The organism is Bacillus sp. AFS037270, assembly GCF_002585305.1.
Genome location: NZ_NUNF01000011.1, coordinates 1 through 57,671, shown reverse-complemented (window position 1 = coordinate 57,671; position 57,671 = coordinate 1). Strand labels below are relative to the sequence as shown.

At 40.1% G+C, this 57,671-nt stretch carries 54 protein-coding genes (1 of these 54 running past the window's edge); 1 reads left to right on the top strand and 53 read right to left on the bottom strand.

The window, feature by feature from the left end:
- The 43 genes from nusA to COD92_RS05290 all read right to left on the bottom strand — a co-directional run.
- Window positions 1-434: the 5' end (the start) of a transcription termination factor NusA gene (gene nusA / locus COD92_RS05500; protein ID WP_098528689.1), read on the bottom strand. 691 nt of this gene lie to the left of the window's left edge; only the first 434 of its 1,125 coding nucleotides appear in the window; its start codon is at window positions 432-434; the stop codon falls past the left edge of the window.
- 38 nt (window positions 435-472) lie between these two features.
- Entirely contained in the window at window positions 473-943 is a 471-nt protein-coding gene (gene rimP, locus COD92_RS05495) for a ribosome maturation factor RimP (protein WP_098528691.1), read from the bottom strand.
- 394 nt (window positions 944-1,337) lie between these two features.
- Window positions 1,338-5,663 (bottom strand): PolC-type DNA polymerase III, encoded by a 4,326-nt coding sequence (locus COD92_RS05490; RefSeq protein WP_098528693.1) that lies wholly within the window; start codon window positions 5,661-5,663, stop codon window positions 1,338-1,340.
- A 236-nt stretch (window positions 5,664-5,899) separates the two neighbouring features.
- On the bottom strand, window positions 5,900-7,159 hold the full coding sequence (gene rseP, locus COD92_RS05485) for an RIP metalloprotease RseP (protein ID WP_098528695.1): 1,260 nt from the start codon (window positions 7,157-7,159) through the stop codon (window positions 5,900-5,902).
- 41 nt (window positions 7,160-7,200) lie between these two features.
- The gene (dxr, locus tag COD92_RS05480; RefSeq protein ID WP_098528697.1) at window positions 7,201-8,343 is read right to left on the bottom strand and encodes a 1-deoxy-D-xylulose-5-phosphate reductoisomerase; all 1,143 of its coding nucleotides are present in this window, start codon (window positions 8,341-8,343) and stop codon (window positions 7,201-7,203) included.
- Between the two features lie 33 nt (window positions 8,344-8,376).
- Window positions 8,377-9,171: a phosphatidate cytidylyltransferase gene (locus COD92_RS05475; protein ID WP_098528699.1), complete on the bottom strand. Its 795-nt coding sequence runs from the start codon at window positions 9,169-9,171 to the stop codon at window positions 8,377-8,379.
- 43 nt (window positions 9,172-9,214) lie between these two features.
- A complete protein-coding gene (locus tag COD92_RS05470) occupies window positions 9,215-9,991 on the bottom strand; it encodes an undecaprenyl pyrophosphate synthase (protein ID WP_098528700.1) in 777 nt (258 codons plus the stop codon).
- 367 nt (window positions 9,992-10,358) lie between these two features.
- Complete coding sequence (gene frr, locus COD92_RS05465; RefSeq protein ID WP_098528704.1) at window positions 10,359-10,916, bottom strand: ribosome recycling factor; 558 nt, start codon at window positions 10,914-10,916, stop codon at window positions 10,359-10,361.
- Window positions 10,916-11,641 carry a UMP kinase gene (pyrH, locus tag COD92_RS05460; RefSeq protein WP_098528706.1) on the bottom strand — a complete coding sequence of 242 codons (726 nt, stop codon included), beginning with the start codon at window positions 11,639-11,641 and terminating at the stop codon, window positions 10,916-10,918. Before pyrH ends, frr begins: the two co-directional genes overlap by 1 nt.
- Before the next feature lie 324 nt (window positions 11,642-11,965).
- Window positions 11,966-12,850 (bottom strand): translation elongation factor Ts, encoded by an 885-nt coding sequence (gene tsf, locus COD92_RS05455; RefSeq protein WP_098528707.1) that lies wholly within the window; start codon window positions 12,848-12,850, stop codon window positions 11,966-11,968.
- Window positions 12,851-12,976: 126 nt separating this feature from the next.
- The gene (rpsB, locus tag COD92_RS05450) at window positions 12,977-13,681 is read right to left on the bottom strand and encodes a 30S ribosomal protein S2 (RefSeq protein ID WP_098528709.1); all 705 of its coding nucleotides are present in this window, start codon (window positions 13,679-13,681) and stop codon (window positions 12,977-12,979) included.
- 201 nt (window positions 13,682-13,882) lie between these two features.
- Window positions 13,883-14,662 (bottom strand): GTP-sensing pleiotropic transcriptional regulator CodY, encoded by a 780-nt coding sequence (gene codY / locus COD92_RS05445; protein WP_098528710.1) that lies wholly within the window; start codon window positions 14,660-14,662, stop codon window positions 13,883-13,885.
- Between the two features lie 108 nt (window positions 14,663-14,770).
- Window positions 14,771-16,174 (bottom strand): ATP-dependent protease ATPase subunit HslU, encoded by a 1,404-nt coding sequence (gene hslU, locus COD92_RS05440; RefSeq protein ID WP_098528712.1) that lies wholly within the window; start codon window positions 16,172-16,174, stop codon window positions 14,771-14,773.
- A 19-nt stretch (window positions 16,175-16,193) separates the two neighbouring features.
- A complete protein-coding gene (hslV, locus tag COD92_RS05435) occupies window positions 16,194-16,736 on the bottom strand; it encodes an ATP-dependent protease subunit HslV (protein ID WP_098528714.1) in 543 nt (180 codons plus the stop codon).
- Between the two features lie 262 nt (window positions 16,737-16,998).
- On the bottom strand, window positions 16,999-18,306 hold the full coding sequence (gene trmFO, locus COD92_RS05430) for an FADH(2)-oxidizing methylenetetrahydrofolate--tRNA-(uracil(54)-C(5))-methyltransferase TrmFO (RefSeq protein ID WP_098995909.1): 1,308 nt from the start codon (window positions 18,304-18,306) through the stop codon (window positions 16,999-17,001).
- A 415-nt stretch (window positions 18,307-18,721) separates the two neighbouring features.
- Window positions 18,722-20,803 carry a type I DNA topoisomerase gene (gene topA, locus COD92_RS05425; RefSeq protein WP_098528718.1) on the bottom strand — a complete coding sequence of 694 codons (2,082 nt, stop codon included), beginning with the start codon at window positions 20,801-20,803 and terminating at the stop codon, window positions 18,722-18,724.
- 341 nt (window positions 20,804-21,144) lie between these two features.
- Window positions 21,145-22,044 carry a DNA-processing protein DprA gene (gene dprA, locus COD92_RS05420; protein ID WP_098528719.1) on the bottom strand — a complete coding sequence of 300 codons (900 nt, stop codon included), beginning with the start codon at window positions 22,042-22,044 and terminating at the stop codon, window positions 21,145-21,147.
- A 97-nt stretch (window positions 22,045-22,141) separates the two neighbouring features.
- Window positions 22,142-23,044 (bottom strand): succinate--CoA ligase subunit alpha, encoded by a 903-nt coding sequence (gene sucD, locus COD92_RS05415; RefSeq protein WP_098528721.1) that lies wholly within the window; start codon window positions 23,042-23,044, stop codon window positions 22,142-22,144.
- A 23-nt stretch (window positions 23,045-23,067) separates the two neighbouring features.
- The gene (sucC, locus tag COD92_RS05410; protein WP_098528722.1) at window positions 23,068-24,228 is read right to left on the bottom strand and encodes an ADP-forming succinate--CoA ligase subunit beta; all 1,161 of its coding nucleotides are present in this window, start codon (window positions 24,226-24,228) and stop codon (window positions 23,068-23,070) included.
- 213 nt (window positions 24,229-24,441) lie between these two features.
- Window positions 24,442-25,221, bottom strand: a complete 780-nt coding sequence (locus COD92_RS05405; protein ID WP_098528724.1) for a ribonuclease HII — start codon at window positions 25,219-25,221, stop codon at window positions 24,442-24,444.
- Between the two features lie 164 nt (window positions 25,222-25,385).
- Window positions 25,386-26,261, bottom strand: coding sequence for a ribosome biogenesis GTPase YlqF (gene ylqF / locus COD92_RS05400; protein ID WP_098528726.1), 876 nt, complete (start codon window positions 26,259-26,261; stop codon window positions 25,386-25,388).
- 27 nt (window positions 26,262-26,288) lie between these two features.
- The gene (gene lepB / locus COD92_RS05395) at window positions 26,289-26,852 is read right to left on the bottom strand and encodes a signal peptidase I (RefSeq protein WP_098528728.1); all 564 of its coding nucleotides are present in this window, start codon (window positions 26,850-26,852) and stop codon (window positions 26,289-26,291) included.
- 213 nt (window positions 26,853-27,065) lie between these two features.
- Window positions 27,066-27,410, bottom strand: coding sequence for a 50S ribosomal protein L19 (rplS, locus tag COD92_RS05390; RefSeq protein ID WP_098528730.1), 345 nt, complete (start codon window positions 27,408-27,410; stop codon window positions 27,066-27,068).
- A gap of 145 nt (window positions 27,411-27,555) precedes the next feature.
- The gene (gene trmD / locus COD92_RS05385) at window positions 27,556-28,296 is read right to left on the bottom strand and encodes a tRNA (guanosine(37)-N1)-methyltransferase TrmD (RefSeq protein WP_176541120.1); all 741 of its coding nucleotides are present in this window, start codon (window positions 28,294-28,296) and stop codon (window positions 27,556-27,558) included.
- Window positions 28,296-28,814 (bottom strand): ribosome maturation factor RimM, encoded by a 519-nt coding sequence (rimM, locus tag COD92_RS05380; protein WP_098528732.1) that lies wholly within the window; start codon window positions 28,812-28,814, stop codon window positions 28,296-28,298. Before rimM ends, trmD begins: the two co-directional genes overlap by 1 nt.
- Before the next feature lie 13 nt (window positions 28,815-28,827).
- A complete protein-coding gene (locus COD92_RS05375; RefSeq protein WP_098528733.1) occupies window positions 28,828-29,214 on the bottom strand; it encodes a YlqD family protein in 387 nt (128 codons plus the stop codon).
- Window positions 29,215-29,466: 252 nt separating this feature from the next.
- Entirely contained in the window at window positions 29,467-29,697 is a 231-nt protein-coding gene (locus tag COD92_RS05370; RefSeq protein ID WP_098528735.1) for a KH domain-containing protein, read from the bottom strand.
- A gap of 14 nt (window positions 29,698-29,711) precedes the next feature.
- Window positions 29,712-29,984 (bottom strand): 30S ribosomal protein S16, encoded by a 273-nt coding sequence (gene rpsP / locus COD92_RS05365; protein WP_098528737.1) that lies wholly within the window; start codon window positions 29,982-29,984, stop codon window positions 29,712-29,714.
- Between the two features lie 109 nt (window positions 29,985-30,093).
- Window positions 30,094-31,443, bottom strand: coding sequence for a signal recognition particle protein (ffh, locus tag COD92_RS05360; RefSeq protein ID WP_098528739.1), 1,350 nt, complete (start codon window positions 31,441-31,443; stop codon window positions 30,094-30,096).
- A gap of 12 nt (window positions 31,444-31,455) precedes the next feature.
- Entirely contained in the window at window positions 31,456-31,788 is a 333-nt protein-coding gene (locus tag COD92_RS05355) for a putative DNA-binding protein (protein WP_098528860.1), read from the bottom strand.
- Window positions 31,789-31,887: 99 nt separating this feature from the next.
- Entirely contained in the window at window positions 31,888-32,874 is a 987-nt protein-coding gene (gene ftsY / locus COD92_RS05350) for a signal recognition particle-docking protein FtsY (RefSeq protein WP_098528740.1), read from the bottom strand.
- Window positions 32,875-32,891: 17 nt separating this feature from the next.
- Entirely contained in the window at window positions 32,892-36,458 is a 3,567-nt protein-coding gene (gene smc, locus COD92_RS05345) for a chromosome segregation protein SMC (protein ID WP_098528746.1), read from the bottom strand.
- Window positions 36,459-36,511: 53 nt separating this feature from the next.
- The gene (gene rnc, locus COD92_RS05340; protein ID WP_098528748.1) at window positions 36,512-37,249 is read right to left on the bottom strand and encodes a ribonuclease III; all 738 of its coding nucleotides are present in this window, start codon (window positions 37,247-37,249) and stop codon (window positions 36,512-36,514) included.
- Window positions 37,250-37,533: 284 nt separating this feature from the next.
- Complete coding sequence (gene acpP, locus COD92_RS05335) at window positions 37,534-37,767, bottom strand: acyl carrier protein (protein WP_098528750.1); 234 nt, start codon at window positions 37,765-37,767, stop codon at window positions 37,534-37,536.
- A gap of 244 nt (window positions 37,768-38,011) precedes the next feature.
- Complete coding sequence (fabG, locus tag COD92_RS05330) at window positions 38,012-38,755, bottom strand: 3-oxoacyl-[acyl-carrier-protein] reductase (RefSeq protein WP_098528752.1); 744 nt, start codon at window positions 38,753-38,755, stop codon at window positions 38,012-38,014.
- A complete protein-coding gene (gene fabD / locus COD92_RS05325) occupies window positions 38,752-39,699 on the bottom strand; it encodes an ACP S-malonyltransferase (protein WP_098528754.1) in 948 nt (315 codons plus the stop codon). The genes fabG and fabD overlap by 4 nt, the downstream gene beginning before the upstream one ends.
- A gap of 10 nt (window positions 39,700-39,709) precedes the next feature.
- Window positions 39,710-40,714, bottom strand: a complete 1,005-nt coding sequence (gene plsX, locus COD92_RS05320) for a phosphate acyltransferase PlsX (RefSeq protein WP_098528756.1) — start codon at window positions 40,712-40,714, stop codon at window positions 39,710-39,712.
- Window positions 40,715-40,727: 13 nt separating this feature from the next.
- Window positions 40,728-41,291 (bottom strand): transcription factor FapR, encoded by a 564-nt coding sequence (fapR, locus tag COD92_RS05315; protein WP_098528758.1) that lies wholly within the window; start codon window positions 41,289-41,291, stop codon window positions 40,728-40,730.
- 176 nt (window positions 41,292-41,467) lie between these two features.
- Window positions 41,468-43,516: an ATP-dependent DNA helicase RecG gene (gene recG / locus COD92_RS05310; RefSeq protein WP_098528759.1), complete on the bottom strand. Its 2,049-nt coding sequence runs from the start codon at window positions 43,514-43,516 to the stop codon at window positions 41,468-41,470.
- Window positions 43,513-44,397, bottom strand: coding sequence for an L-serine ammonia-lyase, iron-sulfur-dependent, subunit alpha (gene sdaAA, locus COD92_RS05305; RefSeq protein ID WP_098528761.1), 885 nt, complete (start codon window positions 44,395-44,397; stop codon window positions 43,513-43,515). Before sdaAA ends, recG begins: the two co-directional genes overlap by 4 nt.
- A gap of 85 nt (window positions 44,398-44,482) precedes the next feature.
- Window positions 44,483-45,145, bottom strand: a complete 663-nt coding sequence (sdaAB, locus tag COD92_RS05300; protein ID WP_098528763.1) for an L-serine ammonia-lyase, iron-sulfur-dependent subunit beta — start codon at window positions 45,143-45,145, stop codon at window positions 44,483-44,485.
- Between the two features lie 124 nt (window positions 45,146-45,269).
- On the bottom strand, window positions 45,270-46,952 hold the full coding sequence (locus COD92_RS05295; RefSeq protein ID WP_098528765.1) for a DAK2 domain-containing protein: 1,683 nt from the start codon (window positions 46,950-46,952) through the stop codon (window positions 45,270-45,272).
- 15 nt (window positions 46,953-46,967) lie between these two features.
- Window positions 46,968-47,330, bottom strand: coding sequence for an Asp23/Gls24 family envelope stress response protein (locus tag COD92_RS05290; RefSeq protein WP_098528767.1), 363 nt, complete (start codon window positions 47,328-47,330; stop codon window positions 46,968-46,970).
- Window positions 47,331-47,616: 286 nt separating this feature from the next.
- Here COD92_RS05290 and rpmB point away from each other — a divergent pair, with 286 nt between their 5' ends.
- Window positions 47,617-47,805 carry a 50S ribosomal protein L28 gene (gene rpmB / locus COD92_RS05285; RefSeq protein WP_007087786.1) on the top strand — a complete coding sequence of 63 codons (189 nt, stop codon included), beginning with the start codon at window positions 47,617-47,619 and terminating at the stop codon, window positions 47,803-47,805.
- 166 nt (window positions 47,806-47,971) lie between these two features.
- Here the strand turns inward: rpmB and spoVM are convergent, their stop codons facing one another.
- The 10 genes from spoVM to def form a co-directional block, all read right to left on the bottom strand.
- Window positions 47,972-48,055, bottom strand: coding sequence for a stage V sporulation protein SpoVM (gene spoVM, locus COD92_RS05280; RefSeq protein WP_098528769.1), 84 nt, complete (start codon window positions 48,053-48,055; stop codon window positions 47,972-47,974).
- 263 nt (window positions 48,056-48,318) lie between these two features.
- Complete coding sequence (locus tag COD92_RS05275; RefSeq protein WP_098528771.1) at window positions 48,319-48,966, bottom strand: thiamine diphosphokinase; 648 nt, start codon at window positions 48,964-48,966, stop codon at window positions 48,319-48,321.
- Between the two features lie 195 nt (window positions 48,967-49,161).
- Window positions 49,162-49,806 carry a ribulose-phosphate 3-epimerase gene (gene rpe / locus COD92_RS05270; RefSeq protein WP_098528773.1) on the bottom strand — a complete coding sequence of 215 codons (645 nt, stop codon included), beginning with the start codon at window positions 49,804-49,806 and terminating at the stop codon, window positions 49,162-49,164.
- Window position 49,807: 1 nt separating this feature from the next.
- Window positions 49,808-50,689 carry a ribosome small subunit-dependent GTPase A gene (gene rsgA, locus COD92_RS05265; protein ID WP_098528775.1) on the bottom strand — a complete coding sequence of 294 codons (882 nt, stop codon included), beginning with the start codon at window positions 50,687-50,689 and terminating at the stop codon, window positions 49,808-49,810.
- Between the two features lie 99 nt (window positions 50,690-50,788).
- Complete coding sequence (gene pknB, locus COD92_RS05260; RefSeq protein ID WP_098528777.1) at window positions 50,789-52,858, bottom strand: Stk1 family PASTA domain-containing Ser/Thr kinase; 2,070 nt, start codon at window positions 52,856-52,858, stop codon at window positions 50,789-50,791.
- Window positions 52,859-53,611: a Stp1/IreP family PP2C-type Ser/Thr phosphatase gene (locus COD92_RS05255; protein WP_098528779.1), complete on the bottom strand. Its 753-nt coding sequence runs from the start codon at window positions 53,609-53,611 to the stop codon at window positions 52,859-52,861.
- A 4-nt stretch (window positions 53,612-53,615) separates the two neighbouring features.
- Window positions 53,616-54,707: a dual-specificity RNA methyltransferase RlmN gene (gene rlmN, locus COD92_RS05250; protein WP_098528781.1), complete on the bottom strand. Its 1,092-nt coding sequence runs from the start codon at window positions 54,705-54,707 to the stop codon at window positions 53,616-53,618.
- 44 nt (window positions 54,708-54,751) lie between these two features.
- Window positions 54,752-56,098 carry a 16S rRNA (cytosine(967)-C(5))-methyltransferase RsmB gene (gene rsmB, locus COD92_RS05245; RefSeq protein WP_098528783.1) on the bottom strand — a complete coding sequence of 449 codons (1,347 nt, stop codon included), beginning with the start codon at window positions 56,096-56,098 and terminating at the stop codon, window positions 54,752-54,754.
- A gap of 1 nt (window position 56,099) precedes the next feature.
- Entirely contained in the window at window positions 56,100-57,041 is a 942-nt protein-coding gene (fmt, locus tag COD92_RS05240) for a methionyl-tRNA formyltransferase (RefSeq protein ID WP_098528785.1), read from the bottom strand.
- Window positions 57,038-57,523, bottom strand: coding sequence for a peptide deformylase (def, locus tag COD92_RS05235; RefSeq protein WP_098528787.1), 486 nt, complete (start codon window positions 57,521-57,523; stop codon window positions 57,038-57,040). The genes fmt and def overlap by 4 nt, the downstream gene beginning before the upstream one ends.
- Between the last annotated feature and the right edge of the window lie 148 nt (window positions 57,524-57,671).

The following is a 57,671-nucleotide window of genomic DNA, read 5'->3' as shown; positions in this document are numbered from 1 at the left end:
AGTCTTTGGACAATCCCAGTCATGATATCTTCTTCACGGTCGATAAATTCAGAATAAATAATTCCTCGTTCCGCTTCTCTTACACGCTGTGTAACCACTTGTTTTGCGGTTTGGGCCGCAATCCTGCCGAAATCCTTTGGCGTAACTTCCATTTCGACAACATCTTCAACTTGATAATTTGGGTTGATTCGCTGGGCATCTTCTAGCGATATTTCCAGACGTGGATCAAAAACTTGATCAACTACCTCTTTACGTGCAAAAACACGCATAGAACCAGTTCCTAAATTTAAATCGATGCGGACATTTTGAGCCTGATTGAAATTTCGGCGATATGCTGAAATTAGAGCTGCTTCAATGGCGTCAATTAATATATCCCTGGAAATCCCTTTCTCTCTTTCCAGTATTGTAAGAGCATCTAATAATTCGCTGCTCATTTGCTTGTATCCCCCTAATCCTTATTAAATTTTCTATTTTACGAAAAAGTAACTGCGAGTCGTGCACTTGCAACTTTTTCAAATGGAATTTCAATCGATTTTTTACGAGTTTTAATCTTAACCTCAACGGTAACCTGATCTCCATCAAAGCCAACTAATTTACCCTCGAACTTATTTTCCCCATCGATGGGTTCATAGGTCTTGATAAAAACATTTTTACCAATAGCTTTTTCAAAGTCTTTTGCCTTCTTTAATGGCCTCTCTGCACCAGGGGATGATACCTCTAGAAAATAGTTATGTGGAATGGGATCCAATTCATCGAGTTTCTCACTCAGCCGTTCGCTCACCAAGCCACAATCCTCAATATCAACACCGCTGTCTTTATCGATATATACGCGAAGAAACCAGCTTTTCCCTTCTTTCACATACTCAATTTCCACTAATTCTAATCCAAGATCTTGAAAAATTGGTGCAGCCAGCTCTTCAACAACTTCCGTCACTTTGCTCATGCTTTACCTCCTTTTCTTTATTATTTCACCCAAATTCTATGTAGTTCACGGAAAGTTTTATCAAGTAACGCTAAAAAAACAAATAGTAAACAAAACCAAGATGCATTTAAAGCAGCTTGGTTACATAACGAAAGAGTGGGTTTCCCCACTCTTGAACTCGAGAGTATTTCTTAGTATTTCCAATAAAACTATACCATAACCGTAGTTTATATGCAAACCCCAATAGCGGAAGCGCCTTGCTCAGGGGCGACCGGCATAAGACGAGCCGACGGGAAGGTTGCTCTTTGACCTTCTCGGCGGATTGGCTTATGACCCCGAGCCCCTAGGCGCTGCAGCTGGATGCAACCAATAGCGGAAGCGCCTTGCTCAAGGGCTGGATGTAATCTGGACTCTGCTAGAACAACGAAAGCTGGTTTTGTTCAGGAAGTGCCGCAAGACAACCTTGTTTGTCTAAATATTCAAGGATGGTCTTGGATACTTTACCGCGCTGCTGTAAATCTTCTTTTGATAGGAATTCTCCATCTTCCCTCGCCTTAACAATATTATAAGCGGCATTTGTTCCTAATCCAGGTATGGAATTGAATGGAGGAATTAACGTATTTCCTTCAATAATAAATTCTGAAGCATCTGATTTATATAAATCATAGTTTTGGAAGCTGTAACCTCTTTCCGTCATTTCAAGAGCAAGTTCTAGGACGGTTAATAAGTTTTTCTCTTTATTTGATGCCTCAAGTCCTTTGGCATTAATTTCCCCAAGTTTAGCCCGAATCGCTTCAGAACCTCGTGACATTGCTTCAATATCAAAGTCCTCCGCACGGACTGTAAAGTAGGCAGCATAATAAAGAAGTGGGAGATGAACCTTAAAATAAGCAATCCTAACAGCCATTAATACATAGGCGGCGGCGTGAGCTTTAGGAAACATATACTTTATTTTTTTGCAGGAATCAATGTACCATTCCGGTACCTCATTCTTGCGCATCTCTGCTTCCATCTCTTCAGATAACCCTTTACCTTTACGAACAGACTCCATAATCTTAAAGGCAAACGATGGTTCAAGCCCCTGATAAATCAAATACACCATGATATCATCACGACAACCAATTACTTCACTTAAGTTACAAATTTGATTATGAATTAATTCCTGCGCATTTCCGAGCCATACGTCTGTTCCATGCGATAAGCCGGAAATCTGAACGAGTTCCGAAAAGGTCGTCGGCTTCGTATCTTCAAGCATTTGCCGAACAAACCGTGTACCAAATTCTGGAATACCTAATGTACCGGTTTTACACATGATTTGCTGCTCTGTTACGCCTAAAGATTCGGTGCTGCTAAAAATTTTCATGACTTCTGGGTCATCGGTCGGAATCGTCTTCGGATCGATACCGCTCAGATCCTGAAGCATCCGGATAACGGTTGGATCGTCGTGTCCAAGTATATCAAGCTTTAAGACGTTATCATGAATGGAATGGAAATCAAAATGGGTTGTTTTCCACTCAGAATTTCGGTCATCGGCCGGAAATTGAATGGGTGTAAAGTCATAGACATCCATATAGTCTGGAATAACAATAATACCACCTGGATGCTGACCTGTTGTCCTTTTTACACCCGTGCAGCCTGAAGCCAGCCGTTCAATCTCAGCTCCACGGATTTGCATGTTATTATCCTGCTGATAGGCTTTTACATAACCAAATGCCGTTTTATCTGCAACCGTACCAATAGTTCCCGCACGATATACGTACTCTTCACCGAATAGTACCTTTGTATAGTTGTGTGCACGGGGCTGATATTCTCCGGAAAAGTTCAAATCGATATCGGGTACTTTGTCACCTTTAAAACCAAGGAATGTTTCGAAAGGAATATCATGACCGTCTTTGCGGTATTTGCTCCCGCAATTTGGACAGTCTTTATCAGGTAAGTCAAAGCCGGAACCAACCGAGCCGTCATTAAAGAACTCGGAATGTTTACAGCTTGGACATACATAGTGCGGCGGCAGTGGATTTACTTCCGTAATCTCTGTCATGGTAGCAACTAAAGATGAACCGACGGATCCACGCGAACCAACGAGATAACCATCATCAAGTGATTTTTTAACTAGTTTATGTGAAATCAAATAAATAACGGCAAATCCATGTCCGATAATACTTTTTAATTCTTTTTCCAGCCTTGCTTCCACTATTTCTGGAAGCGGATCTCCATAAATACTGCGTGCCATTGAGTAACTCATCTCACGCATTTCTTCATCTGCACCTTCAATACGAGGTGTATACAGATCATCTTTAATCGGCTTAATGACATCAATCATATCTGCAACTTTATTCGTATTGGTGACAACAATTTCTTTAGCTTTTTCTGCCCCTAAAAATGAGAAGGCATCGAGCATTTCGTTTGTCGTTCTAAAGTGAACATCCGGCAGTTCGTGCCTGTTCAATGGGTTTGCCCCGCCTTGAGAGTTAACTAATATTTTTCGATAAATTTTATCATTCTCATTTAGGTAATGGACATTTCCTGTCGCGACGACTGGAATACCCAACTTATCACCAAGGGCCACAATTTTACTAATAATGTCTTCCATTGCTTTCTCATCACGCACCAATTCCATTTCGATCAGCGGTGCATTGACTTCTTTTGGCATTACTTCAAGATAGTCATAAAAGCCGGCATGTGCTTCAACTTCATCAGGAGATTTTTGCATCATCCCTTCAAACACTTCACCTTTATTACAACCAGACCCTACTAAAATTCCCTCACGATATTTTTGCAAAACCGATCTTGGAAGCCTTGGTACTCTATAAAAGTACTCAATATGGGAAATGGAAATTAGTTTGAAGAGGTTTTTTAAGCCTGCTTCTGTCTGAGCTAAAAGGGTGCAGTGATAAGGGCGGGCCCGTTGGTAAGCATTACCTTTCCCCATGTTATCGTTGAACTCATCATGATACTCAATTCCTTTTTCAAGAGCATCCTTTAGCATTTTCAAGAGCAGATAGCCAGTTGCTTCTGCATCATAAATGGCCCGGTGGTGCTGGGTTAATTCAATATCAAACTTTTTGGTCAGTGTATTTAAACGATGATTTTTCATTTCAGGATATAAAAATCGGCCCAATTCTAATGTGTCAATAACAGGATTTTTTGCCTTATCTAAGCCGATATTTTTATAGCCAACATTTAAAAAACCCATATCAAAGGAGGCATTATGGGCAACAAGGACGGCATCTCCGACCCAGTCGTGGAATCTTTGGATTACTTCTCCAACATCTGGGGCGTTTTGAACCATATCATCTGTAATTCCAGTCAGATTAATGGTTGTTGCCGAAAGTCGATGATGCGGGTTTGCAAATGATTCGAACCGGTCGATAATCTCCCCATCCTTAACTTTTACAGCTGCTAGCTCAATGATGGTATCATATACCGCTGAAAGCCCTGTTGTCTCGACGTCAAATACAACAAATGTATCTTCCGAAAGCAGGCGATGGGCATCATTATAGGCAATCGGCACCCCGTCATCAACAAGGTTAACCTCAACACCGTAAAGGATTTTGATATCATTTTTCTTACCTGCGCCATAGGCTTCAGGGAATGACTGGGCAACAGCATGGTCTGTAACAGCAATCGCTTTATGCCCCCACTTTTTTGCTTGTGCAATCAGCGCACTTACTGGAGTAACGGCATCCATTTGACTCATTGGTGTATGAAGATGCAGTTCAACTCGTTTTTCATCCTCAGGTGCAGTATCTTTTCGTCCAGCAGGTTTTATTTCATTGATATCATTACAAATCATCACTAGATCACGGACAAAGGTATCGTTTTGGACGCTTCCCCGAACCTTTACCCATAAACCTTTTTTAACCAGCTGGAATAGGGCAGCATCTTCTTTATCACGAGAAAACATTTTTACTATGATCGAACTTGTATAATCTGTAATTTTAAAAGTTAATAGGGAACGTCCGCTTCGAAGCTCTCTTATTTCAGCATCAAAGATATACCCTTGGACTACAACTCGTCTTTCCTCATCAACGATATCAATCAAGCTGCGAAGCTCGCTATCATCCTTGATGGTTAACCCAATAGAAAGCGGACCTGAAGGGGCCTCTCCTCCAGCTTGACCCTTATCAGCTTCTTTCTTTTGCATCTCTACTACGGCCATATGGGCTCGTTCTTGATCTTCTTTCTGCTTAGCTAGTAAGAATTGCTGATATTCATCATTTTTTTCTTCACTTTTTAATTCGGTATCAATCGCCAACAAAGGAAAGCCAAACCCCTGATAAATATTTCCAATTACAGGACCATATTTCCGCTTTAAGGCGAGTCCTTCTGCTTCATTTCTAACTGCAACAGTTAGCTTATTCCCGCTTACTTCAGGGATTTGTTCATTTAGAAGTTTTACAAGCGGTGGAGCAATACCGTCAATTTGCTGAATACAATAATTCCAGTATTCTAATAATAAATCAGGTGTAACGGTTTGATTAGTTACTTGGATATTATAGGAAATGGCTGCGATGTTGGAAAATGTTCGTTCAAGCTGTGTTGTAAACTTGAGATACACATTAAATGGAAGTATTTTTTCAAATAAAAATTGAAAGTGCCACTTCCTCTCATTCTTTTCAACAAGAAGCCTTTCAATTTGTGCATTTTGGAAATGTACTACTACAGCATCTTCTAGCAATTGCAGCTGCTGGAGCAAGAGTTTGAATCGCTCTTTATTGCCTAAGGCATGTTCGCTCATCGTCTCTCTCCCATCTATAAAAACTATTATTTATCTATATCAAAATTAAATTATACCATATGATAACCTATGATTCGGCTTATTTCGACAGAAAACTTCATCCAAAAAAGGAAAGCTGAAGCGCCTTATCCAGGAGACTCAGCTGGACCATTCTGGAAAGTCCAGTGTTAATACTTATCCCACAAAAAATAAGGACCGCATTAGCGATCCCTATTTAAGTGACACCTTGATAAAATTTAAAGGAAGAATCGTTGGATATCATTCCAGGTAACCACGAGCATGAGCAGCATAAGGAGAGCAAAACCGATAAAATGGACCATCCCTTCCTTTTGTCTGTCAATTGGTTTCCCTCTTACAGCTTCAACTGCAAAGAACATTAATCTTCCACCGTCAAGAGCAGGAATTGGTAATAAGTTCATAATCCCCAAGTTAATGCTTAATATGCCAGCCCACTTCATTAGATAATATATTCCTGATTTTGCGACCTCATCTGTGGATTTATAAATTCCAACAGGACCTGATAGGGCATCAATTGAAAATTGTCCTGTAACCAACTTACCAAGCATCACAAATATTTGCTTGGTCCAGAAATAGGTTTCCGTAAATCCTGATTTCACAGCTTGAACTGGTGATTTTTCGACTGGGCTATAAACACCAATAATTCCCATTTTGTCGCCATCCACGGTCTTTTCGAGTGGGGTTACTTCGATTTCTTTCTCTTTACCATTACGAACGATGGAGAAATCAAGTTTTTGATTCGGATTTTTCCGAATAATTTCGACTACGTCTGTCCAACTTGATATTTCTGAACCATTTATACTTTGTACAATATCCCCTTTTTGGAGACCCGCCGATTTAGCCGCTCCATCGGGAGTAATCACACCCAATTTAGGATCATTTGATGGCACACCTTGTAATAAAGCAATAATAATAAACACTACAAATGCTAAAACAAAGTTCATCATCGGACCTGCGAAGATGGCCATAAATCTTTGTGGTAAAGTTTTGGATCCAAATTGACGGTCGATTGGAGCAATTTGTGATTCAATACCATTTTCAACGATAACTGCTTTTGAATCAATGGAGAATGTCTGTAAGCTTTCGTTTTCGTCTTCAGGGTATCCTTTTATGATTAATTCCTTTTCAATATCAGCAAACTCGACTTCTACAATCCTTGCTTTAGGATATTTCTCTTTATTATTTAAAATAATTTTATTTACCTTTTCTTGCTTATCAAACATAAGACCAATTCGGTAACCAGGCTTAATTTCGACCATTTCTGGATCTTCACCGGCCATTCGGACAAAGCCTCCGATCGGCAAAAGACGAATGGTATAGGTAGTTTCTCCTTTTTTATGAGTAAACACCTTTGGTCCCATCCCAATCGCAAATTCACGGCAGAGAATACCTGCTCTTTTCGCGAAAACAAAATGACCTAATTCATGAAAGAAGACCAGTGCGCCAAAAATTACAATGAAGGCAATAACTGTGCTCAATGCTAAAACCACCTTTTATAGAGGATAGGGAAGTATCTTTCCTATAGTAGTGAGTGTACAAATTGTCGAGCCTCTTTGTCAACTTCTTCTATCATAGCTAGACTTGGATTATCGATGACTCGATGTTTACTTAATGCTTGCTCAATTAATTCCTCTATTTGCAAGAAACGAATTTTGCCTTTTAAAAATGCAGCCACTGCTGCTTCATTGGCAGCATTTAACACTGTTGGCATTGTTCCACCTTTATTCCCCGCATGATAGGCAAAATCTAGGCAGCGGAAACGTTGTAAATCCATTTCCTGAAAATGCAGCTTACCAACGCTCGCTAAATTCAACTTTTTAGCTGAATTAAGAGGAAGCCGGTCTGGATATGTAAGAGCATATTGGATAGGCACCCTCATATCTGGTGTTCCTAATTGGGCAATAATGCTGGAGTCATGAAACTCTACCATGGAATGAATAATACTTTCCTTGTGGAGCAGTACGTCTATTTTTTCAAATGGAACGCCAAACAACCAGTGAGCTTCAATAACCTCTAATCCTTTATTCATCATTGTCGCTGAATCAATCGTAATTTTCGCACCCATAGACCAGTTTGGATGGTGTAAAGCCTGTTCTACGGTGACATCCTTCAGTTCCGCTCGGGTTCGATCACGGAAACTGCCACCAGAAGCCGTTAATATTAATCTTTCAATATTTTTATCCATTTCTCCTTGCAACGCTTGGAAAATGGCCGAATGTTCGCTGTCAACAGGGAGGAGCGGTACATTATTTCTTTTAGCCGCTTCTATTACTAAATGACCTGCAGTCACTAACGTCTCTTTATTCGCTATGGCAATTACCTTCCCGCATTCAATTGCTTGTAAGGTGGGATGCAGCCCTACACTGCCAAGGACAGCATTAACAAGGATATCTGATTTTTCAAAAACAGCAACCTCAATTAATCCTTCATTGCCAAAAGTAAACTTAGTTTTCGGGAACTCTGCTTTTAATAATGTACAATCACTAGATTCCTGTACAGAGACAAGCTGCGGTTTAAATTCAATAATCAATTTACGAGCTAATTCAATATTTTTTCCAACTGAAAATGCAGCAAGTTGAAATTCAGCAGGATGCTCACGGATAATATCAATCGTTTGAATCCCGACTGAACCCGTAGCACCTAATAAACTAATTGTTTTCAAAAGTGTTCAACTCCTAAAAATAGAGCACAGCCATTATGTCCAAAGATGGAAAAGGTTTAATAATGGCAATACAAATAATAAGCTATCAAACCGGTCCAGAATCCCGCCATGTCCTGGCAGAATGTTACCTGAATCCTTTACATTAAAATGGCGTTTAAAAGCTGATTGGACCAGGTCGCCAATTTGTCCAAAAACGGAAAGAACAACGGTTATTCCCATTAACGTGACTAGACTGACTGGGATGGACGGGGAAAATAGGGAAAATAATACTCCCACGATCACAGCACTAACGACACCGCCTAATGAACCTTCTACTGTTTTATTGGGACTAATTTCGGGCCAGAGTTTGTTCTTTCCCATCGCTTTGCCGACAAAATATGCCCCGGAGTCTGTTGCCCAAATAATAAATAGGGAATAGAAAACATAAACAAGTCCTGCCTCACGGGTTTCAATAAAAAAGTAAAATCCAATACCCACATAAATCGCCGAAAGAATTGAAAAAGAGACATCTTCAAAGGTAAAACGATTTTTTGTGACAACCGTATAGGCTAATAACAACAAAATAAAAATAATCGCGATCTCTATTTTCGAATAGTAAAAACTCGAGATAACATGATGATATTGCTTAGGAAAAATAATCACCCAAAGAAATAAAAGCGATATTAGTCCGTGTACAGAAAAGATACTTATGTTTTTCATTTTTAAAAGCTCAAATAACCCTATTGTAGCAAGAATGTACGTTAACAGAACAAAAGGAAGGCCCCCATAAAATACAATTGGTAAAAATAATGCTGCTGCTATGACTGCTGTAATAATTCTTTGCTTCATCTACTAGTTCAACACCTTTTATGTTCTTAAAGAGAGGTATATTTTAGATTCCGCCAAACCTGCGCTGACGTTTTTGATAGGCCTCGATCGCTTCAAGGAAATATTCCTCATTAAAATCAGGCCATAAAACTTCTGTAAACCAGAATTCCGAGTAAGCTAATTGCCAAAGCATAAAGTTACTTAAGCGAATTTCACCACTTGTTCGAATTAGCAGGTCAGGATCTTGAAAATCAGAACTCATTAAATAAGAGGAAAAGACTTTTTCGTTAAGTTCCGTCTCCTTCAGTATTCCATTTTTGCTATCATTTATAATATGTTTTACAGCATCGAGTATTTCCGCCCTGCTTCCATAATTCAAGGCAAAATTCAGAACCAATCCAGTATTAGCTTTTGTTTCTTCGACTGCTCTCTCGATAGCACGGAGTGTATGTAGTGGCAGTTGATGTTTATACCCCATCATTTTTACTTGAACATTATTCTCAATTAGTTCAGGAAGAAAAGTACCTAAAAATTCTTCCGGAAGCTTCATAATATATTCCACTTCATTTTTAGGGCGTTTCCAGTTCTCAGTAGAAAAGGCATATAAGGTTAAGGCCTTGATTCCGAGATTATTAGCCAGCATGGTTGTCTTACGAACGACCTTCATGCCTTCGTGATGTCCTGCAATACGCGGTAAGGCTCTTTTTTTAGCCCAACGCCCATTACCGTCCATTATAATGGCAACATGTTCAGGAACAGGCGATTCTTTTATTTCTTCTATTTTATCTCGGAGTGTGGAAGAGTTAGCTGGCTTCTTCCAAAGCCCAAATTTATTAAACATAACATTGCTCCTCAATTAATTAATCATTTCCTCCGATAATAAATCATGGATTCATATATCCAAATATGTAAAAGGATTTTTCAGTTAGATGATACTATCATACCAAAAAACCTAAAAGATATCTCTAATATTAACCTATGTAAAATAACAGGAATTAAGAATAATGTTCAGAAAATATTAAGGGACAATCAAACCACACCAATAATAGTGAAAAAACCCCCTAATAAAGAGGGTCTTGATAGAAAAGCGGAAGCGCCTTGGTCAGCCCCGACAAGCGCCTCGGTTCTGACGGTGAAGTTGTTCTTTGACTTCATTAGCAGAATCGAAACTAACTTGAGGGGCTAGGCGCCCTGAGCTAGACATCTGGTTACACTTCTAAAATTTCTTTTTCTTTATCTTTTGTGATTTGGTCAATTTTTTGAATAAACTCATCGGTAAGCTTTTGGATATCATCAGAATAGCCGCGTAGTGCATCTTCTGTAATTTCACCATTTTTCTCGAGCTTTTTCAAATCATCGTTTCCATCACGGCGAATGTTACGGATGGCTACTTTTGCTTCTTCTGATTCTTTTTTTACTAACTTAACAAGTTCTTTGCGTCGCTCTTCCGTCAATTGTGGAATCGCTATACGAATTACGGTACCATCATTAGTCGGATTTAAACCTAAATCAGATTTCAAGATTGCTTTTTCAATATCACCAAGAATAGATTTGTCATATGGCTGAATCACTAGTAAACGTGCTTCTGGTGTGGTAATCCCCGCCATTTGATTCACAGGTGTTGGCGCCCCATAATAGTCAATCGTAATACGATCTAACAAGGATGCACTTGCGCGGCCGGCTCGAATGCTCGCAAGCTCACGAGTATAAGATTGAATAGCTTTTGTCATACGATCTTTTGTTGAAGCAATGACTTGTTTAGGCATTAGTTTTTCCCCCTAACGATAGTTCCAATTTTTTCACCCATAACGGCTTTTTTGATATTGCCTTGTTCCATAATCGAGAACACAATCAATGGAATATCATTATCCATACATAATGAAGAAGCAGTTGAATCCATAACTGCTAGGCCTTCCTTAATGACATCCAAGAATGTGAGATCTTCATACTTAGTGGCAGCAGGATCAATTCGTGGGTCTGCAGAATAAACTCCATCAACATTATTTTTAGCCATTAAGATCACTTCCGCATCGATCTCCGCTGCCCTTAATGCTGCTGTTGTATCTGTTGAGAAGTAAGGATTACCTGTACCTGCTGCAAAGATCACAACCCTATTTTTTTCTAGGTGTCTCATTGCCTTGCGTCTGATATATGGTTCAGCAACCTGACGCATTTCAATGGATGTTTGTACACGTGATTGAATTCCTAATTGCTCTAAACTATCCTGAAGCGCCAAAGAATTCATCACGGTTGCAAGCATTCCCATATAATCTGCTGTTGCTCTGTCCATACCCATCTCACTGCCGATCTTACCGCGCCAAATATTACCTCCGCCGACAACAACGGCAACTTCAACGCCTAGTTCTGCTACTTCCTTTACCTGCTCGGCAATAGATTTAATTACAGAAGGTTTAATTCCAAAACTGGACTCACCAGCAAGTGCTTCCCCACTCAATTTTAAAACCACTCGTTTGTATTTAGGACCGCTCATATAAACCTCCGTATGTATTATTTTAAAGCGTAAGCGCCTGAACAGGGGCGATATAGGGCTATTTCGCACTGATAAGTGCTTAGTCGCCCTTAATGCGTACATAAAGCGTTAGCTTTATGTAGCCAAGCACAAGCCGAGCCGGCCGAAAGGTTGTTCTTTACCTTTTGGGCGGATTGGCTTGTGACCTCGAGCCCCTAGGCGCTGGAGCTAGATATTATTATATAATTCCCTTTAAAAATAGGGAACACACCGTGTCCCCTTTTTTAAAACTATAATAGTAACATTCCCTTAAAGCATTTGTTTTTAAGCAAGAGAATATTTGACTTATTTTTTATTTACTTGGTTCATAACTTCTTCAGCGAAGTTGTCTTCTTTCTTTTCAATACCTTCGCCTACTTCGTAACGTACGAATTCACGAACTGTTGCGCCTTTAGACTCAACAAATTGGCGAACCTTTTGATCAGGGTTTTTAACGAAAGTTTGATCAAGAAGACATACATCTTCAAAGTATTTACCAAGACGGCCTTCAACCATTTTTGCTACGATGTTTTCTGGCTTGCCTTCGTTAAGTGCTTGTTGTGTTAAAACTTGACGCTCATGCTCAACTTCTTCTGCAGAAACTTGGTCACGAGATACATATTTTGGTCTTAATGCAGTGATATGCATAGAAACATCTTTTGCTGCACTATCATCAGTAGTGCCTTCAAGCACTGTTAAAACGCTGATACGACCGCCCATGTGGAGATAAGCACCAAAAGCATCATTGTCAGTCTTAGATACGATTGCAAAACGGCGAAGTGAAAGCTTTTCTCCGATTTTTGCGATAGCAGCGTTGATGTGGTCAGCAACAGTTGCTCCATTTTCCATTGTTTGAGCAGATGCTTCTTCAACAGTAGCTGGTTTATTTTTTAGTAAGTGTGCAGCAAGTTCTTGTACTAGAGCTTGGAATGCTTCATTTTTTGCAACGAAATCTGTTTCAGAGTTAACTTCAAGGATAACAGCCTCGTTTCCTTCTGTTACTACTGAAGTTAAACCTTCAGCAGCAATACGGTCTGCTTTATTAGCAGCTTTAGCAATCCCTTTTTCACGCAAGAAATCGATTGCTTTGTCCATATCACCATCTGTTGCTGTAAGTGCTTTTTTACAGTCCATCATGCCTGCGCCTGTTTTTTCACGAAGTTCTTTTACCATTTGTGCAGTAACTGCCATTTTTAATTTCCTCCTTTTAATCTATGTACTATTTCTTATCTTTAGCCATTCAAACTCAAGATAAACATTTCTTAAAAAAAGGTGATAAAGGGTCTCCCTTATCACCTTTTTAATAAAGTCGCTATCTTAAGCTTCTTGTGCTACTTCTTCGCCTTGTTTCGCTTCAAGAATCGCATCCGCCATTTTACCAGTTAATAGTTTAACCGCACGGATTGCATCATCGTTAGCTGGGATGACAACATCGATTTCATCTGGATCACAGTTAGTATCAACAATACCTACGATAGGAATGTTTAACTTTTTAGCTTCTGCAACTGCGATACGCTCTTTACGAGGGTCGATGATGAAAAGTGCATCAGGAAGTTGTTTCATGTCTTTAATTCCGCCTAGGAATTTTTCAAGACGTTCTTGTTCTTTCTTAAGTTGAACAACTTCTTTTTTAGGTAATACTTCAAAAGTACCGTCTTCTGACATTCTTTCAATATCTTTTAAGCGGCCAATACGCTTTTGAATTGTTTCAAAGTTCGTTAATGTACCACCTAACCAACGTTGGTTAACATAGTACATACCAGAACGAGCTGCTTCTTCTTTAACAGAATCTTGAGCTTGTTTCTTTGTACCAACAAAAAGAATAGTTCCGCCGTTACCAGCAAGATCTTTTACCCAGTTATAAGCTTCTTCAACCTTTTTAACTGTTTTTTGAAGGTCGATGATGTAGATACCGTTACGCTCAGTGAAGATATATTTCTTCATCTTAGGGTTCCAACGGCGAGTTTGGTGTCCGAAATGTACACCAGCTTCAAGCAATTGTTTCATTGAAATAACTGACATGTGTTTTTTCCTCCTAGTGGTTTGTTTTCCTCCGCTCGTCTCATTTTTAAATAGAAACTGATATATTCAGCACCATCTATTTAAATCAACTAGCGTGTGTATTAACACCATGAAATAATATAGCATAAGTAAATATAACAATCAAGAACTACTTTTTAAAAATTAAAAATCCCCAATTCTTGCAAACTGGGGATAGATACTTTAGTTTGATCTTAATTTATCAAGTTCCACAAGAAACTTGTCATTTAGGACCTTAATATACGTACCTTTCATACCTAGTGAACGTGACTCAATTACGCCTGCACTTTCAAGCTTTCTTAGTGCATTGACAATTACTGAACGTGTAATTCCAACCCGGTCTGCGATTTTTGAAGCAACCAACAAGCCTTCATGGCCATTTAGCTCTTCAAAAATATGTTCAATCGCTTCTAGTTCACTATAAGACAATGAACTGATAGCCATTTGAACAACAGCTTTGCTTCTTGCTTCTTCTTCAATTTCTTCAGACTTTTCACGTAAAATTTCCATACCTACAACTGTTGCACCATATTCGGCAAGAATTAAGTCATCATCATGGAATTTTTCTTGCAGTCTAGCAAGAATTAATGTACCAAGTCTTTCCCCGCCGCCAATAATCGGAACAATTGTTGTTAAACCTTCTTTAAATAAGTCTCTGTTTTCAACAGGAAAGGCGGTATATTGGCTTTCAATATCAAGGTTTGAAGAAGTTTCTTGGATATTAAACAAGCCTTTTGAGTATTCCTCAGGAAATTGACGATCCTCAAACATTTTCTTAATACGTTCATTTTCGATTTGCTGATAAATCGAAAATCCTAAAAGCTTCCCGCGGCGGCTTACTATATATACATTAGCCTCAATCGTCTCACTTAACGTTTCCGACATTTCTTTGAAATTAACAGGCTTGCCTGCTGCCTTCTGTAGTAAAACATTAATACGTCTAGTTTTTGTAAGTAAATCCATCTGTTTCTTCCTCCTAGTAACTACAACCATTATTAAATTTTGAAAACAATTTCTGTATGAGTATTATTTAAGAATGGTATCTCCTGAAAAATTCAAAAAACTGCATTCCTAAAGAATGAATTGGCTTAGATCTTTATTCTTAGAAATAGCCCCAAGCTTATCATCCACATACTGCGGCGTAATGGTAATTTTCTCCATTGTGATATCAGGTGCTTCAAAGGATAAATCCTCTAACAGCTTTTCAAGTATCGTATGAAGACGTCTAGCCCCAATATTGTCGGTATTTTGATTCACTTCGAATGCTACTTCAGCGATTCTACGAATAGCATCGTCAGAAAATTCAATTTGTATACCTTCTGTTTCCAATAATGCTTGATATTGTTTAATTAAGGCATTATCTGGTTCAATCAAAATCCTAAAGAAGTCTTCCACTGTTAATTTTGTAAGTTCAACACGAATTGGAAAACGTCCTTGAAGCTCCGGAATTAGGTCCGAAGGTTTCGCAATATGGAAAGCTCCAGCGGCAACAAACAATATATGGTCGGTTTTAATTGAGCCGTATTTCGTAACCACTGTAGAACCCTCAACCACTGGCAGGATATCGCGTTGAACCCCTTCCCTAGAGACATCTGCCGATGATCCACCGGAATTTTTGCTGGCAATTTTATCAATTTCATCAATAAAGATAATGCCTGTTTGTTCTGCGCGGTAGATTGCCTCTGATGAGACTTCATCCATATCAATCAGCTTTGCAGCTTCTTCATTTGTTAATACCTTTCTTGCTTCATGAACCGTTAGTTTTCTCTTCTTGCGCTTTTTCGGCATAAAACTGCTAAGGGCATCCTGCATATTCATCCCCATTTGTTCAATCCCTGAACCCTGGAGCATATCGAACATTGAAGGTGCTTGTTCTTCTACTTCTACAGTTACGATTTCATCTTCTAATTGTCCGAGGGCAAGCTTCTCTTTGACAATCTTCCGTTTTTCCTGAGCAGAAAAATCATCCTGCTGTGTGTCCGGTTCAGAAGAAGAATTCCCTCCACCGAATAACATTTCAAGTGGATTTTTATAGTTCGTTGCTTTTTTAGCGGATGGAACAAGCAAATCAACAAGCCTGCTGTTTGCATTTTCTTCAGCTCGTTCCTTCACACTTTGCATTCGCTCCTCTTTCACTAAACGAACAGAGGTTTCTGCAAGGTCGCGAACCATTGATTCTACATCGCGGCCAACATAACCGACTTCTGTAAATTTAGTCGCTTCCACCTTAATAAACGGAGCACCGACAAGCTTTGCCATCCTTCTGGCAATTTCCGTTTTACCTACCCCTGTTGGACCTATCATCAAGATATTTTTTGGAATGATTTCTTCACGAAGCTTATCATTTAAAAGACCTCTTCTATAACGGTTTCTTAATGCCACAGCAACCGCTTTCTTTGCATCCTTTTGTCCAATAATATATTGATCAAGTCTTTCAACTATTTGGCGGGGAGTTAAATCCGTTGTTTTTACCATTTTTTTCGTCTCCTTCCCGTTACAGCTCTTCAACGATAATGTTGTGGTTGGTATATACACATATTTCCGCAGCTATTTCTAAAGAAGCCTTTGCAATTTCTTTTGCAGATAAATTTTCTCCTGCATATTTCTTTAATGAACGGCCGGCGGCCAATGCATAATTCCCTCCTGAGCCAATCGCGAGAATCCCGTCGTCAGGTTCAATCACTTCACCGGTTCCGGAGACTAGTAACAAGCTTTCACGATTCATGACAATTAACATCGCTTCCAACTTGCGGAGCATCTTATCATTTCTCCATTCTTTAGCAAGCTCGACTGCAGCTCTTTGAAGATTTCCGTTATATTCCTCTAACTTTCCTTCAAACAATTCAAAAAGAGTAAACGCATCTGCAACAGAACCAGCGAAACCCGCCAATACCTTACCATTAAATATCTTCCTTACTTTCTTGGCAGTGTGTTTCATCACAACTGCATTGCCAAAAGTCACCTGACCGTCACCGGACATGGAGCATTCGCCGTTATGGTGAATTGCAAATATAGTAGTCGCATGGAATTGATTCATTTAATTCTTCCTCCTCTTGGAGTAATTTCTGTTTAAAAGTCAAGTAGTATGTAATAGTTGGGTTCTCAAATCCCTCTTATTAACGAGAAAAACGAAATCACTGAAATCAAGTTATTAATGGTTCAATTGTCATTTTGCTGAATTGCTTACTATTTGTAAACACCCAGCAAATATGTTTAATAAAACATTCACAATTAACATACTATTTAAACTGACAAGGGCTAATAAATCGTAACATACTTCTATAGCCCTTGCAACAATTTTACAAAACTTTCACAAAGTTCTGAATTGTTTCTAGCGCACGATTAGCGTGCTGTAGATTTCTATCCTGCTTTCCTTTTATTTTCACTGGCAGTTCCGGAAATAGACCAAAATTCGCATTCATCGGCTGAAAATTGTCAGGATTAGCAGTTGTGATATAACGTGCCATACTGCCAATCGCTGTTTCGGCAGGAAACTCAACTGTCTCGTCTCCCATTACAAACCGAGTTGCATTAATCCCGGCAATTAAGCCGCTTGCTGCTGATTCAACATACCCTTCAACACCTGTCATTTGCCCGGCAAAAAATAAATCTTCTCGGTTTCGGAATTGATAAGTTGCCTTTAGGACCTTAGGCGAATTTATAAACGTGTTCCGGTGCATTACTCCATATCGAACAATCTCAGCATTTTCAAGACCAGGGATTAGACGAATAACTTCCTTTTGCGCCCCCCACTTTAAATGTGTCTGAAATCCGACAATATTGAAAAGTGTACCAGCAGCATCATCCTGGCGAAGCTGCACTACCGCAAATGGCCTTTTTCCTGTTTTTGGATCTTCTAGACCTACAGGTTTAAGTGGACCAAATAACATCGTTTTCTTCCCTCTAGCCGCCATTACTTCGATTGGCATACAGCCTTCAAAAAAGACTTCCTTTTCAAATTCCTTTGTAGGGGCAGTTTCAGCAGAAACAAGGGCCTCATAGAACGTATTAAATTCCTCTTCTGTCATCGGGCAATTTAAATAAGCTGCTTCACCTTTATCATATCTGGATTTTAAATAAACCTTGTCCATATTAATACTGTCTTTTTCTAAGATAGGTGCTGCTGCATCATAAAAATAAAGATAGTCTTCTCCTGTCAAACTCTGTAGCTGTTCGGATAGTGCTTCACTCGTAAGCGGTCCTGTTGCGATAACCGTTGGACCCCCAGGAATCTCTGTCACTTCTTCATTGATGACCGTTACATTTTCATGATTTTTAACCATCTCTGTTACTTTTGCTGCGAACTCGTGACGGTCGACCGCCAATGCTCCTCCTGCCGGAACAGAGCAAGCATCAGCAGCAGCGATAATGACCGAATCTAGTTTTCGCATTTCTTCTTTTAATACCCCGACGGCATTTGTTAAGGTATTGGCCCTTAGTGAATTACTGCACACTAATTCGGCAAATTTATCGGTATGATGCGCAGGTGTCTGCTTTACCGGGCGCATTTCATAAAGCTTTACTTTTACACCGCGTTTAGCTATCTGCCATGCGGCTTCACTCCCGGCTAAACCAGCACCAATCACATTTATTGTTAAATCTTTCAATTAAGTACCTCCTCAATTTCCTTTCAAAATTTATCCTAGTAACCATTTTGGATTAAAAAGTACTATAAATATACCTTACCCTCAGAATAAGTCCATCTTGCATTGTACTATACGAATGAAGAACAAAAAAGTTTTTTGTTTACTAGAAAAGCGGAAGCGCCTTGAACAGAGGCGATATAGGGAGATTTATCTCTGGCAAGCTTAGCGAAGCCAGAGATTAATCTCCCTTAATGCGTACAGAATGCGACAGCATTTCTGTAGCCAGGCATAAGACGAACAGGCGAGAAGGCTGCTCTTTAGCCTTCTTGACGGATTGGCTGTAGACCTTCGAGCCTCTAGGCGCTGCAGCTGGACATTTTTTAAAGTCGTTTTATATTTTTTACTTCACAATAAAAGAGTGGGAGTTACCCCACTCTTAGCTTTGCGGCTCTTCCTTATAATCGCAAGTAACACACTGAACTTGAACGCCCTTTTTTAATTTCTTTTCTACCAGCATACCTTCACATTTCGGGCATGGTCTTGGCAGCGGCTTATCCCATGAGATAAATTCACAGTTCGGATAATTCGTACAGCCGTAAAACAATCGTCTTTTCTTACTCTTCCGTTCGATTATTTGCCCCTCTTTACAAGTTGGACAAGTTACACCAATTTCTTTAACAATTGCTTTAGTATTCCGGCAGTCAGGAAAATTACTGCACGCCATGAATTTTCCGTATCGGCCCATTTTGAATACCATTGGGCTGCCACAGTTTTCACAATCTTCACCGGCCGGCTCATCTTTAATTTCGACGGACTGCATTTCTTTTTCGGCCTTTTCTAAATGTATTTCGAAATCACGGTAAAATTCATCAATAACTTGAACCCAGCTGACTTTTCCTTCTTCAACATTATCTAAACCCTGCTCCATTTTGACCGTGAATTCGACATCAAGAATCTCTGGGAAGAACTCAACCATTAATTCATGGACAATTTCGCCTAGTTCTGTTGGTATAAAACGTTTATTATCCAATGTCACATAGCCCCGCTTTTGGATTGTATCCAAAGTTGGTGCAAATGTAGACGGGCGACCAATCCCCAGCTCTTCAAGTGTTTTTACTAGTCTTGCTTCCGTATAACGCGGCGGCGGCTGAGTGAAATGCTGTTTAGGATCGATATCCTTCTTAAACACCTCATCCCCTTCTTTAAGGTCAGGAAGCATTTTATTCGGACCATCCACTTGGTCATCTGTGCCCTCTACATAGACTTTCATAAAGCCTGGAAACTTAATCTTAGAGCCAGTTGCCCGGAATATAACATTGCCATTTTGCAGATCAACACTCATGGTATCCATGACGGCCTGAGCCATTTGACTGGCAAGGAACCGCTCCCAAATCAGCTTGTATAATCGCAGCTGGTCACGGGACAGAAATTCTTTTAAACTGTTAGGTTCTCTTATTGTACTCGTTGGCCGTATCGCTTCGTGGGCATCCTGAGCATTTGTTTGCTTTTTTTCTTTTCTTTGGTCATTCTTCAGATACTCTTCTCCGAATTCTGCTTTGATATAGCTCGCAGCCTCTCCTTGAGCTAGATCTGAAATCCGGGTGGAGTCGGTTCTCATATATGTAATGAGACCCACCGTACCTTCCTTTCCAAGCTCAATCCCTTCATACAGCTGCTGGGCTAACATCATTGTTTTCTTGGCACGGAAATTTAGCTTTCTTGCTGCTTCTTGCTGAAGGGACGAAGTAATAAAAGGCGGGGCCGGATTTCTGCGGCGTTCCTTTTTAGTCACAGAGACGACCTCAAATTTGTTATCCTTCATTTGCTTCAATACTTCTTGAACATCAGCTTCGGACTTTAATTCAATTTTTTCTTGTCCTACTAAAGAATAGAAAGCTCCACTAAATTGATCCTTTCCCTTTAAGAACTCGCCTTCAATTGTCCAATATTCTTCAGGGGTAAAATCTTTGATTTCTTTTTCACGGTCGATAATTAAGCGGACAGCCACAGATTGAACTCGACCGGCACTTAAGCCTTTTTTCACTTTTTTCCAAAACAGCGGGCTGATGTTGTAGCCGACTAAACGGTCTAAAATCCTTCGGGCTTGCTGAGCATCCACAAGGTCCATATTAATCGGGCGCGGATGTTTAAAGGATTCTTTAATAGCATCCTTGGTAATCTCATTAAAAACTACACGGCAGTCCGAATGAATATCGACATCTAAACTATGAGCTAAATGCCAGGCTATTGCTTCCCCCTCACGATCCGGGTCGGCCGCGAGATAGACTTTCTTAGCCTTTTTGGCCGCTGTTTTTAATTCCTTTAATACAGGACCCTTCCCACGAATGGTAATATATTTTGGTTCAAAACTATTTTCCACGTTTACTCCCATTTGACTGCGCGGCAAATCTCGTACATGCCCCATAGAAGCTTTTACTTTATACTTATTTCCTAAATAGCGTTCTATTGTTTTTGCTTTAGCAGGCGATTCAACAATTACTAGAAATTCTGCTGCCATTCTATATCCTCCTTAAGAGGGAAAGTGTAAAAGCGCCTTGAATACGGCAAAAGCCTGATTCTAAGATGCTTACTATTTGAGAAGTTTTCCTAAATTCCAGTTTTTACACATTTAACTGGAGAAAATACTTTACAAAACTGCCTTATCCCAAAATTTTTAACCTATATAGTAATTTACATAGTATTTAGATTTTTTTATTCTATTCATTTTTTTTAAAATTGATGCCTTAGTAAGTATTTTAACATCTGTTGGAAAATGTATAACATATTAGATATTTTTGCAACCTTTTTTAGGTAATTTCTCCATTTATGCGAAAATACCTGCTAAAAGGGTAGATTTTATTAATCGATATGGGGTATATATTTTAATTCTTCCAAAATGTCCTTTGCACTTGTAACTAGTTTTGCACCTTGCTGGATTAATTCATTCGTACCTCCAGAGCAGGGACTAAAAATGCTTCCCGGCAATGAAAATACGTCGCGTCCTTCATGAACGGCATAATTAGCGGTAATCAGCGACCCACTTTTCCGCTTTGCTTCTATAATAAACGTTCCGGCGGATAATCCGCTAATAATTCGATTTCGGGCAGGAAAGTGCCACCTAAGCGGCTTGGTATCAGGGGGATATTCCGAGAGGACCAGCTGCATTTGCATCATATTAACAGCGAGGGGAATATTTTCTTTTGGATAGATATGATATAAACCTCCGGCAATAACGGCAATCGTCCTTCCTCCCAATTTTATTGTCTCTTCATGGGCAAGGGAATCAATTCCCATTGCTAGGCCGCTGACAATCAGGATATCATGATTTATTAACTCAGGAAAGATGTGTCGGATTGCATTTTTGCCGTATGGTGTGGCTTGTCGGGATCCAACAACAGCAAGCTTCGGTTCTTTTTCTAAAAGAGATAAGTCACCTTTTGCATACAAGGCCCAAGGAGGTTGATATATTTCTTTTAAAGATTGGGGATACTCTTTATCAAAAATCGTTATTACAGCAATATCATTGGTCTTATATTGACGAATTTGTTCATGAATCATTTCAGTTGGATTAGTAGGAAAGGTTAATGAAGAAGACATTTGGTGAATATTCGGTAGAGTTGGATTAGGAGGAATGCTAGATTTCGATGCTTGGTAAATAGACTGGAGTGAGGGGTCTTTTTTCAGTAATTGATAGACGGTATTCCAGGAAATGTCGGGGTAGTGCAGTAAATGAATAAATTTTTCTTTAAACATATCCATAATTATAAAAACCTCCATTTTATTAATCTTATGATAAATAGTCCCTCAATATTTGAGGGACTATCTGTTAATACTTAGTTGTATAAATTAATCTGTTTTAGTGTGTTTTACACTTTTCGTAAAGACCCTGTTCTTTTAATACTTCGATTAAAGTTTCACCCATAACGGAAGGAGTGTCAGCTACTTTAATTCCGCATTCGTTCATGATGCGAATCTTTTCATCAGCTGTACCTTTTCCGCCGGAAATGATGGCACCTGCGTGTCCCATTCTTTTTCCTGGAGGTGCAGTACGACCACCAATGAAGCCGACTACAGGCTTGGTCATATTAGCTTTCACCCATTCGGCCGCTTCTTCCTCAGCTGTACCGCCAATTTCACCAATCATGATAACAGCATATGTTTCAGGATCTTCATTAAATGCTTTTAATACATCAATGAAGTTTGTTCCATTTACAGGGTCTCCGCCGATTCCGACAGCTGTCGTTTGACCGATACCCGCTTGTGTTAATTGATGAACAGCCTCATAGGTTAAGGTACCAGAACGGGAAACAACACCGACATGGCCTTTTGTATGAATATAACCAGGCATAATCCCAATTTTACATTCATCAGCCGTAATTACACCAGGGCAGTTTGGACCTACTAAACGAGTCTTTTTGCCTTCCATGTAACGCTTGACTTTTACCATGTCCAAAACAGGAATATGTTCAGTAATACAAATAACTAGATCTAGTTCTGCATCAACCGCTTCAATAATAGAGTCGGCTGCAAATGGAGCAGGAACGTAGATTACAGAAGCATTTGCGCCTGTCGATTCAACAGCATCTCTTACTGTATTAAAAACAGGTACTCCTTCAACTTCCTGACCGGCCTTACCCGGTGAAGTTCCGCCGACAATTTTCGTACCGTATTCAAGCATTTGCTTCGTATGGAAACGGGCGGTTCCGCCAGTGATTCCTTGAACAATAACTTTTGTATCTTTATTAATAAAAACGCTCACGTGAATTCCCCTTTCTTTCGATCCTATTTAACTAATGAAACGATTTTTTGTGCACCGTCAGCCATAGATTCAGCAGCAATAATTTCAACGCTTGACTCAGCAAGAATTTTCTTACCTAAGTCAACATTTGTTCCTTCTAAACGAACAACAAGCGGAACCGATAGTCCAACCTGCTTAGCTGCTTCCACAACACCCTCAGCAATGACATCACACTTCATGATTCCACCAAAGATATTAACAAAAATACCTTTTACATTTGGATCTGAAAGGATAATTTTGAATGCTTCTGTAACTTTTTCAGCTGTTGCGCCGCCCCCAACATCAAGGAAGTTAGCCGGATCACCGCCATAATGTTTAACGATATCCATCGTAGCCATCGCAAGGCCCGCACCATTTACCATACAGCCGATATTTCCATCTAAGGCAATATAGCTTAAATCATATTTAGATGCTTCAATTTCTTTGGCATCTTCTTCTTCTAGGTCACGATATGCCAATACATCTTTTTGACGGTATAGTGCATTTGAGTCAAAGTTTAGTTTTGCATCTAATGCCATGACCTGACCGTCACCAGTTACCACCAATGGGTTAATTTCGGCAATTGAACAATCTTTTTCAATATAAGCATTATATAAGCCCATCATGAATTTAACGGCTTGATTAACTAACTCATTTGGAATATTAATATTAAAGGCAATGCGACGTGCTTGGAATGGCTGTAATCCAATAGCAGGGTCGATTTCTTCTTTAAAAATTTTCTCAGGCGTTTTAGCCGCTACTTCTTCTATTTCCGTACCGCCTTCTTCAGATGCCATTAAAACAACACGTGAAGTCGCACGGTCTAATACTAAACCAACATAGTATTCTTTTTTAATGTCGCAGCCTTCTTCAATTAGGAGGCGTTTTACTTCTTTACCCTCAGGACCAGTTTGGTGTGTTACCAGGGTTTTTCCTAGAATTTCACTTGCATATGTACGAACCTCTTCAAGGTTTTTCGCAACTTTTACACCACCAGCTTTTCCCCGTCCGCCTGCATGGATTTGCGCTTTTACTACACATACTTGTGTTCCTAGTTCTTTAGCAGCTTCGACCGCTTCTTCAACCGTGAATGCCACTTTTCCGTTTGGAACAGTTACCCCGAATTGCTTGAGGATCTCTTTCCCTTGATACTCATGGATATTCATTTCCCATCCTCCTATCAAACTCTTCAAAAAATTGACTCCGTTTTCATTTTATATAATGATGGAAACCTTGTCTACCTTTAAATACTAAAATTATATTCGTCTTTAAAATATTCAGAAAAGTAAACAAGATAGAAAGCGATTTCATTAGGTTTTCACTCCTTTTTATTATTTCTTACAATAATAAAAAAAACAGGCAAAGACCTGTTTTTACTTTTACATTATTATGTTGGTATAGTCCTTAACAGGGGCAAAACTTTTTCGATGATAGGGTGTTATGCCGTGCTTTTTGATTGCTTGAAGGTGCTCTTTTGTTCCATATCCCATGTTTTGCTGAAAACCATAGACAGGGTAGTTAATCGCTAGCTCCTTCATGTACTCATCTCTTGCTACCTTTGCAACGATAGAAGCTGCTGCAATCGAGATGCTTTTTGCGTCACCCTTGATGATGGATTCTGTAGGATACGGGGTGTCAAGCTTCATTGCATCTATCAATAAATAATCAGGTTTTGGTTGAAGGGAGACAATTGCTGCTTTCATTGCTTTTTTAGTGGCTTCATAAATATTAATTTCATCAATTTCATCGGCATGAATCATCGCCACATTATAGGCTAGTGCTTCTTGTCTAATAATGGCAGCAAATTCCTGCCGTTTTTTTTCAGTTAATTTCTTTGAATCATCAATGCCCGCTAGGAAAAAGCCCTCAGGTAAAATAACGGCAGCAGCTGTAACCGGACCTGCGAGCGGGCCTCTGCCAACCTCGTCCACACCGGCAATGAGATTAAAGCCTTGAGCACGGACCTTTCGTTCAAAATGATTCATTTCAATAAACTTTTCTCGAAGGAGTTTTTCTTGCTCTTTTTGTTTTTTCCACTTGGCCAAGCATTGCTGAACACCTTTTCGCTCATCGGTTTGAAGTTCAACAATAAAAGAATCATTTTCTTCTAAAATAGCAGCGAGTTTTTCTTCTATTTGGGCAATTGAAAGTTTCTTCATATGTAGTCACCTTGTCTATAAATTAAAGGCTCTGTTAAATTTGGCTGTTGATTGCAGCGAAAGAAGCGCGCTTTCCGCTCCCAATCAATAGATTATCAAAAAACAACAATATCGTTTAACAGAGCCAAATTAAAAAAATCAAGCCCTCCAAAGGAGAGCTTATTTTATGAGTTATTTTTCACAGATGCTGGTACATCTTTTGGGCGTTCAAAAGATAATGGACCGAATTTTTCTGAGCGCATTTCTCTAATTACTAACTCAGCTACTTTATCGTAGTCAACCATACCTCCGCCCATTAAACAGCCCCTAAGCGTTCCAATATGGTCAAATAATGCTACTACATCCTCAGGTATCTCTGTTAGCTTGTAGCGTTCCTTTAATCGTTCTGGATAGGCCTTATCTAAAAAGCGCAGCGAGTACACGGTCAGATCCTGAAGATTTAATAAAGTATCCTTGATTGCCCCTGTGATCGCCAGTTTCATCCCAACTTCTTGGTCCTCAAATTTAGGCCATAGGATTCCGGGTGTATCGAGCAGTTCCAATTCTTTCCCTACTTTTATCCATTGCTGTGACTTGGTTACACCAGGAGTATTTCCCGTTTTTGCGATGTTTTTCTTTGCCAAACGATTAATAAGTGTAGACTTGCCTGCATTTGGAATTCCTACAATCATGGCGCGAATGGCTCGTGGTTTTACACCTCTTGCCTTTAACCGATCAAACTTTTCTTTTAGAATTTCGTTTGAAGCTTGGACAATATTCTTCATTCCTTCGCCCGCTTGAGAATTGATTGCCAATGCTTTTATTCCCTTTTCAGCAAAGTAAGCTATCCATTCTCTTGTCACTTCTTTATCGGCCATATCCGCTTTATTTAACAAGACTAGTCTTGGTTTATGCTGGATAATTTCATCTATCATCGGATTCCTTGAGGAATATGGTATTCTCGCATCCACCAATTCAAAAATAATATCAACCAGCTTTAACTTTTCCGTGACCTCTCTGCGAGCCTTGGCCATATGGCCTGGAAACCATTGGATCGTCAAAGTGCCACCTCCTTTTAAAAGCTTGAACTATTCTCCATTTACCGTAACAATGTGAGCATCCTTTAGAGGCCAATAGACAACACTCGTTTTCCCGATGACTTTACTCATCGGAACGGTTCCGATATGTCTTGAATCCTTACTAAAGCGGCGGTTATCACCCATCACAAACAATTCACCTTTTGGAACTGTTTTACGGCCAATTTTTTCTTCTAGCGTGAATGAACCTGTAAGTGGACCATCTTCTACTTGTTTCTTATATTCATCCAAATATGGCTCTTTATACGCTTTTCCATTTATATATAAAACATCATCCTTATACTCAAGCGTATCACCTGGGAGACCAATTACACGTTTTATGTAATCCTTCCCTTCCGGGGCGTGAAAAACGATGATATCAAAACGCTTTGGCTCCCCGATGTTGTAACTAAATTTATTAACAATCATTCTGTCTTGGTCTTTTAATGTCGGCATCATGGAAAGCCCGTCCACAACAATAGGAGCAAAAAGAAAATATCGAATGACCGCAGCTAATGCTACCGCAATCAATAACGCTTTTGTCCATTCCCATAGCTCATTTTTCTTTTTAGTCATACATTCCCCACCAATCACTATTAAAAATGTTTTATAAAGCCTATTTTACATAAGTTAAACTTATTTAACACGATGGGATGATTTTTTTAACCAAACTTTAATATTTTGGTTAAAGATCAGCAAAATGATGCAATTCGATACACATTTACCATGAATTTTAATGTTATGTATAAAAAAAGAGCCTGCTCGAGCAAGCCCTTTTTCTTTTTCATATTATCGAATCTCTTTAATTCTAGCTTTTTTACCGCGAAGGTTACGCAAGTAGTAAAGCTTAGCACGGCGAACTTTACCGCGGCGAATTACTTCAAGCTTCGCAATTTTTGGTGTGTGTACTGGGAAAGTACGCTCAACGCCTACTCCGTAAGAAACTTTACGAACTGTGAAAGTTTCGCTAATTCCACCACCACGACGCTTAATCACTACACCTTCAAATAACTGAATACGCTCACGAGTACCCTCGACAACCTTAACGTGTACACGTACAGTGTCACCAGGACGGAAGCTAGGAAGATCAGTACGAAGTTGTTCTTGTGTGATTTCTTTAATTAATTGTTGCATCGTTTTCAACTCCTTCCAACAGATGCTCTTACAAATCTACTTTCGATTATCTTGCAGCGGAACATCGTTATAAGACCACAATCTGAAAACCATCAGTTCTGAGTCACAAGAAGTATCATAACATAATTATAACGAGCCTGCAATATTACTCGTAATCTTTTTTTACTTCTTTCAGCCATTTTTCCTGTTCAGCTGTCAGTTCAATTTTATCTAATAAATCAGGTCTTCTTAAAAGCGTCCGGCGTAACGCCTCTTTATTCCGCCATTCTTCGATTAGTTTATGATTACCTGACAGCAGGACATCAGGAACCTTTAAACCCCGGAAATCCGCTGGTCTCGTATAGTGGGGATGTTCTAGTAATCCTGTACTAAAAGAATCTTTCAGATGAGACTCTTCATTCCCTAGTACTTCTGGCAGCAGACGGACGACACTATCCACTACTACCATTGCGCCTAGTTCACCACCAGTTAAAACATAATCGCCAATCGATATTTCGTCTGTTACGACATGTTCCCTGATCCGTTCATCATAGCCCTCATAATGACCGCAAATAAAGATCAAATGCTCTTCTTTAGCTAACTCCTCTGCTTTTCGCTGCTCGTAGCGTTCTCCTTGCGGACAAAGCAGGATAACCCTTGGATTTTTACTATCTGCTTGTTCTCTAAGAGACGCTACAGCGTCAAAAATCGGCTGCGGTTTAAGAACCATACCGGCCCCGCCGCCATATGGATAATCATCCACAGTGGAGTGTTTGTTATCTGCATAATCACGGAAGTTTACGACATTATACTGAACCGCAGATTTCTCTGCGGCTTTTTGTAAAATAGAATGACCGAAGACTCCAGAAAACATTTCCGGAAATAATGTCAGGATATCGATTTGCATCATGAAAGTAACCCTTCCATTGGATCAATAAGGATGACTTGTTCTTTTACATCTACTTTCTTTACTACATCTTGAATATAAGGGATTAGGATTTCTTTGCCACCTTTTCCTTTAACAACCCATACGTCATTTGCTCCAGGCGAAAGAATTTCCGTTACTTTACCGATTTCCTCTCCCTGAGTAGTCGCAACCAGGCAGCCGATTATTTCATGATAATAGAATTCGTCTTCTTCTAATTCTCCGAGCTGTGATTCAGGTACTTTTAAAATCCCCTCTTTGAATTTCTCCACATCATTAATATTGTTGTATCCCTCAAATGTAAGTAACTCGAAATTCTTATGTGTCCGGTGGCTTTTTACCGTTAGTTCAATCGGTTTTTTCGAGTTTGGCATAAATAAAAAGAGGACATTCCCGACCTTGTATCGTTTTTCGGGAAAATCTGTTTTAGATACCACTCGAACCTCGCCTTTAATACCCTGTGTATTGACGATTTTTCCAACATTAAACCATTTTTCCATCTAACTTCACCTTCTATCTTATTTCCTTAATTATTCCGTCCTCGATAATAATAGTAGATTGTCCAACACTATTGTCCCATTGGTCTCCAACATTTACTTCTACGAGGGCCTGAACTTCTCTTTCATGTATTTCACTGCCTAGTGGTAGGTTATGTAATTGTTCCATTTGAAACTCAAGAAGCTTTATTTTTTCTTTGCGCATTCTAATTTCAGTTTCAAATTTTTTCTTTAGTGCCTCAGAAGAAAAGTTTTTTGTTTTTTCCAATCGCTTTTGTTCAAATAAAAGTTGTTCGCTTTCCTTTTTCAACTGCAGCATTCTCCCTTGGAACTTTTCGTAAAGCTCTTCCTTGCTTTTTTCCGTTAATACCTGCTTCACCACAACAGTTTGAATCAGCTGCATAAAGATCCGCCTCCCTTTGTTCATTATGAACGTTGAGAATTGTATATGTCCAGCGCCTAGGGCTAGAGGTCGTCCTTATGAAGGACAAAAACTCCTTAGACTTGGGACGGAATATCCTTCATCTCTTTATGGAAGACAGAACTTCCTTGGGTTCAGACCGGATTGTCCTTCATCTCCTAGTAAGACGCTTTCGCTTTTCTGATAGCAAAAAAGGGAGGAATGACTCCCTCCCTTTTATCTAGATGCAAAAAGCTATTCACCAATTTCTAGAAAAATTTTCTTTTGTTGTGATGATCCTGCTGCATAAACAACAGTTCTAATGGCCTTTGCAACGCGCCCCTGTTTACCGATTACTTTTCCCATATCCGTCTTATTTACGGTTAACTGATAAGTAACACGGGTTTCATCCTCTAAGACATCCACTTGAACATCTTCGGGAAAATCAACAAGAGGCTTAACAATCGTTTCGATTAATTGTTTCATAATCGTTCAAACAATTACTTGTTTAATTTTGCATTATGGAATTTCTCCATGATGCCTTGGCTTGAGAAAAGGTTACGAACTGTATCAGATGGCTTCGCACCGTCTTTTAACCATTTAAGAGCTAATTCTTCGTTGATGTCAACTTTAGCTGGTTCTGCAACTGGATTGTAAGTTCCAACGATTTCAATGTAACGTCCGTCACGTGGTGAACGAGAATCTGCTACTACAATACGATAGAAAGGAGTTTTCTTAGCTCCCATACGCTTTAAACGAATTTTTACTGCCATTTTAAATAAGCACCTCCGAATAGTTTCACACAAGATAGTATAATATCAATTCTTTTATAGTTTGTAAAGTGTTTTTTCTTTACAACCATTATTACCAATTTTTCTCAACTTAAAACTTAAAAGGAAACTTAAATCCGCCCTTTTTCTTGCCTTTCATCTGCATTCCGGACATTTGCTTCATCATCTTCTTCATGTCTTCGAACTGCTTTAATAGACGGTTAATTTCGGTTACTGGACGTCCGCTTCCTTTGGAAATTCTCTTCTTACGGCTGGCATTTAGAATTTCTGGATTATTTTTCTCAAGCTTTGTCATCGATTGGATTATCGCTTCCACATGGGCAATTTGCTTTTCATCGATTTGAATATTATTCAAGCCCTTGATTTTATTAGCCCCAGGCATCATCTTTAACAATTCATCCAGTGGTCCTAAGTTTCTTACTTGACCAAGCTGATCTAAAAAGTCCTCTAGCGTAAACGAAGCCGTCCGCATTTTTTGCTCTAACTCTTTTGCCTTTTGTTCGTCCACATTGGCTTGTGCCTTTTCAATGAGCGTCAGCACATCACCCATACCCAGAATTCTCGAAGCCATTCGTTCAGGATGAAACGGCTCCAACGCATCCATTTTTTCGCCAAGACCGACAAACTTAATCGGTGTCTGCGTAACGGCGCGAATAGACAGGGCTGCCCCGCCTCGAGTATCGCCATCAAGCTTCGTTAGAACCACACCAGTTAAGCCAAGCTGTTCATTAAAACTTTGTGCCACATTGACTGCGTCCTGTCCGGTCATCGCATCGACAACAAGGAAGATTTCGTCCGGTTTGGTTAATTCTTTAATGTCCTTAAGCTCGTCCATTAAAGCCTCATCCACATGAAGACGTCCGGCGGTATCAATCAAAACATAGTCATGATGCTCTTCTTTAGCTTTTAAAATCGCTTGCTTGGCAATCTCGACAGGGCTCACTTGATCCCCCAGCGAGAACACAGGCATATCCAATTGTTTACCCAGGGTTTGAAGCTGCTTGATCGCCGCAGGACGATAAATATCAGCTGCGACAAGCAAAGGATTACGGTTATACTTTTTACGAAGTAACAGTGACAGCTTTCCCGTTGTCGTTGTTTTACCGGCACCTTGCAGACCAACCATCATAATAACCGTCGGTGGACGATTAGAAGCGGCAATCTTGCTTTGTTCGCCCCCCATTAACTCAGTTAGTTCCTCGTTAACGATTTTAATGATCTGCTGCCCCGGAGTTAAACTCTTGAGAACCTCTTGTCCTACAGCCCGCTCACTGACTTTTTTGACAAAATCTTTGACTACCTTGAAGTTAACGTCTGCTTCTAGTAGGGCAAGACGCACTTCACGCATCATTTCTTTGACGTCCGCTTCAGTGACTTTCCCTTTTCCGCGGATTTTTTGGATTGTATTTTGCAGTCGGTCGGCTAATCCTTCAAACGCCATTTATGCCGCCTCCTAATCTAATTTCTCAAGCTCAGCAATTGTTTTTAACAATGCTGTTTTTGTTGGATACTCCTCAATAAGCAATTCTTTCATGTCCCTGATAAGTCTCGTACGCTTTTGAAATTTCTGAAGTAATAACAGCTTTTCCTCATACTCCTCGAGCATTGCTTCTGTCCGTTTTATATTATCATAAACAGCTTGTCTGCTGACATCATACTCTTCAGCAATCTCTCCCAGAGAGTAATCATCTAAATAATAGAGAGACATATAGCTTTGTTGCTTTGGAGTTAACAGCGAATAGTAGAAATCATATAGATAATTCATTCGCGTTGTCTTTTCAAGCATCATGCCGCTATTCCCTCCAATACTAATGTTAAGTGAAAAGCCTTTACAAAAGTAGTTTACAGGGTCGTGTCGTATCTGTCAAGATAATACCTTTACAACCTATTCTGATTTTTCTACTTGATCAGCAAATAGCCCGTACACATATTTTTCTGCATCAAATTCTTGCAGATCATCCATTTTTTCGCCCAGACCGACAAATTTAACAGGAATTTTTAATTCATTGCGAATTGCCAGAACGATCCCGCCCTTTGCGGTACCATCCAATTTTGACAGGACAATCCCACTGACATTAGTTGCTTCTTTAAATGTTTTCGCCTGGATGAGAGCATTCTGACCGGTTGTTGCATCAAGTACAAGAATTACCTCATGGGGAGCACCAGGTATCTCACGTTCGATAACCCGTTTCACCTTCTCTAACTCTTTCATTAAGTTTACTTTATTTTGCAGACGGCCTGCTGTGTCACACAATAAAATATCCGCATGGCGTGATTTAGCTGCTTGAATGGCATCATACATAACCGCTGCTGGGTCAGAACCCTCTGCTTGCTTAATAACTTCTACTCCAACTCTTTCGCCCCAAACCTCGAGCTGTTCAATGGCACCGGCACGGAACGTATCACCTGCAGCCATCAATACTTTCTTACCTTCACTCTTAAACTTATGACCGAGTTTGCCAATCGTAGTCGTTTTCCCAACTCCATTGACACCAACAAATAAAAAGACGGTAAGCCCATCCTGCTGGATGTTTAATTTCGAGGATTGTTCTTCACCAGCATTATAAATGTCGACAAGCTTTTCAGAGATTACACTCTGCACCTCTCGCGGGTCTTGAATATTACGGCGTTTTACTTCCAGCTTGAGCTCATCAATTAACTGCATGACAGTATCGAAACCGACATCAGCCTGAATTAAAATTTCCTCTAATTCTTCAAAAAAATCTTCATCAACTTTACGGTACCTGGCAACTAAATCATTTACTTTCCCGGAAAAACTGTCTCGTGTTTTGGTCAATCCTTCCCTAAACTTTTCGGTTACAGAATCCGTAGAATTTGAAATTTTTTCTTTTAATTTTTTAAAAAAACTCATGTTTTCACTTCCTTCAATTATGATTCAACTAGTTCTTTTGTGTCCTCCAAACGGACGGATACAAGCTTTGACACCCCTGATTCCTGCATGGTTACCCCATATAGGACATCGGCCTCTTCCATCGTACCTTTTCGGTGCGTAATGACAATAAATTGTGTTTCTTTACTATACTTTTTTAAATATTGGCTGAAACGGTGAACATTGGCTTCATCCAAGGCTGCTTCCACCTCATCAAGAATACAGAATGGAACCGGACGGACTTTTAAAATCGAAAATAACAGGGCAATCGCCGTAAGTGCGCGTTCCCCTCCAGATAAGAGTCCAAGGTTCTGGAGTTTTTTCCCCGGCGGCTGAGCAACAATTTCTACACCGGTATTTAAGAGATCCTGCGGTTCAGTTAAAACTAAATCAGCCCTTCCACCGCCAAAAAGAGTTCGGAACGTCGGTTCAAAATGTTCGCGAATCCCCTCAAAGGTTTGTTCAAAACGTCTCTTCATTTCTGAATCCATTTCATCAATAACCATATAAAGGGTATCTTTGGCTTCCTGCAGATCCGTCTTTTGCTCATTTAAGAATTCATAGCGTTCAGAAACCCGTTCGTATTCTTCAATCGCCCCAAGATTGACATTGCCTAGCTCTTCAATCGCCAGCTTGATTAATTTAACCCTTTTTCTCGCTTCGTCTACCGGAATGGTTAATGGATATTGTTCCTTCGCTCCATCAAATGAAAGGAGGTATTCTTCCCTTAACTGCGCAAGCCGATTTTCTAGTTCCACATCCAATCGGTTGATCTTTACCTCTTCATCCTTCAATACGACGATCATCCCTTTATGAAGTCGCTTTAACTCTTTTGCTTCTAATTCCATATTCTCGAGTGAGTCTTGCATCGACAAGCGTTCTTGTCTTCTTTCCGTGATTAACTTTAATGTTGCTTCTTTATCCTGTTGCTTTCTATTTGCGGCTGCTTCTAATTGTTCTTCCCCTGAGGAACTATTCGTCATTTCCGAAGTTAAGAGGTTAAGATCTTCTGTAAAAATGAGATGCTTTTGCTCACTCTCTTTTAAATCAGCATTAAGTAGCGTCAAACGTTCTTTTGCATGGGTAAACTGTTCATTCTTTGAGGCAAACTCTACCTTCAATTCATTAATTTCATTCGTTAGAGTTTCTTTTGAGCTTAGATCACTTGTTTTTTGTTCTGTTAGTATCGTAATTTGGGCATCTAGCTCGGCAATCGTTAGCTTATAGGACTCGAAAGCCTCCGCTAACTCCATTTTTCTTTTTAAGAGTGATTCTCTCTCTTCAGTCAACTGCCCCTTTTCAAGGTCATAAAGGGCTAAACGGTCATTAAGGTTCTTCTCCTGCAGCTCGGCCTCACGGAGGTCCCCCTTAACAGATTGTTCCGTTAAGCGTAATGACTCCCCATCTTGCCGGATTTCATCTACTTGCTTTTCAACTTGTTGAACCTCTGCTTTTAACCTCTTAACGGCAGTTTCCAAGCCTGCTGTTTTTTCTTCCATTATGATGAGCTTGTCTTTTAAAGTTTCAAGCTCCCCTTTTCTCGTTAACAGGGACGTTGATTTTTGCTTTACCGCTCCACCGGTCATCGAACCGCCAGGATTCACGATATCGCCATCTAATGTGACCATTCTAGCGCGGTATTGCAGGATTTTCGCTAATTCATTCGCTCCTTTTAAGTCCTTTGTTATGATTACATTTCCGAGCAGATTATTCATAACCTCAGAATACTTTGGATCAAATTTAACGAGACTGACAGCCGGTCCAATCAACGAAGGGTGGTTTTGAATGGAATAAAGCTGTGTAGATGATAAAGGCCGCCCTTTAATAACACTTAACGGTAAAAGTGTAGCCCGTCCAAATGAATTCTGCTTCAAATATTGAATGGCCGTCCGGGCATTCTGCTCCGTATCCACCACAATATGCTGAAGAGCACCGCCAAGGGCTGTTTCTATAGCTGTTTCATAATCCTTTGGAACAGTTACAAGCTCAGCTACCGCTCCTTCAATTCCCTTTAACTTATGGTCCCGAGCCTTTAAAACCTCTTTTACACCTTGAAAAAAACCTGCAAAGTCTTCTTCCATCTCTTCGAGCATATCTTTCCTAGACTTTGCCTGCTGGAGCAGCTGATAGGCTTGATACAATGTTTTTTCTTGTTTATCGTAATTATTCTTAACATTTTCAAGCTCACGCTGTCCCTCACGATATGATACTAACTGACTTGCTAATTTCTTTTGTACCTCTTCTAAGGAATTTTGAATTTCTCGCTTTTTACTTTGAGCGTTTAGACGCTCTTCCAGATATTTTTCATTTTCAGCATCAAGACGGGCACCTCTACGTTCTTGCTGCTCCAATTGCTGATTTATATATTTTATTTCATTTTTTGCACCGGCTTGGTCGTTTAATAAATCGATATATTCGCTTTTTAACGCTTCGATTTTTTCTTCGATATTCTCGGAAAATAGTGGAAGCTTCTCTTGCCGTTCTTTTAGTTCGGATTGCAGTTTTTCAACAAGGTTTCTTAGTTCCTCTACGGTATCAGCCTGTAATTCCCTATTTTTCTTTAACAGACTAATACGTTCTGTTAGTTCTAGAATATTACCTTTTAACTGTTCCTTATTTTGCGCAGCATTCTTTTTCCGTTCCTTGAGAACTTCTTTCCTGCCCTCAAGCTTTTCAAGTTCTTCACTGGCATGTAAGAGTACATTCTGCAAGTCTGTGATTGACTCATCTATTGCAGCCATTTTGTCCCTTGTTTCAACAATTGCCGCTTCCTTGACCTGCAATTCTGAAGAAAGCTTTAGTTCTTCCTGTTGGTGTACCTCAAACTGTTTGGAAAGTTGTTCCCAATTTTGGTGAAGGTCTTCGATTTCAAAGACCGTTAACGCCACCTCAATCTTTTCAAGCTCTTCTTTTTTCTCTAAAAAGTCTTTTGCCATTGATGCTTGAATTTTCAGCGGCTCAACTTGTCCTTCAAGCTCATGGAGGATATCATTTACACGATTTAAATTATCCTGTGTTTCAAACAGTTTGACTTCTGCCTTTTTCTTGCGGTTCTTATATTTTAAAACTCCTGCAGCTTCTTCAAAGATGGTCCGGCGCTCCTCAGCCTTACTATTTAAAATTTCCTCAACTTTTCCTTGGCTGATAATTGAAAAAGCTTCACGGCCAAGACCGGAATCCATAAATAAATCAATAATATCTTTAAGGCGGCATGACTGTTTATTTATGAAGAAGTCACTATCACCCGAGCGGGAAACCCTTCTAGTCACACTAACCTCATTAAAATCAATCCCTAATCCTTGATCGGTATTGTCCAATGTCAGTGTCACTTCGGCAAAATTAAGGGCCTTTCTAGAATCGCTTCCAGCAAAAATAATATCTTCCATCTTGCTGCCTCTTAAAGACTTAGCCGATTGTTCCCCTAATACCCAGCGAATGGCATCGGTAATATTACTTTTGCCGCTCCCATTAGGACCAACTACAGCTGTTACTCCAGGAACAAAATCAACTTCAATGCGTTCAGCAAAAGATTTAAAGCCAATAATGTCCAACCGTTTTAAAAACATTTCGTTATCCTCCCTATGCTGCACGGGGATTTCTCCTGCCGACATTGTCATTTCTAAGTTGTTTTTGTTTTTAATACTTTAAGAGCCATTTGAGCCGCATGCTGTTCCGCTTCTTTCTTGGATTTTCCTGATCCCACACCAAGTTCTGCCCCATTAAGGGATACTCGCGAAACAAATTCCTTATTATGGGCAGGTCCTTTTTCCTGCAGGACACGATATTCAATAATTCCAGCTCCATCACGCTGAACAAGCTCTTGCAATTGACTTTTAAAATCCATCACATGAGAAAAAGCACCGGCATTTATTTTAGGAAAAACCACTCTCTCGAGAAATTCGACGACTTTTTCAATTCCCTGATCCAAATATAACGCACCAATGAAGGCTTCAAACACATCAGCAAGCAGTGCTGGGCGTTCCCTGCCGCCAGTCATCTCTTCCCCTTTACCAAGCAAAATGTATTTACCAAATTCCAGGTCATTTGCAAAGGCTACCAGTGAAGGTTCACAAACGATAGCAGCACGTAGTTTCGTTAATTCTCCTTCAGTCATCGTAGGGTATTTTTTAAAAAGGAATTTTGAAACCGTTAATTCGAGGACAGCGTCTCCTAAAAATTCAAGCCTTTCATTATCTTCGAATGGCTTTCTGCGATGCTCATTCACATAGGATGAATGAGTAAATGCTTGTTTTAATAATTTTTCGTTTTCAATCGTCACACCGATTGAGGTTTGAAAATCCTTAAATTGATTTTCTTTTGCGCGATTTACTTCATTTTCTTTACCGTTCTTGCGCATGAATTTCTCCACCTTGCATCAAATTTACAATCTACCTAATAAGAGTTTAAAAAAGATTTTATGAAAACGCAAAGAAACTTGGCAGATAGTTTGCCAAGTTCTATCATACAGAAAGAAAAGCAAAGGCGCCATGCCCAGGGGCGCAAGGCTACAGACAAGCCGGCAGGAAGGTTGCTCTTTAACCTTCTTGACGGATTGGCTTAGACCTAAGAGCCCCTTGGCGCCGTCGCTAGATAGAATAAAGCTCCGTTTGAAAACGGAGCTTTTGAATAAATCTAACGGGATTATTTACTGCTATTTATGTAATTAACAGCATCACCAACTGTACTGATCTTTTCAGCATCATCGTCAGAAATTTCCATATCGAACTCATCTTCTAATTCCATTACTAGTTCAACTACGTCAAGGGAATCAGCGCCAAGATCATCTTTAAATGAAGCTTCAAGCTTAACTTGAGACTCATCAACACCTAAGCGGTCTACGATGATTTTTGTAACACGTTCTAATACCTCTGCCATGCTTGTTCACCTCCCCTCAAGCTATTATAGAGTATTTCAACAAAATAATACATAATCTTTTAGAAGAAATTTTTCACCTTGAGAATTGTTCAGGTCTAGCGCCCAGGACTAGTATACCTCGCCCATCTCCCTGCGATAAGTCAACACGAAAAATCTGTCGCTCTTCGTGCTGTCTAGCTACAGCGTCTAGAAGCACGGGGTCTTAAGCCTGTCTCCTCTGGGCAAGACGCTTCCACTTTTCCTTTTACATGACCATTCCGCCGTTAACGTGTAGCGTCTGGCCGGTAATATAGGATGAATCATCAGATGCGATAAAGGCGGTAATTTTGGCGATATCCTTTGGTTCGCCTAAACGAGCTAGAGGAATTTGCTTTAACATTTCTGCCTTTACTTCTTCCGATAATTGGTCTGTCATATCGGTGGTAATAAACCCAGGCGCAATCGCGTTTACCGTAATATTACGTGATGCCAGTTCTTTGGCAGTTGTTTTCGTTAAGCCGATAACACCAGCTTTTGCCGCCACATAGTTGGCTTGACCTGGATTTCCGCTTACACCTACAACAGAAGCAATATTAATGATGCGGCCAACACGCTGCTTCATCATTTGTCTAGTTACGGCTTTTGTACAAAGGAACACACCTTTTAGGTTGGTGTTGATGACATCATCCCATTCCTCTTCCTTCATTCTCATTAACAAATTATCGCGGGTAATCCCTGCATTATTAACAAGAATGTCTAGTCTTCCAAAACGGTCTACTGTCGCTTTCACCATTTCTGACACTGCTTCAGTATCGGCTACATTACATTTTACTGCAAAGGCATCTCGGCCAATAGCCTTAATTTCATCGACAACCTCATTTGCTTTTGCTTCACTGCCTGCAAAATTGACGGCCACATTGGCACCTTGTCTTGCCAGTTCCAGAGCAATTTCTCTGCCGATTCCCCGGGATGCTCCTGTTACAAGAGCAAATTTCCCTGCTAAAATCATAGTTTTTCCTCCTTTAAAGCGTCCAATACGTTTTGAGCGCTCGCTTCATCCGATACTGAATACGTTTTGACTGTCTTATCAATTTTTTTGATTAAGCCTGAAAGAACTTTCCCAGGTCCAATCTCAATAAATGTATCAACCCCAAGACTGATCATCTTTTCAACGGAGTCTTCCCATAATACCGGGGAGTATAGTTGTTCAATTAACTTATCCTTAATTTCTAAACTGGCACTAATTGGTTCGGCCGTAACGTTTGCGATTACAGGGATTTCGGCATTCTTCATTTCAAGACCATCTAGGACTTCACGCAATTGATTAGCTGCCGGTTTCATTAACGTAGAATGGAAAGGTCCGCTTACTTCTAAAGGCAGTACACGTTTTGCCCCCGCTTCTTTCGCTTTCACACCTGCAGCCTCTACACTTTCCCTTGATCCGGAAATGACAATCTGGCCCGGACAGTTTAAGTTGGCTAATGAAACTGGCATACCTGTTTCGCTGACCTCTTCTGTAACCTTTTGAAGCGCATCCCGATCTAACCCGAGAACAGCAGCCATGGAACCCTCACCATTTGGTACCGCATGCTCCATAAACTCTCCTCGTTTGCGGACGGCGTATACTCCATCTTCAAAAGATAGCACCCCGGCAGCAACCAAAGCTGTATATTCTCCTAAGCTGTGACCGGCAACAAAATCAGCCTTTACCCCGGATTGTTGAAAGAAGTCTAAGATGGCGATACTTGTTGTAAGCAATGCTGGCTGGGTATTATACGTCAAAGTCAACTCTTCTTTTGGACCTTCAAAAATCAGATTACTTAAAGGGACATTCAGTCTTTGATCAGCTTTTAAAAAATACTCCATAATTTCCGGATGTTTTTCCGCTAACTCTTTCCCCATTCCTACTGTTTGTGAACCTTGTCCTGGAAAAACAAAGGCTAGTTTACTCATTTCAACACCTCTATTGTTCTAATTTAACAGAATCAGATTCTGCTACTGCTTTTTGAATTAATTGGACTACATTGTTGCCCGCCATTTCCCTTGTCTGCCTGATTGCACTAAAGATCGCTTGGGCATTGGATGAGCCATGCGCCTTGATGACAGGTGCCTTTAAACCGAATAGGGCAGCACCGCCATACTCTGAATAGTCCATTTTATTTTTTAGCGCCATTAGGTTTGGCTTTAGGACTGCTGCTGCCAGTTTGCTTGTAAAGCTGCTCATCAATGCTGTTTTCAGCATTTTAAACATCGATAGAGCGGTCCCTTCAAGTGTTTTCAACACCATATTACCGGTGAATCCATCGGTCACCACGACGTCCGCAACACCGTCAAGTAAATCACGTGCCTCGACATTGCCGACAAAATTCAAATTCGTATTTTTTAATAAGGTAAACGTATTTTTTGTGAGCTCATTACCTTTCTTTTCTTCCGTTCCGATATTTAAGAGCCCTATTCTCGGCCGTTCAATACCTCTAACTTTTTCACTGTAAATCGAACCCATGATGGCATTTTGAACTAAATGTTCTGGTTTGGCATCGGCATTTGCACCAACATCCAGCAAAAGAAAGCCTTCTCCTCCAATGGTTGGCAATGTAGGCGCAAGGGCCGGTCTGTCAATCCCTTCAATTCGCCCTACAACAAATAGACCAGCAGCCATTAATGCACCCGTATTCCCAGCAGAAATGCAGGCGTCAGCTAACCCATCGGCCACTTGTTTAGCGGCTAACACCATGGAAGCATCTTTTTTTCGGCGAACCGCTCTAACTGGTTCATCGGTTCCAAGTATTATTTCAGTTGTATGTAAACAAGAAATTCTCTCGTGATTTGTTAGTGTTTCTTTGATTTTGTTTTCGTCCCCAACAAGGGTAATATGTATATCAGAAAAGGCCTGAACAGCCTTCATTGCACCTAATACAATTTCTTTTGGGGCATGATCTCCGCCCATGGCATCGATTGCTATTTTCATGTGTCTCATCCCCTTAATTATTTTTCGAACGGTACATTTCAAATTCTCCTGTAAAAACCAGTTCGTTATTGACAAAACTCTCTACTTCCACAAACGTTCTCCCGGTATCCTCTATTTTGGTTACCCTTGCTTTGGCAATTACCCGTTCATTTAGATTTACAGAACGTTTAAATTGAATATTCGCTTTGGCCGTTAAGGCTAATTCGTCATTAATGACAGCAACAGCAAGTGAATTCGCCTGAGCAAAAACGTGATGTCCGCGCGCAATATTATTACGCTTGAACACATGTTCTTTTTTTACATCAAAAATAGAGATGGCGTTTTGGTCTAGTTCAATATGTATAATTTCACCAATTACTTCTTCTAACGGTAAGGAACGAACTTCATCATCAAACCGTTTCTCGGCAACGTTTTTAATTCGTTCACGCAGTTCCGGTATGGATAACTCCAAGCGATCAAGACGGATGGTTTGAACACTCACTTGAAATTTTTCAGCTAAATCCTCATCCGTAATAAAAGGATTTTCTTTAATGGTAGAAGTTAATAATTGTTGGCGTTCTTTTTTGCTTCTTCTCATGATTTTCACACCGTCCGAGCTCTTATGACTAGGTACTATGAGTAGTATAAAATTTAAAAAGACAGATTGCAAGATTAAATTTAAAAGAAATGCGGAAGTGCCCGGCTTACTTCGAGTGAAATACGAGTCGCCGGGCACTGAATAGACGGTTTGGAAGGGATAGGAATTTTTACTATTTAATCTAGTTTTTCCCCTTCTAACACTCCTGATTCTTTTATTTTATTACGCAAATATTGATATTCTGGGTCTGTCCAAAAAAACTCTGAACTGATCAGCATGCTTGCATCACTTCTGGCTGTTTCAAGTGCCCGATAATCATGTACCATATCGGCTACCTTAAACTCCGGAACTCCACTTTGTTTTTTCCCAAAGAAGTCCCCAGGCCCTCTTAGCTCTAAATCCTTTTCACTTAATACAAACCCATCATTTGTTTCAGTCATAATCCGCATTCTTTCTTGGCCTACTTCAGATTTTGGACTTGCCAAAAGTACACAGTATGACTGAGCACTCCCACGTCCAACACGGCCACGCAGCTGATGCAACTGCGAAAGACCGAATCGCTCGGCATCATAAATGACCATCATGGTCGCATTAGGAACATTTACTCCCACCTCGACAACAGTTGTGGAAACAAGGACTTGTACTTCATTTTCACTAAATGCCTTCATCACCGAATCTTTTTCCTCTGATGATAGGCGGCCATGCATCAGCCCAACTTTAAAGCGGTTTTGAAAAAAATGACTTAACGTCGAATGAACATCAATCGCATTTTGCACATCAAGCTTCTCTGACTCCTCAATTAATGGACAAATCACATAGGCCTGATGTCCTTTCGTCAATTCCTTTTCAATAAACCCGAGGACCCGTTCTAGCATTTCCGGTTTTGCCCAATAGGTCTCAATTGATTTTCTTCCCGCGGGCATCTCATCAATGATCGACACATCCATTTCTCCAAAAACCGTAATGGCAAGTGTTCGAGGAATAGGAGTTGCTGTCATAAACAGAACATCTGGATTCTCGCCTTTTTCCCGCAAAATCCTTCGCTGCTCCACCCCAAAACGGTGCTGCTCATCTGTAATGACAAACCCGAGTTTGTTAAACGAAACCTCATCTTGGATGAGTGCATGGGTACCGATTAAGATATCGACCTTGCCTTCTTTTAACTCTTGGAGAATTTCACGTCTCTGTTTACCTTTAATCGAGCTTGTTAAAAGTTCGCATCTGACATGAACTGGTTCTAACATATTTTTTAAGGATTCTTCATGCTGCTCTGCTAAAATCTCTGTTGGTACCATTAAGGCCCCCTGATAGCCCGCTGTTACTGTTGCATAAAGCCCAATGGCAGCTACAACCGTTTTACCGGAACCTACATCTCCTTGGAGAAGACGATTCATATGGTAGGGTGATTTTAAATCTGCTAATATCTCATTAACAACCTTCTTTTGGGCATTTGTTAATGGGAATGGAAGACTATTGATTAGCTCCATTAATTTATCCAAGTCATATTTTTGCTTAATCCCTGGTGAATGCTCTCGTTCAAATTTCCTTAGTGCTTGCATTTTCAATTGAAACAATAGAAATTCTTCATATACAAAACGCCTTCTTGCTTGCTTAACTTCCTCTGGACTATTTGGAAAGTGCATGATTTTTAGTGCATCCCGTTTGCCCATTAGACGATATCTTTTCAAGAAAGTTTCCGGAAGAGTCTCTTCTATCTGCTGCCCATATTGTTGGAAAGCAAGGTGAATAAACTTCCTCATCCCTTTTGTTGTGACCTTACCTCTTAAGGAGTAGACAGGTTCATAGTCGGTTGACTTCGTGTTATATCCCATTTGCATTTCATTTGCAGTAATGGTTTGACGATGTGCATCCCATTTACCAGTGACAGTAATGGTTTCATTCATGTGGATTTTACTTTTTAAATAGGGCTGATTAAAGAAAACTACCTTTATCAGGTAAGACCCAACGAAAAGCCTAAGGGTCAACTTTGACTTCTTCCTGCCAAAATAGTTAAGAGAAGGCTCACTATGAACCTTCCCTTCCACTGTCACTTTCTCATCATGCTGCACTTCGGCCAGGTCTTTAAGCGAATAATCTTCATATCGGTAAGGAAAATATTCTAATAAATCACGGATTGTATAAATCCTCATTTCCGCAAAGGATTCTGCCGTTTCTTCCCCAATTCCTTTTAACGCGGTTATTGATTGATTAAGTTCTGAACTCACTTTTCTTTGAGCGGTATACCGAAGATCTTAGCCTCTAGTTCACGACCTGTCGGTGTAGCCGCCAACCCTCCCTGCGCTGTTTCTTTTAAGGCAGTCGGCATCGATTGGCCGATTCTATACATAGCATCAATTACTTCATCACATGGAATACGGCTTGTAATTCCAGCTAACGCCATATCCGCCGCCACCATGGCATTGGCTGCACCCATCGCATTCCGTTTCACACAAGGAACTTCCACAAGGCCGGCTACAGGATCACAGACCAATCCAAGCATGTTCTTTAAGGTAATGGCCATTGCCTCTGCACACTGATTTGGTGATCCGCCCGCCATTTCTACAATTGCTGCCGCTGCCATTCCTGCCGCGGAACCAACCTCTGCTTGACACCCCCCGGCTGCTCCTGAAATCGACGCATTATTAGCGACAACAAATCCAAATGCACCGGCGGTAAACAAAAATGCAATCATTTGTTCTCTAGTTGGATTGAGTTTCCTTTTCACAGCGAATAAGGTACCCGGTACAACTCCAGCTGAGCCTGCAGTTGGAGTTGCACAAATGGTTCCCATTGCTGCATTTACTTCATTTGTCGCAACCGCTTTACTTACTGCATCAAGAATGGTTTCACCTGACAAAAAATTCCCTTTTTCAATATATTTTTGTAGAAGGACAGCATCACCTCCGGTTAAACCTGAGTGTGAGGTTACTCCTTTTAAGCCTCTCTCCACTGCTTTCTCCATGACCGTTAAGTTCCGGTCCATAAAAGAAAGGACCTCTTCTCTAGTTCTGCCTGTAACCGTCACTTCTTGCTCAATCATGATCTCGGATATTTTTTTATTTTGGCTAATGGCCAATTCTACTAATTCAGCGACATTACGAAACACAAACCTTCCCCCTCTTGATGTCTAGCTGCAGCGCCTGTGGACTCAGGACCATAATCCCCTGGTCAAGGCGCTTCCTCTTTTCGTATCATTCTACAATTTTTGTTACTTTTAATATGTTAGGAAGCTGTTCGAGTTCTGTAAGAATCTTGTTATCGATATTTTGATCTACTTCGATCGTCATAAGGGCCATCTTGCCAACATCTTTGCGGGCGACTTCCATATGGCCGATATTCAGTTCATATTTGGCAAGAATTTGAGCCACACTGGCTATCGCTCCAAAACGGTCATTATGAACAACTAAAATGGCTGGATGATTTCCTGAAAGCTTTAATTCAAAGCCATTTAGCTCAATAATTTCAATTTTCCCGCCGCCGATTGAGATCCCTACCAATTCCAACTCACCATTTTGATCTCCAATAATGATTCTTGCTGTGTTTGGGTGATCTGTAATTGCATCTTCTTCAATAAAACGAAGTTTCATTCCTTTTTGTTTTGCGAGATCGATCGCATGAATAATTCTTGTATCATCTGTATCAAAATCTAGTAAGCCGCCTACAATGGCTACATCTGTACCATGTCCTTTATAAGTTTTAGCAAATGAGCCATATAAAGAAATATTAGCCCATTTGGGTTCTCTGCCAAATAAGCTTCTAGCCACTCTTCCGATTCTCGCTGCCCCAGCTGTATGAGAACTAGATGGTCCAATCATAACTGGACCAATGATATCGAACACACTTCTATATTTCATTAGGTCTCTCTCCTTAGTGTAGTTCTATCTTTATATTACGGTATCCAGGAGGAAATTTGTTTAAAAATTTTTAGACACAAAAAAGAAGGGAATGACAAAGTCCCCCTTCTATTTTAGCTGTTTCTTATTCAATTGAAAAGATATATGAATATAATGGTTGTCCACCATCATGAATTTCAATTTCTACATCTTCATAATTTTCCTCAACGAACGAAGTTAGTTTCGCTACTTCTTCCTCTGTTACATCTTCACCGTAGATAATGGTAAGAATTTCAGAGTCCTCATCAAGCATCTTAGATAATAGGTCTTCAGACACTTTCCCTTTATCTTTGTTTTTTACGACAATTTTCCCCTCTGAGATTCCCATGAAATCGTCTTTTTCAATTTCTAAGCCATCAATAGAGGTATCACGAACAGCAAATGTGATTTGCCCGGATTTGACATGATTTAATGCTTCCTTCATGGCCGCTTCATTCTCATCAACGGCTGCAGAAGGGGTAAAGGCTAAGAGAGCCGATAAACCTTGCGGTACTGTCTTAGAAGGAATGACATAAATTTCTTCATCGGCAACATCCTTTGCTTGTTCAGCCGCCATGATGATGTTTTTGTTGTTTGGCAAAATGAATACCTTTTTCGCATGGACATCTTTAACCGCTTTCACGATATCCTCTGTACTCGGGTTCATCGTTTGCCCGCCTTCGATGACAGCATGTGCTCCAATGCTCTGGAATAACTCCGCAATTCCTGAGCCCATTGATACTGTAACGATGCCATATTCCTGCGTTTCTTTTATTGCCTGGCTAGCTTCAGATTTCGCTGCCACATGTGTTTCACCAACAATATTTGTATGTTGCTGACGCATGTTTTCAATTTTCATGTTAATCAAATTACCATACCGCTGACCATAGGTTAACACTTCACCTGGCTGTTCCGAATGGATGTGGACTTTAACGACATCTTCATCGGCAATTACCAATAAGGAATCACCATATTTACTTAAATCATTGCGGAAGGTAACTTCATCAAACGGATGTTTTGCCACCTTCTCCTGCTCAAAACGAACCATGAATTCGGTACAATAACCAAACACAATATCTTCCGTGTTAATGTGTCCTTGAATACTTTTATGGTGTTCTGCACTAACTAACTCCGACATGGAAGGAATCAAGTCCGATGATTCTGGCAGACTTTCGCCCTTTAATTGTGCTAGGAAGCCTTCATATACAAAAACAAGTCCTTGTCCGCCGCTATCAACAACGCCTACTTCCTTTAAGACAGGAAGCAAATCTGGTGTGCGCTTAAGGGATGCCTTCGCTTCTTTTAAAACTTCTTCCATAATATAGATAATATCTTCTGACTTTTGAGCTGCCGCAACGGCACCCTTAGCCGAATCTTTTGCAACTGTTAAAATAGTCCCCTCGACAGGCTTCATAACAGCCTTATAAGCTGTTTCTACACCTGATTCTAAGGCATGAGCAAAATCACTTCCAGAAATGACGGCTTTAGACTCCACTGCCTTTGAGAAGCCACGGAATAATTGCGAGAGAATAACCCCGGAATTTCCACGTGCTCCCATTAACAAACCTTTTGAAAGAGCTGCTCCTACTTTACCAATATGTTCCTGACTATTATTTTTTACTTCCTTTGCACCGGAGGTCATCGATAAATTCATATTAGTACCGGTATCACCATCGGGGACCGGAAAAACGTTTAATGCATCAACCATTTTGGCGTTTGCAGACAAATGATTGGCACCCTGGATCACCATCTCGGCGAAACGTTTTCCATCTAATGCAGTTATTGACACAAACTTTCCTCCTCACTACGGGTTCGTAACACGAACTCCCTGAACGTAAATATTAACCGAGTCAACGGCAAGTCCAACTGTCTGATCGAGGGTGTATTTAACCTTTGATTGCACGTTGTGGGCAATTTCGGAAATTTTCGTTCCATAGCTGACAATAATGTACATATCAATATGTAATGCCTCGTTTTCTTGGCGTACAATCACACCACGAGTAAAGTTTTCTTTACGTAGTATTTCCGTGATTCCATCTTTAATTTGGTTTTTAGAGGCCATTCCGACGATTCCGTAGCATTCAATTGCTGCTCCTCCGGCAATTGTTGCAATTACTTCATTTGAAATATCAATTTGTCCGTACTTTGTTTTTAATTCAATGGACATGAATCGTTCCCCCTTTGGATAATTGCTCTTTGACTAAAGTCATTTTACTATAGTCAATCAAATAATGAAAGCCATACTTGTCTGATACAATAACAGCCTTTAACAAATACCTATGTCAAGGATTTTTTCTTGAAAGGTTTGTACACAACTATTGCAATCAATTTGGTTGTGTGATAAATTATTAAGGTATCTCAAGTCTAGAAAATTTTTATACAATTTTCTATATCCAAATGAACATCTAATAGATGCTGTTCTAAGCTTTTGGTAGTTAAGGAGGGAAATCATAATGCCACGTAAATGTGTAGTAACTGGAAAGAAAACAACAACTGGTAACGCACGTTCACACGCTATGAACGCTAACAAGCGTACATGGGGTGCTAACCTACAAAAAGTACGTATTCTTGTTGACGGAAAGCCTAAGCGTGTTTGGGTTTCTGCAAGAGCGTTAAGATCTGGTAAAGTAGAACGCGTATAAAGCATGCGAGCATCCATTTATTGGATGCTTTTTCTTTTGACAAAATTGTTCTCGATCATTCTTGAACAAAAAAGAACATTTTAAAACTATGCATTTTAGTATTACCTAAAATGCAAATAAAAAGCACCCAATCAGAAGGGTGCCCATGAATTTAAAAGGTCTGTTTCTATTCGCCTTTTTTAAATGCTCCAATCATTGCCCGGACAAGTCCGCCTAAGAATTTCGGCAGTTTAATTGTATAAAATTTCATACTGTCCCTCCTCACAAATCTACCACAGCTTATTTTAAAGCCACTTTTTCCGCACGCCCCTACATAGTATTCAAACGAACGAAATCAGTACCAAAAACTTAAAGCGAAGGCGCCTTGACCAGGGGCGACAAGCATAAGACGAGCCTTCAAGAAGGTTGCTTTTTACCTTCTTGATGGATTGGCTTAGACCCAAGAGCCCCTAGGCGCCGCAGCTAGGCATTAGTCTAATTTCAAAGGGCAGTACTTAAATAGTTACTAAACATTTAATCGTTACTTCTTATCACTATTAATATGCCTTTGGAAAATGAAAAAGTACCATAATCACTAATAAGTTCATTACTAATACATAGTGTGGAACCAAGGTAGATATGACGGTTTTTAAGCGGAAATTTAAAGCCTTCAAGCGTGAGATCAGTAACATCAAGGGTTAGAGGGACAAACGAAATATATTTTTTTGAAGCCATTTTTTTAATTTTATAGTGTCCCGCCTCTTTTAAGAAAACAATGTTTTTTTCATCAACTAAGTAAACATTGACAGGGTTATTTGCTTTAATCGGATTCAGCAGCAATTGGACATTTGCGAGCAAATGATCAAGCCTTCCGCCAGTGGCGCCAAACAGATGGATACTTTCGGGTTTTTGTTCAAGGGCCCAATTGAGGGCAAGCTCCATATCGGTTTCATCTTTTTCAGGTTTATATCTTTTTATGCCGGTTACTTGATGTTCAATGACTGATAACTCTTCTTCACTAACAGAATCAAAATCTCCAAATGCTTTTTCCGGGATAATGTTTCGGTTAAGCAGGTGAAAAACCCCCCTGTCAACCCCTACCCAGATTGTCTCATCTCCTTGATAACTGCTTAAATCAGGCAGTAACTCTTCTGGTCCCCCTGCAAGTATATTGATAATCATCAAACATTCCCCTTTACATAAGAAAAGCGCAAGCGCCTTGGTCAGCCCCGATATAGGGCGACTTGTCGACTGGCCAGCGAAAGCAGGGTCAAAGACTAGTCGCCCTTAATGCGTACAGAAAGCGATAGCNNGACAATTCTCAAAGTCAATTACCTTATCTATTTAAAAGAAAAAGCCAGCTTTGTAAGCCTGGCTTTACCCTCTTAGTTGTGAAATGGCCTGCTTATAGTCCTTTTGATTGTAGACAGCAGAACCAGCCACAAGAACAGTGGCACCCGCTTCGATGCATTGTCTTGCCGTTTCTGGATTGACACCGCCATCAATCTCAATCTCAACTGACAGCCCTTTTTGCTCCGCCATTTCCTTAACCTTTCTTATTTTCGGAAGTACTTCAGGTATAAAGGTTTGCCCCCCAAAGCCTGGATTAACTGACATTAATAACACCATATCAATGTCCCCGATAATATGTTGTATTGACTCGACAGGAGTGGCTGGGTTCAGGACGACACCAGCCTTAACCCCAAATGATTTGATATTTTGAATTGTCCGGTGCAGATGGCGGCACGCCTCGACATGCACAGTAATAAAATTTGCTCCAGCCTTAGCAAAAGCCTCAATATAGTGATCGGGATTTTCGATCATCAAATGGACATCCAGCGGCAGCTTGGTAACTGGCCGAACAGCCTCTACAATAAGCGGGCCAATCGTTATATTTGGTACAAAGTGGCCATCCATCACATCAATATGGATATAATCCGCTCCCGCTTGATCAACTGCAATAATTTCTTCCCCCAACTTTGAAAAATCGGCTGAAAGTATAGAAGGTGCTATTTTCACCATGTTAATACCTCGGCTTTCTATCTTTAATTTCCTGCAAAAAATCCTCGTAATGCTTATACCGATAGGACGGAATTTCACCTGATTCAACAGCTGCCTTTACCCCGCATTTTGGCTCATTCACATGCAGGCAGCCACGGAATTTACAATTTTCACTCGCTCTTTGAATCTCTGGAAAGCAAGAAGCTAAGTCTTCTACTTCAATATTATTGAACTCTAACGAACTAAAACCTGGAGTATCAGCAATGAGTCCATTTCCAACCTTAATAAGCTCAACATGTCTAGTCGTATGTTTACCTCTACCAAGGTGTGAAGAAATATCATTTGTTTTTAATTCTAGATCAGGCCTTAACACGTTCAACAATGATGATTTCCCGACACCTGATTGCCCGGCAAAGACCGAAATCTTGTTTTCGATATGCGGATTTAGCAGTTCAATTCCTACTTCTGTTTCAGATGAGGTTAGAATTACCTCATATCCTGCAGCCCTATATTGGTCTGCATATTCAACAATCTTCTCATTTTCTTCTTTATTGGTGAGGTCCATCTTGGTAATACAGATTAATGGTTCTATTACGTTAAACTCCACCAAGACAAGAAAACGATCTAAAAGCACGGTGCTAAAATCTGGCTCGACCGCTGAAAAGACAAGGATTGCTTGTTCCACATTGGCAATCGGCGGACGAACCAATTCATTTTTACGTTCTTTTACTTCTAAAATATAACCTTCTAAGTCATTTTCAGCTTGAAAAACAACTTCATCACCAACCAGCGGGGTGATCTTGTTCTTCCTAAAAACGCCACGGCCGCGGCATTGAATTAGTTTGTCATCATGAAGAACATAATAAAAACCGCTTAACGCTTTGACAATTTTTCCTTCAGGCATAGCTACACTCCTTGCCCTTTTACTTACCAAATAATTAATTTCTTCCTTTAAAATCTACACGAATTTTATCCATCTTATTCTGGATCAGAGTAATACTAATTATTCTGTCGTTGTGTCAGTCGCTGTGTCCGTAGTTGTACCAGTATTGGTTTCTGAAGTTGTTACTGGTGTTGATTCAGATGTAGTTTCTGAATCTACATCTGAATAGTTTTTATTTTCATCGATAATCACCTTGTTATCACGAATGACTTTGTAACCGGCCTTCTTGCCATAGGGAATCATTAATTTAATTTGCTTTTTCGTATTTTCCGTAATATAAAAGGTATCTGCAGGTTCAGTCATACTGTGGTTCATATCCTCGATTAAAATGTTCACAAGTTGTTTCTGGCCTGGCTCTCCTAGTACAGCTGGCTCATATGGAATGGCTAACTCAATAATCACTTCTTTAGGCGGCTTATCTTCTTTCCCCTTTGATATGACTACCTTAACTTTGTCACCTTTTTCTAATTCAGTCCCTGGGGCTGGATTCTGCGAAATTACCATACCAGCAGGAACATTTTCATCATATTTTTCCTCTGAAGCATCTATGGTTAGACCTACCAAAGAAGCATAGTCTTGGGCCATTTTTAAATTGTATTGGGTTAAATCTTTTAAAATAATTTTTTCCGGCCCTTTACTGACTTCAAACTCGAGGTCTGTTTCTTCAGGAACGACCTTTTCTCCGGCGGATCGATTTTGACTGAGAATGGTTCCAGGTTCACTGTCATCGTTTTTTTCGATTTTCTGGATATCTTTAAATCCCTGATCTTCTAGTAAACGACTAACATCATCATAATCCCGCCCGACATAATCGGACAATTCATATTTTTCTTTACCCGTACTAACATAGATAGTTATTTTTGAATTTTCTTTTACAGAACTACCGCTTTCAGGGACGGTTTTTATTACATTACCTTCTTTGACATTTTCATCAGAAATTTCAACTTGATTACCAGCTGCTAATCCTTTTAACTTGAGTTTGGAAATAGCATCATCTAAGGTCATACCGCTTAAGTCCGGTACCTTTACATCTTTAGGAGCTAACAAACTTGGTAAAAAGGTAAAAGTTAATATAGCAAGAATGACTAGAACTAAAAAAGTAGATATTAAAACAATCGGCCACTTTTTCCGCTTTTTTGTGTTTGTTTTTCCTTTATTTGACGTATCTTTCTGGTTATTCGCTGTTTTTTCATTACTATGGACCATTGTTTCATCCAAACTTTTCAAGGGTTGGTGATTTGTGATCACTGGAATTGCTTTTGTAGCATCATCATCGACTGGAATGGTAAACTTCAGTTCATCCATTCGCTCTGGATCAAGGGCCGTACGCAGATCGTCCTCCATTTCATCTACACTATTATAACGATGAAAGGGGTCCTTTGCGGTAGCCTTTAAGACAATATTCTCAACACTTTGCGGGATGTTTGGATTCCATCTTCTGACAGAAGGGGTTTCCGACTGAAGGTGCTTAAGAGCAATCGACACCGCTGACTCCCCCGAAAATGGCAGCCTGCCTGTCAATAGTTCAAACATGACGATCCCTAGTGAATATATATCGGACTTCCCGTTGGCCATGCCACCTCGTGCTTGTTCAGGTGATAAGTAATGCACGGAACCTAAGACGGAATTAGTCTGCGTGATACTCGTTGCACTAAGTGCCATCGCAATACCAAAATCCGTGATTTTCACGTTACCTTCGTGGTCTACCAAAATGTTATGCGGTTTTATATCACGATGGATAATATGGTTTTGATGGGCATGCGAGATAGCTGACGTAAGCTGTCTCATGATTCCAATGGAATCCTCCACTCGAAGTGGTGAATTTTGTTGTATGTATTGTTTCAACGTCTGACCATCTACAAATTCCATCACAATATAATAAAGATCATTTTCTTCGCCAACGTCGTAGATACTTACAATATTTGGATGTGCAAGACTTGTTGCTGATTGTGCTTCCCGGCGGAATCGGCGGATAAATTCTTCATCATTGGCAAAATCCAGTCGAAGCATTTTCACCGCAACATCTCGGTCAAGGATCATATCATGGGCCAAGTAGACATTGGCCATGCCTCCTCCGCCAATCATATCCAATATTTTATAGCGGCCACTTAATCTTTTTCCAATCAACATCTAAACATCATCCTCGCGTGTTTCAGAAAACTCGACAATAGCCAGTGTAATGTTATCCTCTCCGCCATTTTCATTTGCAAGTAAGATAAGGGTGTCTGCTTTTTGTTGTAAATTTCCATCATTTTGCAATAATTCCATCATCTCTGCTTCATTGACTTTATTGGATAAACCATCGGAACAAAGTAAAAGGATGTCTCCTTCTTCAAAAATGATTGTCTTGATATCCATTTCGACTGTTTTTTCCGTCCCTAATGCCCGCAATAAAACATTCTTCCGTGGATGATGTTCGGCATCCTCTTTTGATATTTGTCCGGATCTAACGAGTTCATTAACAAGGGAATGATCTTCGGTAATCTGTTTAAAGCCGGATTCGTTTAGCAAATAACCTCTGCTGTCACCAATATTGGCAATTGTAGCAAAAGTGTCCGTGGTAATGGCAGCAACAATCGTTGTCCCCATCCCGTCACATTCAGTGTTATTGGTTGCATGGTCCAATAATAATAGATTGACTTTCTTAATTTGCTCTTTAAGCCAGCTCTCAGCATCACCGGCCGTATTTATCCCATTTGCTGATTCCCATTCTGTTTTTAAAGCACTGATTGTCATCTCACTTGCTACGTCACCAGCACGGTGACCGCCCATCCCATCGGCAACAATGGCGAGGCGGAAACCGTCCCTATTTCTAAATACACCACCGGCATCTTCATTATGAAGACGCACTCTCCCTCTATCTGTTTGAAATACGGCTTTCATCCCTTCACCTCGTCTCTTCCTTCCGCTCCTTTGCACGAAGTTGTCCACATGCTGCAGCAATATCTGACCCCTGCTCTCGGCGGATAGTTACATTAACACCTAAGTTTTTCAATGTTTTTTCAAAAGCAAAAATTTTATCCCTTGGTGTACGAACATAATCCCTTTCTGGTACATAGTTAACAGGAATTAAATTCACGTGACATTTTAGCCCTTTTAAGAGGGCTGCTAATTCTTCAGCGTGTTCTGTTGAATCATTTACACCACCAAAAAGGCCGTATTCAAAACTAATACGTCGACCTGTCTTATCGATATAATACCGTACTGCTTTCATTAAGTCATCAAGTTTATATGCCTTATTAATTGGCATTAATCTAGAACGAAGTTCGGTATTTGGTGCATGAAGTGAAATGGCAAAATTAATTTGCGTATTTTCATCTGCAAATTGATAGATTTTTGGAACGATTCCACTGGTCGAAACGGTAATATGGCGCGCCCCAATATTCAATGATTTATCGTGATTGATAATTTTTAAAAAGGCTAACATGTTGTCGTAATTATCAAACGGCTCGCCTATCCCCATGATCACCACAGAGTCTACCCGCTCATCAGTTTCATCCAAAGCTTGTTGTACCTTGACAACTTGAGCAACAATTTCTCCTGCTTCTAGGTGTCTTTTTAACCCACCGAGAGTCGAGGCACAGAAGGTACAGCCAATTCGGCAGCCTACCTGTGTGGTGACGCAAACTGAATTCCCATAATCATGTCTCATAAGCACCGTTTCAATTGAGTAGCCATCATGAAGCTCAAATAAGAATTTAATAGTTCCATCTGCAGAAGTTTGCTGGATAATCGTATTCAATGTGGTAATCTGAAAATGTTCATCTAGTTTTTCCCGCAGGCCCTTTGATAAATTGTTCATATCTTCAAAAGAGGTAATTCTTTTTTTATAGAGCCAATCGAAAATTTGCTCGGCACGGAATGACTTTTCACCATTCTCTGACAGCCAGTTTTTTAATTCTTCCAGCTGAAGGGAGTAGATTGACTTTTTCTTAATGTCCATTGTTGTTTTTGTCTCAGTTGTATTTAATTGTTCCAACTGTTACACCTACTTTCTATTGTCTGGCTCGAGCGCCAAGGCTCTTACGATTTTCTTAAAACGGCAATATAAAACCCATCGGAGCCAATATCCTGAGGGAAAATTTGCAAATCAAAACCTGTAATTAATGGTTGAATGGCTTCTGGCATCCTGCTTTTAAAAGTGATATCACCCTCGAACTCCGGATGATTCTCTAAAAATGCCTTAACTGTATGTTCATTTTCCGCTTTATCTACTGTACAAGTACTATAGACAAGAATACCGCCTTTTTTTAGGAGCGGGGTAACCGACTCTAATAGGTTTTGCTGGATGTTGCTTAAACGTTCTATGTCTTGTTCAGTTTTGGTATATTTCATGTCAGGCTTTCTTCTCATTACCCCAAGTCCGGAACAAGGCGCATCGAGAAGTATTCGGTCGAATGATTCAAACTTGAACTTTTCCTGTAAATGTCTAGAATCTGCAACACTTGTAATGATATTTGATAACCCTAATCGCTTGGCATTATCATTGATTAATCTTACTTTGTGCTGATGAAGGTCAACCGATATCACTTCACCCGTATTATTCATTTTTTCAGCAATATGGGTACTTTTCCCGCCCGGCGCTGCACATGCATCGAGAATATATTCATCTTCCATTGCACCCAATGCATAAGCAGCCAGCATTGAACTTTCGTCTTGGATGGTGAACATTCCATAATTAAAGGATATCGTCGAAGCTAAATTCCCTTTTAATGACCTGATTGCTTCTGGGATAATTGGACTTTTCTCAATTTGAAATCCATCCTCTTCTAATAGGGAAACACATTCATCTCTAGAAATTTTGGTAAGATTAACTCTCGCCGTTTGCATTGGTGCAGTTAAATTAATTTCACACATTTCTTTCGTTTTATCATACCCAAATTGGTTAACCCATCTTGTAACAAGCCATACCGGGTGGCTGGTTTCAAGTGCTAATCTTTCGATTGGGTCGGCCACATCATTTAAGGATGGGAGCCCCTGCCGCTGGATATTTCTTAGCACGCCATTCACCAAACTGGCAATCCCTTTATGCCCGCGTTCTTTGGCAATTTCTACGGCTTCAAAAATAGCAGCCCGATCTGGTATCCGATCGAGATAAACCATTTGATATAGCGTTAATCTAAGTAGATGATGGATCCAATTGGCTAATTTTTTATTATCTTTGATGAAAGGATGTAAGTAGAAGTCTAGGGCCATTCGTCTTTGCAATGTTCCATACGTTAGTTCTGTTAATAATCCGACATCTACTGCCGACAATTGGTTTTTTTCAATTGTGCTGTTAAGAAGTAAATTGCTATAGGATTGGTTTTTCTCAATGGTCACTAAAAGATCCATTGCGATTGCACGTACATTTTTTTTCGTAGAGGTCATCTTATTCTCCTAGCTTACTGCTCAATGTAATTTTTGAACCAGCACCTCTTAAAAATTGTTCACTTTGCATTTTGGTTTTACCTGAAGGCTGTAATTCAATAATTTTAATTGCTGTTTCATTTCCAGTTCCAACCGTGAAGCCATCTGATTCTATTTTTAAAATCGTCCCGGGTTCCCCCTTTAAACCAGCGACTTTTTCGGACTGCCAAATCTTTAAAACCTGACCCTCCATGGTCGTAAACGCAACTGGCCATGGGTTTAACCCGCGGATATGGTTATAAATTTCCTCTCCCGCTTTCTCCCAATCAATCTTTTCCTGTTCCCGTTTAATGTTAGTGGCAAATGTAGCTTCTTCCTCGTTTTGGGGCTTGGGGGTAAGACGACCTGCCAATAAAAGAGGCAGAGTTTCTGATAACAGTTCAGCCCCAGCTGTACTTAACTTTTCAAAAAGTGTACCAACATTATCATTTTCACTAATCGGTACTTCTACGCTAGTTAAGATATCACCAGCATCTAATTTTTCGACCATATACATAATGGTGACACCCGTTTTCTTTTTTCCTTGAATGATCGCATAATGTATTGGTGCACCGCCGCGAAGTTCAGGTAACAAGGAAGCATGAACATTGATGCAGCCGAATTTTGGAGCATCTAACAGCTTCTTAGGTAAAATTTGCCCAAAAGCAGCTGTTATAATTAAATCTGGTTTTAATGCTAAAATTTTGGCAAGCTCCTCTTCTTGGCGGATCTTTTCTGGTTGATAGACTGGGATACCGTGTTTGACTGCCTCAACCTTTACAGGGGGAGGAGTTAACACTTTCTTTCGCCCTACTGGCCGGTCAGGCTGGGTTACTACACCTATCACCTCATAACCATCTTTAATGATTTGCTGTAAAACAGGCACTGAAAAATCCGGGGTACCCATAAAAACAATTTTGGTCATTCACTTTCTACTCCTTTTAACTCTTCTTCCTCAAGATATCTTGAAACTTTTGTGGTAAATAGAATACCGTCAAGATGGTCGATTTCATGTTGAACTGCTCTGGCTAAGAAACCTTCGGCCTCAAGCGTATACTCTCTTCCTTTTCGGTCAAAAGCTTCAATCTTCACATAATTAGGCCGTGTAACCTCGCCATATAGTCCGGGAAAGCTGAGACAGCCTTCCGGGTCCGTTTGTTCTCCTGATGTTTCAATAACGCGCGGGTTAATCATTTCAATCGTGCCGTGTTCATCATCTATATCCACAATCGCTATCCTGGCGTCAAGTCCAATTTGCGGGGCAGCAAGTCCAACCCCATCAAATTCAATCATCGTATCATACATATCATCTAAGATACGTGCTAATTTTTTATCAAAACTCACTACTGCTTTGCAAGATTTCTCTAGTATATCAGCAGGGTGAATCACTATTTTTCTAATTGCCAATTTTGTTCCTCCAATATGCCCAAGCTTTTAGCTGTATATTTTATATTATTAATCTTCGAGAAATGTCCCGCTGAAGCGTCAAGGCGCTTCCGCTTTTCGGTTTGTCTAGCTGCATCGCCTAGGGGCTCGGGTCATAAGCCAATCCGTC

Bases quoted from the DNA above. Each gene is read 5' to 3' on its own strand.
- pknB (WP_098528777.1), bottom strand. From the start codon at position 52,858: ATGTTGATTGGAAAAAGATTAAGTGGCCGCTATAAAATATTGGATATG.
- rsgA (WP_098528775.1), bottom strand. From the start codon at position 50,689: ATGCCTGAAGGAAAAATTGTCAAAGCGTTAAGCGGTTTTTATTATGTT.
- fapR (WP_098528758.1), bottom strand. From the start codon at position 41,291: ATGAGAAGAAGCAAAAAAGAACGCCAACAATTATTAACTTCTACCATT.
- fmt (WP_098528785.1), bottom strand. From the start codon at position 57,041: ATGACCAAAATTGTTTTTATGGGTACCCCGGATTTTTCAGTGCCTGTT.
- COD92_RS05405 (WP_098528724.1), bottom strand. From the start codon at position 25,221: ATGAAGAAACTTTCAATTGCCCAAATAGAAGAAAAACTCGCTGCTATT.
- rsmB (WP_098528783.1), bottom strand. From the start codon at position 56,098: ATGACCTCTACGAAAAAAAATGTACGTGCAATCGCAATGGATCTTTTA.
- fabG (WP_098528752.1), bottom strand. From the start codon at position 38,755: ATGATTTTAGCAGGGAAATTTGCTCTTGTAACAGGAGCATCCCGGGGA.
- COD92_RS05355 (WP_098528860.1), bottom strand. From the start codon at position 31,788: ATGCTTGAAAAGACAACGCGAATGAATTATCTATATGATTTCTACTAT.
- frr (WP_098528704.1), bottom strand. From the start codon at position 10,916: ATGCCTAAACAAGTCATTGCTTCAACAAAAGATCGTATGACAAAAGCT.
- tsf (WP_098528707.1), bottom strand. From the start codon at position 12,850: ATGGCAGTTACTGCACAAATGGTAAAAGAACTTCGTGAAAAAACAGGC.
- rpe (WP_098528773.1), bottom strand. From the start codon at position 49,806: ATGGTGAAAATAGCACCTTCTATACTTTCAGCCGATTTTTCAAAGTTG.
- hslV (WP_098528714.1), bottom strand. From the start codon at position 16,736: ATGAATCAATTCCATGCGACTACTATATTTGCAATTCACCATAACGGC.
- rplS (WP_098528730.1), bottom strand. From the start codon at position 27,410: ATGCAACAATTAATTAAAGAAATCACACAAGAACAACTTCGTACTGAT.
- COD92_RS05370 (WP_098528735.1), bottom strand. From the start codon at position 29,697: ATGAAACAATTAATCGAAACGATTGTTAAGCCTCTTGTTGATTTTCCC.
- rimP (WP_098528691.1), bottom strand. From the start codon at position 943: ATGAGCAAAGTGACGGAAGTTGTTGAAGAGCTGGCTGCACCAATTTTT.
- rpmB (WP_007087786.1), top strand. From the start codon at position 47,617: ATGCCACGTAAATGTGTAGTAACTGGAAAGAAAACAACAACTGGTAAC.
- rnc (WP_098528748.1), bottom strand. From the start codon at position 37,249: ATGCGCAAGAACGGTAAAGAAAATGAAGTAAATCGCGCAAAAGAAAAT.
- hslU (WP_098528712.1), bottom strand. From the start codon at position 16,174: ATGGTAAAAACAACGGATTTAACTCCCCGCCAAATAGTTGAAAGACTT.
- sucC (WP_098528722.1), bottom strand. From the start codon at position 24,228: ATGAATATCCATGAGTATCAAGGGAAAGAGATCCTCAAGCAATTCGGG.
- COD92_RS05290 (WP_098528767.1), bottom strand. From the start codon at position 47,330: ATGTCCATTGAATTAAAAACAAAGTACGGACAAATTGATATTTCAAAT.
- ffh (WP_098528739.1), bottom strand. From the start codon at position 31,443: ATGGCGTTTGAAGGATTAGCCGACCGACTGCAAAATACAATCCAAAAA.
- rimM (WP_098528732.1), bottom strand. From the start codon at position 28,814: ATGGAAAAATGGTTTAATGTTGGAAAAATCGTCAATACACAGGGTATT.
- ftsY (WP_098528740.1), bottom strand. From the start codon at position 32,874: ATGAGTTTTTTTAAAAAATTAAAAGAAAAAATTTCAAATTCTACGGAT.
- acpP (WP_098528750.1), bottom strand. From the start codon at position 37,767: ATGGCAGAGGTATTAGAACGTGTTACAAAAATCATCGTAGACCGCTTA.
- trmD (WP_176541120.1), bottom strand. From the start codon at position 28,296: ATGCAAATCGATATCCTGACATTATTTCCGGAAATGTTTTCTGGAGTC.
- fabD (WP_098528754.1), bottom strand. From the start codon at position 39,699: ATGAGTAAACTAGCCTTTGTTTTTCCAGGACAAGGTTCACAAACAGTA.
- COD92_RS05275 (WP_098528771.1), bottom strand. From the start codon at position 48,966: ATGATTATCAATATACTTGCAGGGGGACCAGAAGAGTTACTGCCTGAT.
- rpsP (WP_098528737.1), bottom strand. From the start codon at position 29,984: ATGGCAGTAAAAATTCGTTTAAAGCGTATGGGAGCTAAGAAAACTCCT.
- dprA (WP_098528719.1), bottom strand. From the start codon at position 22,044: ATGGATATGTTTAAAGAAAAATTTATTCATTTACTGCACTACCCCGAC.
- COD92_RS05255 (WP_098528779.1), bottom strand. From the start codon at position 53,611: ATGAAAGCCGTATTTCAAACAGATAGAGGGAGAGTGCGTCTTCATAAT.
- COD92_RS05490 (WP_098528693.1), bottom strand. From the start codon at position 5,663: ATGAGCGAACATGCCTTAGGCAATAAAGAGCGATTCAAACTCTTGCTC.
- COD92_RS05375 (WP_098528733.1), bottom strand. From the start codon at position 29,214: ATGCAGCTGATTCAAACTGTTGTGGTGAAGCAGGTATTAACGGAAAAA.
- lepB (WP_098528728.1), bottom strand. From the start codon at position 26,852: ATGACTAAAAAGAAAAATGAGCTATGGGAATGGACAAAAGCGTTATTG.
- sdaAB (WP_098528763.1), bottom strand. From the start codon at position 45,145: ATGAAATATAGAAGTGTGTTCGATATCATTGGTCCAGTTATGATTGGA.
- spoVM (WP_098528769.1), bottom strand. From the start codon at position 48,055: ATGAAATTTTATACAATTAAACTGCCGAAATTCTTAGGCGGACTTGTC.
- codY (WP_098528710.1), bottom strand. From the start codon at position 14,662: ATGGATTTACTTACAAAAACTAGACGTATTAATGTTTTACTACAGAAG.
- rpsB (WP_098528709.1), bottom strand. From the start codon at position 13,681: ATGTCAGTTATTTCAATGAAACAATTGCTTGAAGCTGGTGTACATTTC.
- pyrH (WP_098528706.1), bottom strand. From the start codon at position 11,641: ATGAGCGGTCCTAAATACAAACGAGTGGTTTTAAAATTGAGTGGGGAA.
- topA (WP_098528718.1), bottom strand. From the start codon at position 20,803: ATGGCAGCAGAATTTCTAGTAATTGTTGAATCGCCTGCTAAAGCAAAA.
- smc (WP_098528746.1), bottom strand. From the start codon at position 36,458: ATGTTTTTAAAACGGTTGGACATTATTGGCTTTAAATCTTTTGCTGAA.
- plsX (WP_098528756.1), bottom strand. From the start codon at position 40,714: ATGAAAATAGCAATCGATGCCATGGGCGGAGATCATGCCCCAAAAGAA.
- COD92_RS05475 (WP_098528699.1), bottom strand. From the start codon at position 9,171: ATGAAGCAAAGAATTATTACAGCAGTCATAGCAGCAGCATTATTTTTA.
- COD92_RS05470 (WP_098528700.1), bottom strand. From the start codon at position 9,991: ATGTTTAATAAATTTGGGCTTTGGAAGAAGCCAGCTAACTCTTCCACA.